Here is a 56452-nt window from a genome sequence, read left to right on the forward strand (position 1 = left end):
CCTCCTACCGCCGCGCAGTCGGTGTGCGACAGGCTGGTGGCAGGCGGCGTCCAGTGCATCCTCAACTTCGCGCCGGTAGTGCTCCAGGTGCCGGCCCACGTCGAGGTCCGCAAGGTCGACCTGGCAGTCGAGTTGCAGATCCTCTCGTTCCACGTGGCTCGGCGCGCCGACAGCGCGGCCAGTGCCGGGGTCGCCGGGGAAAACCAGGGGAATACCGGGTTACCCGGCACCGGCCGGCCCGCCGACAATGGCAGCGGCGGACGAAACGGCGCCGGTACGGACGGCGGTCTCGGAATGGTGGTGCGCTGAATGAGCGTGTTGGCGGTCGGGCTCTCCCATCGCAGTGCGGATCTCGGCACGCTCGAGCGTGCGGCGATCCCCGCGGACGAGCTGACCAAGGTCCTGCACGACCTGCAGCAGGCGGAGCACATCAGCGAGGTCATGCTCGTCTCGACGTGCAACCGCATCGAGGTCTACGCCGTGGTGGAGACGTTCCACGGCGGCGTCAACGACGTCTCGGACGTGCTCTCCCGCAAGGCCGGGATGGAGCCCGCCGAGCTGTACGACAGCTTGTACGTGCACTACGCGGGCGCGGCGGTCGAGCACCTGTTCTCCGTCACCTCGGGCCTCGACTCGATGGTGGTCGGCGAGACGCAGATCCTCGGCCAGATCCGGTCCGCGTACGCGACCGCGCGCGACGCCGGGACCGTCGGCCGCACACTGCACGAGCTGATCCAGACCACGCTGCGCGTCGGCAAGCGCGTGCACTCCGAGACCGGGCTCGACCAGCTCGGCGCGTCCGTCGTGTCCGAGGCGCTGGCCGCCGCGGGGGACATCGCGGGCAAGCACGCGCTGATCGTCGGGGCCGGTTCGATGGGCGCGCTCACCGCGTCCCAGCTGCGCAAGGCCGGGATCGCCGAGATCACCGTGGCCAACCGCACCGAAGCCAACGCCGCCCGGCTGGCCGAGAAGGTCACCGCGGAGGGGATTCCGGCGCGGTCGGTGCCGCTGTCCGAGCTCGCCGGCGCGGTCGAACTCGCCGACCTCGTCGTGGCGTGCACCGGGGCGCAGGACGCGGTCTTCCTCGCCGGGCACGTGCCCGCGCGGGCCGGACGTCCGCTGGTCGTCTGCGACCTCGGGCTGCCCAAGGACGTCGACACCGCGGTCGCGGAACTCGCCGACGTCACCGTGGTCGACCTGGAGACGATCCAGCGCCGCATGCGCGACGCGGGCGCTCCGACCACCGAGCGGCAGACCGCCAAAGCCAACGGCATCGTGCTCGACGAGGTGCGCGAGTACCTCGCCGGACAGCGCAGTGCCGAGGTCACGCCCACGGTCACCGCACTGCGCAGGCGCGCGGCCGAGGTGGTGGACGCGGAGCTGCTCCGCCTGGACAACCGGCTGCCGGAACTCGACAGCCAGGTTCGCGAAGAGGTCGGCCGCACGGTTCGCCGGGTGGTCGACAAGCTGCTGCACGCGCCGACGGTGCGGGTCAAGCAGCTGGCCGCCGAGACGGCCGACACCGACTATGCCAACGCGTTGCGGGAACTGTTCTGCCTCGACCCGCAGGCTCCTGCGGCCGTGGCGAGCCCGACAGCGCCGGAATCCGAGAAGAAGCGGTAAGTGACCAGAGTCATTCGCATCGGCACGCGAGGCAGCAAGCTCGCCCTCGCGCAGACCGGCATCGTCGCCGACACCATCCGCGCCACCGGGGCGGAGGTGGAGATCGTCACGGTCACCACGCCCGGCGACCTCTCCAGCGCACCGATCTCTCAGATCGGGGTCGGCGTGTTCACCTCGGCGCTGCGGGAAGCGTTGCTGCGCAACGAGATCGACGTCGCCGTGCACTCGTACAAAGACCTGCCCACCGCGCCCGAGCCGGATCTCGTGCTGGCCGCGGTGCCGCCGCGCGAGGACCCGCGCGACGCGCTGATCGCCCGCGACGGCCTCACTCTCGGCGAGCTTCCGCCGGGCTCGCGGGTCGGCACCGGGGCCGCGCGGCGGATGGCTCAGCTGCGCGCGCTGGGTCTCGGTTTGGAAATCGTGCCGATCCGAGGCAATATCGATACCCGCATGCGCAAGGTGACCGACGGCGAGCTGGATGCCGTGGTGCTGGCGCGTGCCGGACTGGCCAGGGTCGGCCGGGTGGACGAGATCACCGAAACCCTCGACCCGATCCAGATGCTGCCCGCCCCCGCCCAGGGGGCGCTGGCGCTGGAGTGCCGGGCCGCCGACGTGGACATCGAGCACCTGCTCGCGTCCGCGGTGGACGACGAGAGCACGCGGGTCGCGGTGACGGCCGAACGGGCTCTGCTCGCCGCGCTCGAAGCCGGGTGCAGCGCGCCGGTGGGCGCACTCGCCGAGATCGTCGAGGACCTCGACGACGAGGGCGCGGTGGTGGAACGCATCTCGCTGCGCGGCACCGCTGCCGTCGAAGGCGAGAACGGCGGCGTCGACATGGTGCGGGCTTCCGCGATCGCCGGGATCGGCGAGGCGGAGAAGCTCGGCCGGGAACTGGCCGCCGAACTGCTTGACCTGGGAGCCGACGCGCTGCTCGGCCCCGCGCTGTGACGCCAGCCGTCACGCACCCGCACGACCTGCCCGACACCAGCGGCCGGAGCACCGGCCGCCCAAGAGGAGAAGAACACCAACGATGACCCCTGCTCGCAAGACCGCCGGGCGCGTCGCCTTCGTGGGCTCGGGCCCCGGGGACGCCGGGCTGCTCACCGTCCGCGCCCAGGAACTCCTGGCCAAGGCCGAGGTCGTGGTGACCGACCCGGACGTGCCCGCCAGCGTGCTCGCCTTCGCCGCCCCCGGCGCCGAGGTCCGGCCCGCCGTCGGCGAACCGTCCGACGTCGCCAAGGACCTGACCGCCGAGGCCAAGGCAGGCCGGCTCGCGCTGCGGCTGGTCTCCGGCGACCCGCTGACCAGCCCGGCCGTCGTGGCCGAGGTCCAGGCCGTCGCCCGCACGTCCGCCGTGTTCGACGTCATCCCCGGCGTCGCGCCGGGCACCGCGGTGCCGGCGTACGCGGGTGTCGCGCTCGGTGGCACCTACACCGAGGCGGACGTCCGCGGCGAGGTCGACTGGGGCGCGCTGGCCGCCGTCGCGGGCCCGATCGTGCTGCACGCGACCTCGGCGCATCTGGCCGAGGCGGCGAGCCAGCTCACCGAGAAGGGGCTGCCCGCCACCACCCCGGTCGCGGTCACCGCGAACGGCACCATCAACACCCAGCGCACGCTGGACACCACCCTCGCCTCGGTCGCGAACGACGCGGGCGAGCTGGTCGGCCCGCTGGTCGTCACGGTCGGACAGGCCGCCGGGCAGCGCTCGAAGCTGTCCTGGTGGGAGTCGCGGGCGCTGTACGGCTGGAAGGTCCTGGTGCCGCGCACCAAGGAGCAGGCTGGCGAGATGGCGGAGCGGCTTCGCGGCCACGGCGCGACCTCGCACGAGGTGCCGACCATTTCGGTCGAGCCGCCCCGCAGCCCGGCGCAGATGGAGCGCTCGGTCAAGGGCCTGGTCGACGGCCGGTACCAGTGGATCGTCTTCACCTCCACCAACGCGGTGCGCGCGGTGTGGGAGAAGTTCGAGGAGTTCGGCCTGGACGCGCGGGCGTTCTCCGGCGTGAAGATCGCCTGCGTCGGCGAATCGACCGCGGCGAAGGTGCGCTCGTTCGGCATCATCCCGGAGCTGATCCCGACGGGCGAGCAGTCGTCCGAGGGTCTGCTGGCCGAGTTCCCGCCGTACGACGACGTGCTGGACCCGGTGAACCGCGTCCTGCTGCCGCGCGCGGACATCGCCACCGAGATCCTGTCGGCCGGCCTGGTCGAGCGGGGCTGGGAAGTGGACGACGTCACGGCCTACCGGACCGTCCGGGCCGCGCCGCCGCCAGCCGAGACCCGCGAGATGATCAAGACCGGCGGGTTCGACGCGGTCTGCTTCACCTCGTCCTCGACCGTGCGGAACCTGGTGGGCATCGCCGGGAAGCCGCACACGCGCACGCTGGTCGCGTGCATCGGGCCGAAGACCGCCGAAACCGCGGTGGAATTCGGTCTGCGAGTGGATGTCCAGCCGGAGAAGGCTGACGTGCCGCATCTGGTGGACGCTCTTGCTGAGCACGCGGCTCGGCTTCGCGCGGAGGGTGCGTTGCCGCCGCCGCGCAAGGCTAAGCGGACTCGGCGCAGCTGAGGCTCGTCGCCTGGCGGCGTGAGAGGGCACCCCGAAGCTCGATTGTGACGACGGCGCGGGGGTGCTTGTCAAGGCGGGAAAGATGCCTTGACAAGCACCCCCGCGCCGCGTTTTTGGCTTCGTATCGGGGTGCGGGGGAGGTGTGGGCGCCTTCGGCGCGAGGCCGTTTTGTTCGGGAGTACCTTGGATGTGTGTTCCCTGAGCAGCGACCCCGCAGGCTTCGTACTACTCCGGCTATGCGCAGGATGGTCAGTGAGACCACGTTGCGGCCACGGCAGCTGATCCTGCCGATGTTCGTCGGCGAAGGCCTCGACGCGCCGCGGCCGATCGCCAGCATGCCGGGCGTCGTTCAGCACACTCGCGACACTCTCCGCAAGGCCGCTGTCGAGGCGGTCAACGCCGGGGTCGGCGGGATCATGCTCTTCGGCATTCCGGAGAAGCGGGACGCGCAGGGTTCCGGCGCGGTCGACGAGAACGGCATCCTCAACGTCGCGCTCCGGGATCTGCGCAGCGAACTCGGCGACTCCACCGTGCTGATGGCCGACACCTGCCTGGACGAGTTCACCGACCACGGGCACTGCGGCGTCCTCGACGCGGACGGCGTGGTCGACAACGACGCCACGCTCCGGTTGTACGCCGAGATGGGCGTCGCGCAGGCGGAAGCCGGGGCGCACGTGCTCGGGCCGAGCGGGATGATGGACGGCCAGGTCGGCGTGATCCGCCGGGCGCTCGACGAGGTCGGGCACAGCGAGACCGCGATCCTCGCCTACTCGGTCAAGTACGCCAGCGCGTTCTACGGCCCCTTCCGCGAGGCCGTCGACTCCCAGCTCAAGGGCGACCGCAAGACCTACCAGCAGGACCTCGGCAACGCGCGCGAGGCGATGCGCGAGCTCGAACTCGACCTCGCCGAGGGCGCGGACATGGTCATGGTCAAGCCCGCACTGTCCTATTTGGACATCATCAAGGCGGCGGCCGACATCTCGCCGGTTCCCGTTGCGGCGTACAACATCTCCGGCGAGTACGCGATGGTCGAGGCGGCCGCGGCGAACGGCTGGATCGAGCGCGAGCGCACGGTGCTCGAGGTGCTCACCTCCATCCGCCGCGCGGGCGCGGACGTCATCCTCACCTACTGGGCGGCCGAGGCCGCGGCCTGGCTGGACTGAGCCCGGGTAGGGTCTTTCGGGTGGTCGAGAAGGACGAGAACACCCCGAAGCCAGCTAGCGTGACCTCGGACGATCTTTCCGGGCTCACCGACGACGAGCGCCGCAAGCGCGGGCGTGCGCCGGATCCGGTGTTGCCGGGGGAGACCGCGCCGAAGGCGAAGCCGCCGACGCCGGTGCATATCGCGTTCGTGCTCGCCATCGTGGCGGCGATCGTCGTCGCGGCCGGGCAGGCCGTGACTGTCGCGCTCAAACAGCAGCTGGTGGACCGGGCGATCGAGCAGGTGCAGAAGTCCGGCCAGAAGGTCGACGTCGCGCAGGTGCAGTCCAACGCCAACACCCTCGTGTGGGCCATGCTGATCGGCGCGCTGTGCTTCGGCGCGTTGCTCGTGCTGTTCGCCTGGAAGGCCCGTGAGGGCACGCGGTCGGCGCGCAGCATCGCGACCCTGCTGGCGGTGCTCGGCATCGTGTTCGAACTCGGGGTGATCCGCAGCATTTTCGCGCTCGTCTCGTCGCTGGCGCTGGTCATCATGCTGATCCTGCTGTACCTGCCGAAGGTCGCGGACTACTTCCCGAAGGTCGGCAAGAACCTGTAATGGCGGCCAGGACGCTGTACTCCGAGCCCGGCGTCGGCTGGTCGGCGCTGGTCTGGGGCCCGTTGTTCGCGCTGCTGGGCGCGCTCGCCGAACTGGCCACCGGCGGGCCGACGCACGTCGTTGGCTGGGTGCTGATCGGTGCCGCGTTGGTCGCGCTGACCCTGCCTTGGGTTTACGCGCGGCGGCGGTTCCTTTCGCTTGAGGCCACCACCGAGGGGCTGCGGCAAGGGCGGGAGACGCTGGCCGCCGAGCGGATCGCCTCGGTGACCGACGTCGGGGCCCCGGTGGGAGCACGCGTTCTCGGCGGAGGCTGGTCGGTGCCGCGCAAATACGACGAGTTGCCGGTGGAACTGGACGACGGCACGGTGGTCCTCGCTTGGGCCCGGGACGTCGAAGCGTTGAAGGCCGCGCTCGCTGAGTTGGCCGCGAAGAACCGCCCCGAGGACGAGACTGCCGAGGAACAGGCCGATGACTCCCGGAACTGAACCCTCACGAGGGACGCGCGACGACGGCGAACCTGAAAGGCTGGACCCCGTGATCGACCTACCCCAGCCGACCGGAGCCGGGCTTTGGCCGCCGGAGGAAACGCAGCCGCGGACGAAGCTCAACCAGCCGTGGCGCGCGTTAGTCGCGCTCGGCGAGGTCGTGGTGGCCGGATTGGTGCTGTGGGCGGCGTTCGCGCTGTGGCACGCCGGGGTCGTCACGGTCGTCACCACCGCGGGCGACGGCACTCCGTTGGCGTCGCAGCGGTATTTCGGCGGGCACATCGCCGGGGCGCTCGGCTTGGGCACGCTGTCGGCGGTATTGGTAGTGGACGCGGTCCGGCAATTGCTTCTCGCGGTGCGTGCGCGGCATAAAAAGAAGAAGGACTGACTTACACAGCTGACCCACAGGGAACCAACAGCTAACTGCTAAGCAGGCCCCGCAGTCTTGCGGCCATGACGCGGCTGCGCACACGAACCTGGGTGATCAACGGAGTCCTTGTCGTGCTGCTCGGCGGCGCGGCTTTCGGGATTTACCAGGCCTTTTCTCCGGCTGGTTCGACCGCGCAGGCGCAAACCCGGACAACTCCGGTGCGGCGCGCGAACGTTTCCCAGACCGTATCGGCGGCGGGCACGATCGCGAGCACCTACACCGGCGTCGCGAACTTCACGACGTCCGGCAAGGTCACGAGCATCGACGTGAAGGTCGGCGACGTCGTGAGCGCCGGGCAGAAGCTCGCCACGATCGACTCTTCCCAGGCGAGCAAACAACTTCAGGTCGCCAAGGCCAACCTCGCGGTCGCCGAGGACAACCTGACTACGGCCGAGGACAATCCGCCGGCGAACCAGACCGCGGCCCAGGCGCAGAGCGGCACCGCCTCGCTTCAGGCCAAAGTGGATCAAGCGCAGCTGGACGTCGACAACGCGGAAACGGCGGTCTCCGCGACGACATTGACCGCGCCCGGGGCGGGGACGGTCACCGCGATTAACGGGACAGTCGGGCAGCAAACGGGCAGCGGGTCCAATTCCAGCAACAGTTCGGCGGGCGCGTCTTCGTCGAATTCCGGCTCCGGCGGGCAATCCGGGCAGCAGTCGTCCGCGAGCAGCAGCAGTAGCAGCACTGGTTTTATCGACATCACCGACATGGGCAATCTCGTCGTCAACACTTCGGTGGCGGAAATTGACGTGAGCAAGGTGAAAACCGGTCAGAAAGCCACCGTCACGCTGAATGCGACGCCGGACCAACCGTTGCCGGCGACCGTTTCCAGCATTGACCTGACGCCGACCACGAGCAGCAATGTCGTCAGTTACGGAGCGAAGCTGGCGTTGACGAATCCGCCGTCGGGGCTGCGGCCAGGACAGTCGGCGAGCGTCGTGCTCACGGTCGCGGAAGCCGATGGCGTGCTGAGTGTTCCGGCCGCGGCGGTGCGGACCAGCGGGACGACGAACGTGGTCACGGTGGAGCAGAACGGGCAGCCGGTTTCACGGCAGGTCGAGATCGGCGTGCGCGGTGAGTCCACTGTGGAGATCAAGTCCGGGCTCAATGAGGGCGACAGCGTGGTGCTGACGGCCGCGTCGCCGACGACGTCGAGCGGCTCCAACGGTCAGCAGCGCACCGGCGGCACTGGCGGTCTCGGCGGGTTCGGCGGCGGTCAGCAGGGCGGATTCGGCGGCGGACGCCAAGGCGGCGTCGGGGGCCGGGGATGAAGCCGGTGATCGCGGTCTCCGGACTGCGCAAGACTTACGGCAGCGGCGAAACCGCGGTGCACGCGTTGCGCGGGGTTGATCTGCGGGTGTGGCCGGGCGAGTACGTGGCGATCATGGGCGCGTCCGGGTCCGGGAAGTCGACGTTGCTGAACATGCTCGGCTGTCTCGACACTCCTAATTCGGGCCGGTACCTGCTGGACGGATTCTCCGTCGCCGATCTGAACGAACGTCAGCTTGCCTTGCTGCGCAACCGAAAGATCGGTTTCATCTTCCAGTCCTTCAACCTCGTGCCGCGCACCAGTGCGTTGTCCAATGTGGAATTACCGATGGTCTACAGCGGACTCAAGCGGGGCGAACGGCACCGCCGGGCGCTCGCCGCGATGGAGATGGTCGGGCTGACTGACCGGGCAAAGCATCTGCCGAACGAGCTTTCCGGCGGACAACAGCAGCGCGTCGCGGTGGCGAGGGCGCTCGTCGGCGGACCGGCGTTGCTGCTTGCCGACGAACCGACCGGAAACCTCGACCACGCAAGTACTGTCGACGTCCTCGGCGTCTTCGATCGGCTCAACGCGCTCGGCCGCACGGTCGTGGTGATCACGCACGAGGACGAGGTCGCGCGGCACGCGCACCGCGTCGTCCGGGTCAGCGACGGGCGGATCGTCTCGGACGAGGTCCGCGCCGGGGTGGTCGCGTGAACTTCGTCGAGATCATGCGGTTCGCGGTGCGCGGCCTCGCCTCGAACAAACTGCGGTCAGTGCTGACCACGCTCGGCATCACCATCGGCGTCGCGTCGGTGATCTTGTTGGTAGCAGTGGGAAACGGCGCTTCGGCAGCGATCACCGCGAGCATCCAGGGGCTCGGCACCGACGTGGTCAACGTGTCGCCGATCCGCGGCGGCGGGCAGTCCAGCCAGGTCCGGCCGCTCACCGTGCAGGACGCGCACGCGCTGGTCGAGCCGGTGGGCGCGCCGGACGTCAAGGCGGCGGCTCCGGTGGTGAGCACCAGCGCGACCGCGACGTACGGGCAGACTTCCTACGACGTGTCGAGCGTCGTCGGCACCGAGCCCAGCTACTTCACCACCACGAACCGCCAGATCGCCGACGGTCAGCTGTTCAGCGCCGAGGACGTGACGCAGGCACGCAAGGTCGTGGTGCTCGGGCCGACGACCGCGCAGTCGATCTTCGGCGAGAGCGAACCGGTCGGAAAGAACGTGCTGATCAACAGCATTCAGTTCACCGTGATCGGCGTGCTGCAGACGAAGGGCAGCACTGGACTGCAGAACGCCGACGACGTCGCGATCGCCCCGATCGGCGCGGTGCAGAACTCACTCGCCGGCTACGGCGGGCTGAACCAGATAGCCGTGCAAGCGACCACCGCCGATTCGATCGGGCTGGCGCAGGCCGAGGTCACCGCGATCCTCGACGCCCGGCACGGCATTCGAGCCTCGGCCAATCCGGACTTCCAGATCCAGAATTCCGCGCAGCTGCTGCAGACCCGCACGTCGGCGATCCAGACGTTCACTGTGCTGCTCGGCGCGGTCGCCGCGATCTCGCTGCTGGTCGGCGGAATCGGCGTCACGAACATCATGCTCGTCACGGTCACCGAACGGATCCGCGAAATCGGCATCCGCAAGGCGATCGGCGCGCCGCGCTCGGCGATCCTCGGCCAGTTCCTCGCCGAGGCGACCATGCTGAGCCTGTTCGGCGGGTTGCTCGGCGTGCTGATCGGGGTGGTCGGCAGCCGGTTCAGCATCGCGGGCATCCAGCCGGTGGTGGTGCCGTCGTCGATCGCGCTGGCGTTCGCGGTTTCCGCACTGATCGGGCTTTTCTTCGGCAGTTTCCCGGCGAACCGGGCTTCGCGGCTGCGGCCGATCGACGCCCTCCGGCACGAGTAGGAGCGTCATGTCCGCGTCGACCACCCAGCCCATTCCGACCCCGCCGGAGGAGCCCGCCGCGCAACGTCCGGAAGAGCTCATCGCCGAGCCTGCCGTCCAGGGCGATCTCACCGCTGAGCTGAAGCAGGTCGCGCGGCCGTTCGGCAAGCCGACGCTCGTGCTCGCCGGGTTGCTCGTGCTGGCGCTGGCTTTCGCCGGTGGCGCGTGGACGCACGCGGCGTTCGGCCCGTCGAGCGGCTCTTCCGGCGCCCGTACGGCCTCGGGTTCTGGCCCGGATGCCGGGCAACAGGGGCCCGGCTCCGGCGGACGCACGGCGGGCGGTCGCGGGACGATCGGCACCGTGGAGAAGGTCGACGGCAGCACGGTCACTTTGAAGACTGTGCAAGGAAGCGAAGTCACAGTGTCCACTTCGGACAGTACGACGGTCGGTGTGACCCAGCCCGGCAAGCTCAGCGACCTCAAACCGGGCCAGACGGTGACCGTTCAAGGCCGCACTGGATCGGACGGTTCGGTGACCGCGCAGGCGATCGTGGCGCAGCCGGGCCGTTAGGGAACGTCGTTGAGCGCGATGATCGCGACGTTCAGCGCGGTCGTGTAGAGCAGCCACGCCAGATACGGCACGAGCAGCAGCGCGGCGACGCGGGAGCGGCGGTAGAAGAGCGCGATCGTCACGATCACGGTGAAATCGAGCAGCACGATGTCCACGCACGCGACCTGCGTGGAACCGCCCGCGAAGAACAGCGAGATCCACATCAGGTTGAACAGCAGGCCGATGCCGTACGCGGCGAAGCCCTGGTTCTCGCCGTCGGTGCGCCAATAAGTCCAGCCGGCGAAGGCGAGCACGACGTACAGGACCGTCCACACCGGACTGAACAGGGACGAGGGCGGGGCCCATTCCGGCAGCACGTACCGGTTGTAGGCGTCCGGCGCGGTCGTCGCGGCCAGCGCGCCTACCAGCGCGATGACGCCGACCAGCCCGAAGAACACCGCGAGCATCAGCCACGGATTCCGGCGATGTGTGGGCGCCGTCACGTTTCCTCCATGGCTCGCCCCGTCCATGCGCGCCCATCTTAGGAGCGGTCGGGCCGATGTGCCGGGTGGCAAACGGGTGGCAGCTTGGGCGCCACTGACACCCGAACGGAGGATTTGCAAGACTGGAGCGGTGAGCACTGGCACCGAGCAGTCCAAAGCATGGTTCGCACGCGCCAAGGCAGCCGTTCCGGGCGGGGTGAACTCGCCGGTGCGCGCCTTCAACTCGGTCGGCGGCACGCCGCGGTTCATGGTCCGCGGCGAGGGCCCGTATCTGTGGGACGCCGACGGCAACCGCTACGTCGACCTCGTCTCCTCGTGGGGCCCGATGATCCTCGGGCACGCGCACCCGAAGGTCGTGGCCGCCGCCCGCGCGGCCGCCGAACACGGGCTTTCCTTCGGCACGCCGACGATCGGCGAGGTCGAACTGGCCGAGGAGATCATCGGCCGGGTCGGCCCGGTCGAGCAGGTCCGGCTGGTCAACTCCGGCACCGAAGCCACGATGAGCGCCGTCCGGCTCGCCCGCGGTTTCAGCGGCCGCGCCAAGATCGTGAAGTTCGCCGGCTGCTACCACGGCCACGTCGACGCGTTGCTCGCCGAAGCGGGTTCCGGCGTCGCGACGCTCGGCCTGCCGACTTCGCCGGGCGTCACCGGCGCGCAGGCCGCGGACACGATTGTCTTGCCATACAACGATCTTGACGCGCTTCGGAAGTCCTTCGCGGAGAACGACGGCCAGATCGCTGCGGTGATCACCGAAGCGGCCGCGGGCAACATGGGCGCGGTGCCGCCGGACCCCGGCTTCAACGCCGCACTGCGTGACCTCGCGCACGAAAACGGCGCGCTGCTGATCATGGACGAGGTGATGACCGGTTTCCGCGTTTCGCGCTCCGGCTGGTTCGGCCTCGAAGGCGTGGCCGGCGACCTCTACACGTTCGGCAAGGTGATGTCCGGCGGGCTGCCCGCGGCGGCGTTCGGCGGTCGCGCGGACATCATGGCGAAGCTCGCGCCCGGTGGCCCCGTCTATCAGGCCGGCACGCTGTCCGGGAATCCGGTCGCGGTCGCCGCTGGCCTCACCGCGCTGCGCGAAGCGGACGACGCTGTGTACGCGAAGCTCGACGCCAACGCGAAGCGGCTCGGTGGGCTTTTCGACAAGGCGCTCAGCGAAGCAGGCGTCACGCACACTGTGCAGTTCGCGGGCAACCTGGTGAGTGTCTTCTTCACCGACAAGCCCGTACGCAACTACGCGGACGCTCAGGCCACCGAGACGTGGCGTTTCCCGGCGTTCTTCCACGCGCTGCTCGAAGCGGGCGTGTACCCGCCGCCAAGCGCGTACGAGGCGTGGTTCGTGAACGCCGCGATGGACGACGAAGCGTTCGGCATCATCGAAGCCGCGTTGCCGGCAGCGGCGCGCGCGGCGGCTGAGGCGGTTCGCCCGTGACCACCGTCGTCCACATGCTGCGGCACGGTGAGGTCCACAACCCGGAGAAGATCCTCTACGGGCGGTTGCCGAACTTCCGGCTGTCCGAGCGCGGGCAGCGCCAGGCGCTCACCGTCGCCGAGGCGGTCGCTGGGCACGACCTCGCGTACGTCGTCGCTTCGCCGCTTCAGCGGGCGCAAGAGACTGCGGCGCCCATCGCAGGCGCGCACCGGCTCGACATTGCGACGGACGACGGTCTCATCGAAGCGGCGAACGTCTTCGAAGGTCAGCGCGTGGCCGTGGGCGATGGCGCGCTGCGGCAGCCGAAAGCGTGGCCGCACCTGGTGAATCCCTTTAAGCCGTCGTGGGGAGAGCCGTACGTCGAGATCGCACACCGCATGCTCGGCGCGGTGCACCGTGCGCGCGTAAAGGCCGAAGGGCGCGAAGCGCTGTGCGTGTCGCACCAACTGCCGATCTGGACGCTTCGCCGCTTCTTGGAAGCGAAGCGGCTGTGGCACGACCCGCGGCAGCGGCAGTGCTCACTCGCGTCGCTCACCAGCCTTGTGTTCGACGGCGAGGAGCTGCTGGAGATCGTCTACAGCGAGCCCGCGGGCACCACCGACCCCAAGGTGACCGGCGCATGAAACGGCGGCTGCTCGGGGTGCTGATGGCCGCCGCGCTGGTCATGACGGGCTGTTCGACCGGCAAGGACGCAGTCGTCTCGGGCGGCACCTTCACCTTCGTCTCGCCGGGCGGCAAGGTCGACATCACCTATCCGGTGAACGAGCGCCAACAGGCTCCGACGCTGGCCGGCGACGACCTGATGCACGAGGGCAAACAGCTCTCGATCGCGGACTTCCCCGGCAAGGCACTGGTGATCAACCTGTGGGGCCAGTGGTGCGGCCCGTGCCGCGCCGAAGCGCCGGAGCTGGAGACCGCGAGCAAGCAGATGGCCCCGCTCGGTGCCCAGGTGATCGGACTCGACGTCCGCGACCCGGCGCGCGACGTGGCACAGGACTTCGTGCGCGACCGCGGCCTGACGTACCCGTCGATCTGGGACCCGTCCGGGCGCGTGCTGCTGCAGCTGGCGGGGTATCCGCGCAACATCATCCCGTCGACGCTGGTGCTGGATAAGGAGCACCGCGTGGCGGCGGTGTTCCTGCGGCAGGTGCTGGCCTCGGACCTGGTTCCGGTGGTGCAGCGGCTGAGTGCGGAGAAGTAGCTCTGGTGGTGCAGCGGCTGAGCGCGGAGAAATAGCTCCGGTGGTGCAGCCGCTCAACGCGGAGAAATAACTCTGCCCGGGCCCGCCGCCGCTTGGCCCGCTGCTCCCCGCATTGGCCCTGCCCGCTCTGCCCTCATGCGTGGCGCGCGGTGCCGGAAGTCCGTGAGGGACTCCTTGAGGGAATCTGATTCCCTCAAGGAGTCCCTCACGGACGGGGAGCGGGGGCGGCACAGGACCAAGGTCCCGGCCCCGCTGTGGCGTAGGTCCTGTGAGAAGGCCCCGCCCGCCTCACGTCCAGCTCACTGCCTACTCTCAAGTGCGTGAACTCCGTGTCCGAGCTGGCGCTTTCCGGGCCGCTGCTGCTCGCCGCGGGTGTTGCGCTGCTGGCCGGGGCCATCTCGTTCGCGTCGCCGTGCGTGGTGCCGCTCGTGCCCGGGTACCTCGCCTACCTCGCGGCTCTCGTCGGCGCCGACGCCCCGGCGGTGCGCGACGGCGAGGAGCGCAAGAATGGCCGCTACGCCGTCCTCGGCGCGGCGGGCCTGTTCGTGCTCGGGTTCACCGTGGTGTTCGTCGCGACCATGGGCACGCTGGTCTGGCTCGCGAACACCTTGCTGGTCAACGAGGATCTGCTGCAGCGCATCGGCGGCATCCTCACCATCCTGATGAGCCTGGTCTTCCTCGGCTGGATCCCGGGGCTGCAGCGCGAGGTCCGCTCGCACCGCGTGCCCGGCGGCGGGCTGTGGGGCGCGCCGGTGCTCGGCGCGGTGTTCGGGCTCGGCTGGACGCCGTGCATCGGGCCGACGCTTTCGGCCGTCACGAGCCTCGCCAGCGCGACCGGCGGGGCCGCGGTCCGCGGATACGTGCTGGTGCTCGTTTACTGCCTCGGCCTCGGCGTCCCGTTCCTGCTGATCGCGCTCGGCGCCCGCTGGGCCGTGCGCGCCACCGACTGGCTCCGCCGCAACGGCCGCCGCGTGCAGATTTTCGGTGGGGTGTTGCTGATGGTGGTCGGCATCCTGCTGGTCACCGGGCTGTGGGGAGACGTCATGGGCTGGCTGCGCAACTCCGTCGCCTCCGATCTCGAGCTGCCGTTGTGACCACTACCGAAGCACCCCCGAAGAACCCGAACCCGTCGTACCGGCCGTCCGCGGCAAAGCAGGTGCTGGCTTTCCTGCGCAACACCTGGCGTGGCCTGACGTCGATGCGCACCGCGCTGGTGCTGCTGTTCCTGCTGGCGCTCGCCGCGCTTCCCGGCGCGCTGCTGCCGCAGCGGCGGCTGAACGCGCCGAAGGTCGACGAGTACATCAGCGCGCACGGCTGGTGGGGTTCGCTGCTGGACAAGCTGGAGTTCTACGACGTCTACTCCAGCGTCTGGTTCTCCGCGATCTACCTCCTGCTGATGATCTCGCTGATCGGCTGCCTCACGCCGCGCAGCTTCGAGTACGTCAAGCAGATGCGGGCGAAGCCGGTGCTGACGCCGCGCAATCTCGCGCGCATGCCGCACCACCGGATCGCCCGCACCGCGCGCACGCCGGAGACGATCCGCGACGACGTGCGCAAGCAGCTGTCCGGCTGGCGGCGCGTCGAGCGCGAGGAGGACGGCGGCGGGTTCAGCGTCTCGGCCGAACGCGGCTACCTGCGCGAGACCGGCAACCTGCTCTTCCACTTCGGCATGCTCGGCCTGATCGTCTTCTTCGCCCTCGGCAAGCTCTACAGCTACGAGGGCCAGGTCATCGTGCAGGCCAACGGCGGCCAGTTCTGCAACTCGGGCATCTACAACTACGACTCGTTCGAGGCCGGACTGCGCGTCGACGGCACCGACCTCAACCCGTTCTGCGTGAAGGTCAACGACTTCACCGCCCGCTACACCGCCACCAACCAGGCCGACTACTACCACTCGCACATCGAGTACCAGTCCGGCGAGGACCTGAAGACCGGCACGTGGAAGCCCTACGACCTCGAGGTCAACGAGCCGCTGCGGACCGTCGGCGACCGGGTCTACCTGCTCGGCAACGGCTACTCGCCGCAGTTCACGGTGACCTTCCCGAACGGCGAGAAGCGCACCCAGAACACCCAGTGGATGTTCAGCAACCCGGCCACGATGCTGTCCGAGGGCGCGACGAAGTTCGACCAGCCCGGCGTCACCGACGAGATCCAGCGGCGCACCAAGCAGCTCGCGATCACCGGCCTGTTCGCGCCGTCGTCGTTCATCCACGGCGGCGTGCTCACCTCGACCGCGCCGCAGCTGAACAACCCGATGGTCGCGGTCGACGTGCTGCGCGGCGACCTCGGTCTCGACGCGGGCCGCGGCCAGTCGGTGTTCTCGGTCGACCAGTCCCGCGTCCAGGACGGCCGGCTCAAGCGGGTCGCCCGCAAGAACCTCGCGGTCGGCCAGGAAGTGACGCTGGACGACGGCACGAAGGTCCGCTTCGACGGCGTCAACAAATGGGTCAACCTGCAGATCTCGCACGATCCGACGCAGGGCTTCGTGCTCGGCTTCGCGATCGTGATGTTCGCCGGGCTCGGGGCGTCGCTGCTGGTCAAGCGGCGTCGCGTGTGGGTGCGGGTGCGGCCGGGCAAGGACGAGGGCGCGAGTACCGTGATCGAGGTCGCGGGGCTCGCGCGCACGGATCAAGCCGGATACGGCGAGGAATTCCAGCGGATCAGCGAACGGCTGGTCACGGGCCGGAAGGGCAGCTGAGGCATGGAAATCAACGAGACTCTCTCGCAGTACAGCGACCTGCTGTACACGACGACAGTGGCGATTTACGTGCTGGCGCTGCTGTTCACGCTCTTCGAGCAGGCGTTCGGGGCCAAGGGCCGGCTCGCCGCCGAGCGCAGCCGCAAGCGCGTGCTGGTCGGCGCGGGCGGACCGGACTCCGACGACGCCGGCATCGAGGACGGCGACGCCCCGGTCGAGCCCGAGGCCCCGCGCGCGGTCGGCCGCGCCGAGCGGATCGGCCGGATGGGCGCGGCGCTGCTCGTGCTGGGCGCGCTGCTGCAGCTGTCGGCGATCGTGCTGCGCGGACTCGCGGTGCACCGCGCGCCGTGGGGCAACATGTACGAGTACGGCATGGCGGTCACCTTCATCACCGTCGTCGCGTGGCTCGTGGTGATCAAGAAGTTCCCGGTCCGCCACCTCACCGGCTTCCTGCTGCTGCCCGTCGTGATCCTGATGTTCATCAACGGCACGATGCTCTACACGGTGGCCGCGCCGGTCGTGCCCGCGCTGCAGTCGTACTGGCTCGTGATCCACGTGTCCGCCGCGATCATCGGCTCCGGCGTGTTCCTGGTGCCGGGCGTGGCGAGCGTGCTGTACCTCTTCCGCACCGCTCATGACCGCAACCCGGCGAAGTTCTCCAAGTTCGGTCCCAAGCTGCCCGCCGCCGACGTGCTCGACCGGATCGCCTACCGCGCCACCATCGTGGCGTTCCCGATCTTCACTTTCGGCGTGCTGTGCGGCGCGGTGTGGGCCGAGGCCGCGTGGGGCCGGTTCTGGGGCTGGGACCCGAAGGAGACCGTCGCGTTCATCGCGTGGGTCGTTTACGCGGCATACCTGCACTCCCGCGCCACCGCGGGCTGGCGCGGGACGCGCGCCGCGGTGATCAACGTCGTCGGGTTCTCGGTGACGATCTTCAACCTGTTCTTCGTCAACCTGGTTACCGTCGGACTGCATTCCTACGCCGGAGTGAGCTGAGCCGGGGGTCCACCGCCCGGACCGGGCCTCGGGCGACTACCGTCGTCCTCAGGGGCCCTTCGACGTACCCGGGAGGTTGGCAACGGTGACCGGACCCAGTGAAGAGACTGCCGGGGAACAGCAGTCCGAGCAGGCCCAGGAACCGGCTGCCATGTTCTCCGAAGAACGCACGGATTCGACGCCGCACCCCGGCACCGGGCCGTACGACGCGCAGCCGACGCAGGTCGTCGACCCGCCGCCGCAGGGGGCGTATCAGCCGCTGCCGCAGCCGGGCGGCTACCAGGCGCACTACGACCAGAATCTGCCGCCGTTGCAGCCTCCGGGCGCGCACCAGCCGCAGCACGCCGCGCCGGGCGGGTACCAGTATCAGCAGCAACCGCCGCCCGCCGCTCCGGCCGGCACGCCGGTTCCCGCCCCTGGCGCGGTTCCGGCAGCGGGGGCGCAGGGGCTTCCGCAGCCCGCGTCCGGCGCTGATGAGCTGGCGACCGCGCACCTGGTGAAGCAGCAGAAGCGGACGCCGCAGTCAGGCTGGCGCAAGGCGCTCTACCTGGGCACCGGCAAGCTGGTCAACCCCGGAGAGAGCCCCGCGGACACGCGACGGCGCGAGCTGATCGCGCGGGTCAACCAGCCGCTGCGCGGGTGCTACAAGATCGCGATGCTCAGCCTCAAGGGCGGCGTCGGCAAGACCACGACGACGACCACGCTCGGCGCGACGTTCGCGTCACTGCGCGGCGACCGCGTGGTGGCGGTGGACGCGAACCCGGACCGCGGGACGCTGTCGCAGAAGATCGCCATCGAGACCACCGCGACCGTCCGGCACCTGCTGCGGGACGCGGACAAGATCACGCGCTACAGCGACGTCCGGTCCTACACGTCGCAAGGGTCGAGCCGGCTGGAAATCCTGGCCAGCGAACAGGATCCGGCGGTGTCGGAGGCGTTCTCCGAGAACGACTACCGGCGCACGGTGAACCTGCTGGAGCACTTCTACAACATCGTGCTCACCGACTGCGGCACCGGTTTGATGCACTCGGCGATGAAGGGCGTCCTCGACGTCGCGGATTCGCTGGTGGTGGTGTCGTCGGGTTCGGTTGACGGGGCGCGCAGTGCGTCCGCGACGCTGGATTGGCTCGAGGCGCACGGTTACGGCGACCTGGTGAAACGTTCTGTCGTGGTGATCAACTCGGTGCGGCCTAAGGGGAGTTCGGTCGATCTGGACAAGCTGGCCGCGCACTTTGGGGCGAAGGTGCGGGCGGTGTGCCGGATTCCGTTCGACGCGCATTTGGAAGAGGGCGCGGAGATCGAGCTGGAACGGCTGGGCGGGGATACGCGGCTGGCGTTGCTGGAGTTGGCGGCGACTGTGGCGGATGGGTTTGGGGGGCGGGTTTAGCGGGCGGTTGGTTGCTCCCCGGTGGGTGGTTGCTGGGCGGGGCTGGTCGCTGGGTGGTTGGTTGCCCCGGGCGGAGTTGGGTGACCTGGCGGAGTTGGTTGCGGGGGAGCCCGGTTGCTGGACGGTCGGGTGCCCCAGTGGTTGCCCCGGGCGGGGTTGGGTTGCTGGGTGGTTGGTTGCTGGGCGGGGCTGGTCGCCGGGTGGTGGGTTGCCCTGGGCGTGAGCGGCAGCAGCACTGTGTTTGATTGCCCCGGCTTCGCCGTGGCGCCGAGATCGCCGGGGAGCTGGTTTCTTCCCTCCCGATTTCGCCGGCCCGGGGGGCCGGCGAAATCGCTCAGTCCAGAAACCAGCGCGATCTCGGGTTGGGGTTGCGTGCGTAGCCCGGGCTGACGTGTGGCGTGGTTCGTAAACCGGGCTGACGTGGGCGCGGTTGTGTAACCGGGCTGACGTGGGCGCGGTTGTGTGACCGGGCTGGTGCGCGGTGTGGTGCGGAAGCTGGTTTGACTCGCGGGGGGCGCGTAACCGGTCTGACCGTGCGGCGCGGAAGTGCGGACCGAAGGAGGGGTCAGGAGTCGGTGTCGTCGGGGCGCTTGCGCTGTTGTTCGGAGAGTTTGCGCAGGAATTCGGGATCGTCGTCGGGAGCGACGGCCGGGCGGCGTTGCGGGACGCTGATCCGCTGCGCGCCTAGTGCCCGCCACAACAGAACGGCGATGGTGATCGCGCCCACCGCTGCGAGCAGAGGAATCATGCCCGGGTCCTTCCGTCGTGCTGGCCCCCCAGGTTAGCCGCAAACTGGCCGGATGGGGTGCGGCGGGCCGGAACGCGGCGAAGGGTCGTGACCGGCAAGCGATGCGGGAGGCACCCCTTGCCACTCACGACCCTTCGTCGTCTGCGTGACCCGCGGATCAGATCTTGCGGGTCGGTTCGCTGGCGTCCGTGGTGAGTTCGGCCAGCAGGTCGTTCACCTCGGACTCGCGGAACCGGCGGTGTCCGCCCGGCGTCCGGATCGAGCCGATGCGACCCGCGGTGGCCCAGCGGGTCACGGTCTTCGGGTCCACCCGGAACAGAGCGGCCACCTCACCCGGGGTGAGCAACCGTCCGCCCATGGTTGCGGTCATTTTCCGCCTCCTTAACGCCCAACTTGCTATACCGGGGGCATCGGGCGATTTCGCCCGTCGCGCCCGGGTGGCCAACGCGGCAATCGTGGCACTTCACCCGTCGGGTACTCGAACGGTTGTCCTTGGGTAAAGAGCCCTTAAAGTGCAAAAGGGACATAACTCAGCAGATTCTCAGGATCGCTCAGGGCCCGTTCGCGCCCCGCTGACCAGGCATTTTCCCACAGGGTGCGCCGGGAATCGGGTAAAGATCAGGCAAAGGCCGAGTCTGGGCGGTCACGGGCGCTGAGGTTGCTGTGACGCAGGAGACAATCCGGGACCTACCGGGATGAGCCGGTCGCGCGGGCGCGCCGCATAATGGGCCGGTGGATCAGCTGGACCGGAAGATCATCGCCGAGCTGCGGGCCAACGGCCGGGCTACCTACGCCGACCTCGGCCGGACGGTGGGGCTCTCCGCGTCGTCGGTGCACGAACGCGTCGGCAAGCTCGAGGCGGCGGGCGTGATCACCGGGTACCACGCGATGGTCGACCCGAACACGGTCGGACTCGGCGTCACCGCGTTGGTCGGCATCCATCCCACCGACACCGCCACCGACGAGGACGTCGCCTCGGCGCTCGGCGAACTGCCCGAGGTGGAGAGCTGTTACGCGGTCGCGGGCGACGAGGCCTTCGTAGTAAAGGTGCGGGTTTCGACGGTCGACGAGCTGGAGCTCACCCTCGGCAGGCTGCGCCGCATCCCCGGCGTCGGCCGCACCAATACGACAGTGGTGCTCTCCACCCGGTTCGAGGGCCGCCCCAACAACGCGGGCCTGGACGAAGACCCGCCGAGCGGGGCGTAGCCTGTTTCGGTGTGAGCGAGACACCGGACCACCTTCCCCGTGACCTGACGGTGTACTTGATCGCGCGGTTCGCGCTCGTCGCGGTGGTCGCGGTCGTGCTTTCGCTGGTCGGCGTGCCGCTGCTGGTCTCTTTGCTGATCGGGCTCGTCGTCGGCCTTCCGCTTGGCCTGCTGCTCCTGCGCGGCCTGAACCAGCGCGTGACTGCGGGTCTGGCCAAGCGCAACGAATCCCGCGCGCGTGCTCGGGCTCAGCTGCGGTCGCAGCTGCGCGGCGAGACCCCGGCCGACGACTCCGCGGCATGAGCAAACCGCACAGCCGCGCCTGGGTCCGGGAAGCCGTCCGGATCATCGAGGCCGACGCCAACCGCAGTGCCGACACTCACCTGCACGTCTTCCCGCTGCCGCCGGAATGGGGCATCGACCTTTACCTCAAGGACGAGTCGGTGCATCCGACCGGCTCGCTCAAGCACCGGCTCGCGCGTTCGCTGATCCTGTACGGCCTGGTCAACGGGCACATCGGCCCGGACACCGTGCTGGTCGAGGCGTCCAGCGGCTCGACCGCGGTGTCCGAGGCGTACTTCGCGCGGATGCTCGGCCTGCGGTTCGTGACCGTCGTGCCGCGGCGGACCAGCAAGGAAAAGATCGCGCTCATCGAGTTCTACGGCGGCGAGTGCCATTACGTCGACGCGGCGCCGGCGATGTACCCGGAGGCCGAGCGGCTGGCCGCCGAGTGCAACGGGCACTACCTCGACCAGTTCACCTACGCCGAGCGCGCGACGGACTGGCGCGGCAACAACAACATCGCCGAATCGGTGTTCGCGCAGATGCGTGCCGAACGCCATCCGGTGCCGTCGTGGATCGTCGTCGGCGCGGGCACCGGCGGGACGAGCGCGACGTTCGGCCGCTACGTCCGGTACAAGCGGCACACCACGAAGATCTGCGTGGTGGACCCGGAGAACTCGTCGTTCTACGGCGCTTGGGAGACCGGCGCGCCGGACTACGCGACCGGGATGCCGTCGCGGATCGAGGGCATCGGACGGCCGCGCTGCGAACCGTCGTTCGTGCCCGGCGTGATCGACGAGATGTTCCAGGTGCCCGACGCCGGTTCCCTGGCGGCGATCCGGTTGCTGCGCGACCGCACCGGGCACTGGGCGGGCGGCTCGACCGGGACCAACCTGTACGGCGCGTTCCAGCTGATCTCGCGGATGCTGGCGGAAGGCCAGGCGGGTTCGGTGGTGACGCTGCTGTGCGACGGCGGCGAGCGGTACGCGAACACGTACTACTCGGACGAGTGGCTCGGCGAGCAGGGGATCGACCTCGCGCCGCATCGGGCGCGGTTCGACGAGTTCCTGCTCACCGGCCGGTTCGACGCTTAGCGTCCTGGTAGCCCAGCGTCAGCACGACTATCAGCCGGCGCAATCGGTCCTCGAAGTCGATGCGGGAGCCGGAGAGGCGCGGGTCCTCGATGGCTTCCCGGACGGCCTCGTTCGGGTGCGCCAGCGGCCACATCCCCGCGGTGAACATGAAGATCGCGGACGACAGTTCTTGCGCGGTCTCCGCGGAAAGGCCCGGCAGCGCGGCGCGCAGCAGGTCGGCGGTGCGGGCGTTGTGCTTCGCTGAGCGCAGCTTGTAATCCCGCGCGATCTCCACCGAAACGTTCCGTTCCAGCACGTTCGCCAGCACGCTGATCAGTTCGCACAGCACCGGTCGCCTCGCGAGTGAACGGGCGAGGGTCGCGGCGACCTCCGACAGGTCGCCGTCGAGGGCGAGCGAGTCGAGCCACGCGCCGCGGGCCCGGTCGAGCACCTCTAGGTAGACGGCCTCGCGGGTGGGGAAATAGCGCGCGACGTTCGACGCCGACAGGCCTACTCGGCGGGCCAATTCGCGCATGCTGACCTCGCTGACGGACGACTCCGTCATCAGCTGTTCCGCGACGTCGAGGATCGCCTCGCGGCGGGCTTCGACCTGCTCGGGACTGCGGGCGCGCTGGAACTCTGGCACGCCTCGAAGTGTAACAGGACACTGCTCTCTTGATAAAAGAACAGCGTCCTGTTAACTTCGAGAACAAGAGAGCAGTGTTCCGTTAACTCTGGCAGGAGATCCCGATGCGTACTTACGACCAGCTCTTCCTCGGCGGACGCTGGACTGAACCCGCGACGACCGACACCTTCGAAATCCGTTCGCCGCACGACCGGGCGCTGGTGGGCACCGCGCCGAAAGCCTCGGCGGCCGACGTCGACCGCGCGGTGGCGGCAGCCCGGCAGGCGCTCGAACCGTGGGGCAGAACTCCGCTGGCTGAGCGGCTACGGCTGGTCGAGCGGTTCAACGACCTGCACGCCGCCCGCGCGGACGAAATCGCCGAGCTGGTCACCGCGGAGAACGGCTCGCCCATCTGGTTCACCGGCTGGACGCAGCGCACCCTCCCGGAGCGCACGGCGGCGTGGCTCGAGACCGCGCGCGAGTTCTCCTGGGAGGAGACGCTGACCGACGAGGCGGGCAACCGGACCGTCGTGCGTGCCGCGCCGGTCGGCGTGGTGGCGGCGGTGATCCCGTGGAACTCGCCGCATTCGGCCGCGCTGGTGAAGCTGATTCCGGCGTTGCTGGCGGGCAATCCGGTGCTGTTGAAGGCCGCGCCGGAAACCGCGCTCGACGCGATGGTGCTGGCGGAGATCTTCGCGGAGGCAGGTTTCCCCGAGGGCGTGGTGAGCGTGTTCGCGGCCGACCGCGACGTGAGCGAGCACCTGGTGACGCACCCCGGCGTGGACAAGATCTCGTTCACCGGCTCGACCGCGGCCGGGCGGCGGATCGCGTCGCTCGCTGGCCAGCAGCTCAAGCGGGTCGGGTTGGAGCTCGGCGGCAAGTCCGCGGCGATCGTGCTCGCGGACGCGGACCCGAAGACCGTCGCCCAGGGGATCCGGAGCGCGACGTTCGCCAACAACGGCGAGATGTGCGTGGCCCACACGCGAATCTTCGCGGTGCGCGAGCGGTACGCCGAGATCGTCACCGCGCTCGCGGAGATGGCCGACGGGCTCGTGGTCGGCAACCCGGCGAAGCCGGACACGTTTGTCGGGCCGATCGTCCGCCAAGACCAGTGCGAGCGCGTGTTGTCGTACCTGCGACTAGGCGTCGAGGAGGGCGCGCGGGTCGCGGCGGGCGGGGCGGAGCCGCTCGCGAATCCCGAGCTGGCGGACGGGTTTTATGTGCGTCCGACGGTGTTCGCCGACGTCACGAACGACATGCGGATCGCGCGTGAGGAGATCTTCGGGCCGGTGGTCGTGGTGATCCCGTTCGACACCGAGGAGGAGGCGATCCGGCTCGCGAACGACTCCGACTACGGCCTCAGCGGCGGCGTGTGGACGGCTGACGCGGCGCACGGCGTCGAGATCGCGCGGGCCGTGCGCACGGGCACGTTCCACGTCAACGGTGCGCCGCGGCACGGAAGCGCGCCGTTCGGCGGGTTCAAGGCGAGCGGGGTCGGCCGCGAGTACGGCTCGCACGGGTTGGCGGAGTTCGTGGAGTGGCAGGCGATCGCGGTCGGCCGCTAAACGCGCCAGCGCGGCCTCGACCGGCTTCAGCTGAATGGCTCGGCGAGCAGAGGATCGACCTGGCACCGCGTCGGGCGCGGTTCGACGACTTTCTGTTCACCGGCCGGTTCGACGGTTAGCTGTCCAGCAGTTTGGCGACAGCTTCGGGGTCTTCGGCCATCGCGTTGTGGGCGGTGGGGAGGTCGTGGACGAGCCACTCCGGGTCGGTTTCGAGCCGGGTGCGGAGTTCGGTGAACGGCGTGCCTTCCCACCCGGAGCAGTAGACGAATTCGCGCCGGGGGACCTCGGCGAACGCTCCGGTGAGCCGGACCGTCTGCAGCAGCGAGGCGAGCGGATGGGGACGACGGCGGGAATCCCGGCCGTCACGCTCGGGCGGACGGACGGCGTAGCCGGTGTCCTCGGCGCCGGCCACGAATACCCGCCGGTACGCCTCGGTCGTCGATGACCAGCACGAATCGCCGTCGGTGGGCACGTAGGCGTCGAGATGCACCACCCGCGAGACCCGGCCGCCGGCCCGGTCGGCAGCGGCGGCGATCACCAACCCGCCGTAGCTGTGGCCGACGAGTGTCGCGTCGGTGACGTGGGCTCGGTCGAGAAGCGTCAGTACGTCGTCGGCGTGGGTGTCGAGGTTGGCGCCGGCGACCGTCGCGGCGTCGTCCTCCGGCCGGAGACCGGTCAGGGTCAAGGCGTGCACGGTGTGCCCGGAACGCTCCAGCAGCGGCACTACCTCCTCGAAGACCCAGCCGCCGTGCCAAGCGCCGGGTACGAGAACGAACGTCGACATGAATTTCTCCCTTGAACCGCAACGACCTCTTCGGGAGAGAGCTTTTCAAGGACCGGCGATGGCTCGTTAACGCTAGAATGCCAACTGATGCCCGTTCCCCGCCAACTCAGTACGGCGTCGTACCTGTGGCCCTCCGGCGGCAGGCACCTCTGGCCGTCCGGCGAAACCAGCGAACTGCAGACGCACGAGCGCGGGCACCTGGTCTACGCGGCGAGCGGCGTCTTGGCGGTGCACACCGAGTACGGCACGTCGCTCGCGCCCGCCACCCGAGTCGCCTGGACGCCCGCCGGGTTCCCGCATTTCCATCGGGCCCACGGCGACACCGACATCCGGATCGTCTTTCTCGCGCCGTCGCTGGCCCGGCTCGTCTCGGACCGGCCAGCGGTGTTCCGGACTTCCGGCCTTGCTCGCGAGGTCCTGCTCGCGCTGACCGGGCCCCGCAATTACGAGGGCTCCGGCTACCGCGGCTCCGCCCGTGCTCGCCTCCACCGGGTCCTCGTCGACGAACTCCGCGAAGCGCCCGACCCGCCGCTGCAACTGCCCGCGCCGCGGGACGACCGGCTGTGCGCGATTGCCGAGAGGCTGCACGGGGACCCGGCGGACAACGCCACGCTGGCCGAACTCGGGAAGGCGGTCGGAGCCAGTTCGCGCACCCTCAGCAGGCTGTTCCACGACGAACTCGGCATGACCTTCTACGAGTGGCGCACCCAGCTCCGCGTCTACCACGCGCTGGTGCTCCTCGCCGACGGTCACGACACTGTCCGCACCGCTTACGCCTGCGGCTGGGCCAATCCCAGCGGCTTCATCGCGGCGTTCACCGCCGTCATCGGGACAACGCCGGGGCGCTATCGAAGCGGCCGCTAAAGCGCCAGCGCGACCGCGCTCAGCACCGCCCAGGCCAGCATCGCCATGCCGGTGTCGCGCAGGGCCGGGATCAGCTCCCGGCCCTTGCCGCCACCGCCGACGGCCTTGACCGGCTTCAGCAGCAGCGGCGCGGTCACGAACGTGATGAACAGCAGCGGATGCCAGATGCCCAGCAGCACGGTGAGTGCGTACGGAACGGTCACCAGCGTCAGGTAAAGCTTGCGCGTGCCGCCGTCGCCCATGCGGGTCGCGAGAGTGTGCTTGCCGGACTCGATGTCGGTGGGGATGTCGCGCAGGTTGTTCGCCACCAGCACGGCCATCGAGAACGAGCCGACGGCCACCGCGCAGCCCAGCGCGTCCCAGCTGACTCGGCCCGCTTGGACGTAAACCGTGCCGAGGACGCCGGCCAAGCCGAAGAACACGAAGACCGCGATCTCGCCCAAACCGTAGTAGCCGTAAGGCTTTTTGCCGCCGGTGTAGAACCACGCGCCGAGGATGCACAGCGCGCCCATGGCGAGCAGCCACCAGTAACCGCTCAGCGCGACGAGCGTCAGGCCCAGCACTCCGGCGAGGCCCAGCGAGGTCAGAGCGGCGCGCAGCACGGCCTTCGGGTTCGCCGCGCCGGAGCCGACGAGACGCAGCGGGCCGACGCGGTGTTCGTCGGTGCCGCGGATGCCGTCGGAGTAGTCGTTGGCGAAGTTCACGCCGATGATCAGCGACAGCGCGACCAGCAACGCGAGCAGCGAACGCCACCAGGAGAACGAGTCGAGCGCGATCGCCGCTCCGACCCCGGCCACGACCGGCGCGATCGCGTTCGGCAGCGTCCTCGGCCGCGCGCCTTCGATCCACTCACTGACTGTCGCCATGGGTCCATTCAACGCCATGCGATCTTCACCCGTTCGGTACCCGGCCAAAAGCCGTGAAGGGAACCCTGAGGGAATCAGAGTCCGTCAGGGTTCCCCTCACGGACGAGCCGGGACCGCACTGCTCGCCGGTCGATCTTGCCTGGGCCGCGCAGGGGCAGCTCGCTCGCGAACTCGATGCGTTTCGGGGTGGCGGCGGCACCCAACTCGGCGCGGACAGCAGCTCGCAGCTCGTCAGCCGAGGCAGCGGCGGAGACGACCACCATCGCGACGACCGCCTCGCCCCACTCCGGATCTGGAACACCGACGACACAAGCGTCCCGCACCCCGGGCTGGGCGCCGAGAAGCCGTTCGATCGAGGCGGCGGACACCTTGACCCCGCCGGTGTTGATGACGTCGTCCGCACGTCCGAGCACCTCGACCCGGCCGTCGGGCAGCAGCCGACCGCGGTCGGAGGTACGAAAAGAGCCGTCCTGGAACGACTCCGCGGTCAGCGCCGGAGCGAGGCGGTAGCCGTGTGACAGCACCGGGCCGGAGATCCACAGCCGCTCGTCGGCGTCTGGCTCTACGCGGACACCGTCGAGCGGAATGCCGTCGTAGACGCAGCCGCTGGCGGTCTCGCTCATCCCGTATGAGGGGATGATCCGCACGCCTTCCTCAGCCGCCTGCGCCCGCAGCTTCGGCGAGGTGGCGGCGGCGCCCAGGATGATCCCGTCGAACGCCTTCGCGGCGGCCAGGCCAGCGCCGCCGTCGTCGAGCAGCCGGACGAGCTGGGTCGGCACGAGCGCGGTGTAGCGCGGCCCGTCCGCCGCCAAGACCGGGGCAGCCGCGGCGGCGAACTCGTCCGGACGGAAACCGACGCCGGTCAGGAACGCCGGTTTAGTGCCGGCCAGCCGCGCGCGGATCAGCACCTGCAAGCCGCCGATGTAGTGCGCGGGCGTGGCGAGCAGCCAGTGCCCGGGACCGCCGAGCCGGGCGTGCGTGGCCGTCGCGGACGCGGTGAGCGCTCGCGGCGACAGCAGCACTCCCTTCGGCGCTCCGGTGGTCCCGGACGTGGCGATCACCACGGCGGTGTCCGGCTCGACCGGTTGCTCCGGGGCCATCGCTTCGAGCAGCGCGGGGGCCGACGGATCCGCCGAGTTCAGCGGCAGGACCGCCGGGCCGCCGTCGAGGGCCGCCGCGAGGGCCTCGTCGAGGGCGGTCAGCGCGTCGGCGCTGCCGTCGAGCCACACCACGTGCACGGGGAACGACCTTCTCAGTAGTAGTACGGGTAGTCGGACCAGTCCGGGTCGCGCTTCTCCAGGAACGCGTCACGGCCCTCGACGGCCTCGTCCTGCATGTACGCCAGCCGGGTGGTTTCTCCGGCGAACAGCTGCTGTCCGACGAGCCCGTCGTCGATCGCGTTGAACGCGTACTTCAGCATCCGCTGCGCGGTCGGCGACTTGCCGATGATCGTCCAGCCCCATTCGAGCGCGACCCGCTCCAGTTCGGCGTGCGGAACGACCTCGTTGACCGCGCCCATCCGGTGCATTTGCTCGGCGGTGTAGTCGCGGCCGAGGAAGAAGATCTCCCGCGCGAACTTCTGCCCGACCTGCCGGGCGAGGCCCGCCGAACCGTAGCCCGCGTCGAACGAGCCGACGTCCGCGTCGGTCTGCTTGAACCGCGCGTGCTCGGCCGAGGCGAGGGTGAGATCGCACACGACGTGCAGGGAATGCCCGCCGCCCGCGGCCCAGCCGGGCACCACGGCGACCACGGGTTTCGGCATGAAACGGATCAACCGCTGCACCTCGAGGATGTGCAGCCGGCCCGCCCGCGCCGGGTCGACCGTGTCCGAGGTCTCCCCGCTCGCGTACTGATACCCGGAGCGTCCGCGAATACGCTGGTCACCGCCGGAGCAGAACGCCCAGCCGCCGTCCTTTGGCGACGGGCCGTTGCCGGTGAGCAGGACGCAGCCGACGTCCGGGCTCATCCGGGCGTGGTCGAGCGCCCGGTAGAGCTCGTCGACGGTGTGCGGGCGGAAGGCGTTGCGGACCTCCGGACGGTCGAAAGCGATCCGGACCACCCGTTTGCCAGAGCGGGCATCTCGCGAACGGTGGTAGGTGATGTCGGTGAAGGAGAACCCTTCGACCTCAGACCAGGCGGCGGGGTCGAACAGCTCGGAAACTCGGGCGTCATCCACGTTTGGGAGAATAGGACCTGTGGACATGATCGCTGTGCCTGATGCCGCCTCCGGAGAAGGTCCCTCGGACGGCGCGCACGCGGAGGTCTGCCGGTGAACCCGTCCACCGCGCAGGCCAGGGTCATCGTCGACGAACTCGTCCGCAACACCGTGTCGCACGTGGTGTTGTGTCCAGGATCTCGCAACGCGCCGCTGTCCATCGCGCTCTACGACGCCGCCGCGTCGGGACGGCTGCAGCTGCACGTCCGGATCGACGAGCGCGGCGCGGCGTTCCTCGCGCTCGGCATCGCGGCGCGCACCGGCCGTCCGGCGGCGGTGGTCTGCACCTCCGGCACCGCGGCGGCGAACTTCCACCCGGCCGTGCTGGAGGCCGACCGGGCGGGCGTGCCGCTGATCGTGCTCACCGCCGACCGTCCGCCGGAGCTGCGTTCGGCGGGCGCGAGCCAGGTGATCAACCAGTACGAGCTGTACGGCGACGCGGTCCGCTACTTCGACGAGCTGGCCGTCGCCGAACGCCGGGCCGGGCAGAACTCCTACTGGCGCAGCCAGATCTGCCGCGCGTGGAACGCCGCGTACGGCGAGTGGCGCTGCGGGCCGGTGCACCTGAACATCCCGTTCCGCGAGCCGCTCGTGCCGGATCTCGACGACGACGGCGAGTGGTACGAATCGCTCGAAGGCCGTCCGGACGGCGAACGCTGGACCGAGCTGCCGGACTTCGGCGCGCTGCCCTCGTTCGTGGTGCCCTCGGCGCGGCACGGCCTGGTGATCGCGTGCGACACCGGCGCGCAGGCGGCCAGCGAATGGGCCGAACAGCACGGCTGGCCGGTGGTTTCGGAGACCGGCGGGCTTGGCCTGTCCGGCGCGACCGCGATGTCGTCCGGCGCTTGGCTGCTGGGCGTCGAGGAATTCATCTCGCGGCACCGTCCCGAGCAGGTGCTGTGCCTTGGCCGTCCGACGGTGTTCCGGCAGGTGCAGAAGGTCCTCTCGGACCCGGAGGTCGAGGTGCTGCTGGTGCGTCCGGATTCGGACTGGCCGGCCCCCGCGCACAACGTCCGCCAGGTCGGGCAGTGGTTCGCCGAGCCGACGAAGCCCGCTGACCCGGAGTGGCTGGCGAGCTGGCAGCGCGCGGACGCCGCGGCCAGCCAAGCCGTTTCGACGGCGCTGGCCGCCGAGCCGTGGCCGAGCGGCGTGCGGGTGGCGACTGAGCTGGTCGACGCGCTGCCGGAAGGCGCGCTGCTGGTAGTCGGCTCCTCGAACCCGACCCGCGATGTCGCGCTGGCCGGACGGCTGCGTCCGGACGTCCTGGTGCACCGCAACCGCGGCGTCGCCGGGATCGACGGCACGGTCTCGACGGCCATCGGCGCGGCCACTGTGCACCGCGCGCCTTCGTACGCGCTGCTCGGCGATCTGACGTTCCTGCACGACGCGTCCGGCCTGCTCACCGGGCCCGCGGAGCAGCTGCCGGACCTGACGATCGTGGTGCTGAACGACGACGGCGGCGGCATCTTCTCGCTGCTGGAGCAGGGCGCGCCGGAACACTCGGCGAGCTTCGAGCGCGTGTTCGGCACCCCGCACGGCGCGGATTTGGGCGCGCTCTGCGCGGGCTACCGGGTGCCGCACGTCGTGGCCGAGACGGTCGAAGAGTTCCGTGCCGCGTTGCAGCCGGCACCGGGCCTGCGGGTGGTCGAGGTCCGTGTTGACCGTGCGCAGCACCGGAATCTCCACGCGCGGCTGAAGTCGGCGGTCGCGGAAGCGGTGGGGACGGTTTAACCGGCGGGGGTGCCGGTGGCAAATGGGGGATTTCTTGAACGAGGCGGACCTGCGCCCGCGAGGCCGGTGGGCCTGGTTCAGCGCGGCAGTGGCGGCACTGGCCCTGATCGGGCTGGTGTGCTCGTATTTCTCGTCGTTCCTGGTGATGGCCAGCGACAACTGCTTCGCCGGGGACAGCAGAGCGATCTGCAGCGCGGCCGGACAGCAGGCGGTCGCCTCGCTGCCGTGGGTCGGCTGGTTCGCGGCGATCGGCGGGTCGTTCGCAATGGCCGGGCTGGCCGTGCGGCGCGGCTGGGGGCCGTGGCCGGGGCTGTACGCGGGCCCGATCCTGTACGGCATCCCGATCGCCGTCGCGTGGTGGATCGCCGAATCCGGTTGATCTTCCCAGTGGGTAAGAACCCGTCCTTCGGACGTACCTGCCGGGTGCCCACGTGGATACGTTCGGTCGCATTGGCCACCTTGGAGGAACCATGCGATCGAGAACTCGGGCCGGAATCGGGGCGGTTGCGGCTGGAGTCGCGACGGTGCTGCTGGCAGGCACCGCTTCGGCAGTACCGGCACCGGGCGCGCCCGGCGTCGGCGACCCGTACTACCCGAACGCCGGCAACGGCGGCACCGACGTGCAGCACTACGACATCCGCGTGAGCTACCAGCCGGAAACCGACGTCCTGTCGGGCACCACGACGCTGCTGCTCACCGCGACTCAGGACCTCTCGCGGTTCGACCTGGACTTCGCGCTCAAGGCGTCGAACGTGCTGGTGAACAACCGTCCGGCGCAGTTCACGAACCAAAACGGCGACGGCGAGCTGGTGATCACCCCGGCGCAGCCGCTGCTGAAGGGCCAGTCCGCGACTGTCGTGGTGAGCTACTCCGACAGTCCGTCGACGGAGAAGGTCGGCGGCCTGAACACGTGGAAGAAGGGCGCTTTCGGAGCGCTCGGCGTCGACGAGCCGCAGAGCTCGCAGTGGTGGTTCCCCTCCAACGACCACCCGACCGACAAAGCGACTTACGACGTGTCGATCGAGGCCCCGGACGGCCTCTCCGCCATCACGAACGGCACGCTCGTGCGCAAGACCAAGAAGCGCGCGGGCTGGACGCGGTGGAACTGGCGCAGCACCAAGCCCCAGGCGACCTACCTGACGTCGTTCATCGTCGGCAAGTACGACGTGGTCCAGTCCACCACGCCGGACGGCAAGCCGTTCATCACCGCCTACGGCGCGGACCTCGGTGACTCGCTCGACGCGGCCAAGGCGAGCGTGGAGCGGACGCCGGAGGTCGACGAGTTCCTGGCGTCGAAGTTCGGCCCGTACCCGTTCGAGGCCGAGGGCGGCGTCGTGACCAGCGGGATCACCTTCTCGCTGGAGAACCAGACCCGGCCGACCTACGGCGCGCGCAACTTCGCCGCCGGCGCCAACACCACGCTGATCGCGCACGAGAACGCGCACCAGTGGTTCGGCGACAACGTTTCGCTGGGCAAGTGGAGCGACATCTGGCTGAACGAGGGCTTCGCGTCCTACGCCGAGTACCTGTGGACCGAGCACCAGGGCGAGGGCACGACCGCGGAACTCGCGCAGTACGCGTACGACTCCTACGCCGCCGACGACCCGTTCTGGCAGGTCCTGCCGGGCGACCCGGGCGAGCCGAAGCAGTTCGACCGCGCGGTGTACGACCGGGGTGCGATGGCCGTGCAGGCGTTGCGCAAGACGGTCGGTGACGACGCGTTCTTCTCGATCCTCCAGCAGTGGCAGGCGGCCAAGGCCGGCAAGGCGGCGGTGATCCCGGACTTCATCGCGCTCGCGGAGAAGGTGTCGGGAAAGCCGTTGCAGGAGCTGTTCCAGACCTGGCTGTTCACCAAGGGCAAGCCCGCGGTCGGTCCTAATGGGACGGTCGCGGCGAAGGCGTTCGCCGCGCACGCGAAGCCGAAGGCGTGGGACCAGATCCAGGCCAACCACCGCGCGCTGGCGGAGGCCGGCGAGCACTGAAATTCGCTTGCTCGGATGCGGGATTCTGGAGAGTTCCGCATTCGAGGAAGGGGATTCGGTGGCCCGGCAAGCAATGAAGGTGCGGGCGCAGCTCCGCCACGCTCGGCTCGACGGCCGACAGTGGCGGGTGCTGCGCCCTGATCCCGGTCTGGATACCGCGCTGCTGTTCGAATGCGAGTGGCACACGGAGATGTACGTCGACCGCCGGGCGGCGTACCGGATCGGGGTGCTGTGGCTGCTGGCCGCGCGGTCGCGGCACACGATCATCCATCTCCCGCTGCGAGCTGGCCGGATCCCGGCCGAGCCGGAGCGCACCGGTCGTCCGCTGGATCTGGTGCTGAGCCAGCACACCGCGCAGCTGCGCGTTTCGCAGTGGCCGCGGCTGCGAGCGGCGCTCGGCCCAGCCCGGCCGCACACGGTGCGGATCCCGGCCGACCGGCGTCCGATGGAGTGGCCGTACTGGCGAACCCGCGACCGGCTGTACGACCGGACTCACGCCGACACGCTCTTCCTGACCGGCAGCGCGGCAGTTTTCCGACGCTCGGCGGAGTACTTTTTCGACCTCGCGTTCGGTGCGCCGGGTTCGGCTCCCGGAGAGGAATCGCCGCACCACGCGTGCGCCGAGGTCGATCAGACGTGCGGAGTGACCAGGTGCTGCCTGCACGTGCGGTACCGGGCGCACTGGCTGCCGAGTGCCGGGCTGGTCGGCGCACCCGACTAAACTCTCGGTGTGGCAGCCAGGAGTGTGCGGGCGCGGCGGATCGGGTGGTTCGCCGTGCTGGGCGTGGCTGTGCTGCTCACAGTGATGTGCGTGTGCCTGGTTTTCGCCGCGTTCCGCAACGACAGCGCCATCGAATCGCACCTGGGCACGGCGACCGCGACGGTCGAGTCGGTGGCCTTCGACCGGACGATCATCCAGTACCAGACGCCGGACGGCATCGTGCACAGTCCGCCCACCGGGGTGCTGTACCCGTCGGGGCTCGCCGCCGGCCAGCTGGTGGCGATCGAGTACGACGCGACGAACCCGGAGCTGACCCGGGTCGCCGGCCGGACCGCGACGTTGACGCTGCTGCCGGTGGGGATGACGGTGCTGATCACGTGGCTGGTGGCGAGCCCGCTGCTGTGGTGGCTGCGCAGGCTGATCAAGCGGGACCGGACGGCTCCGGAACCGGTGCCCGCGAAGGTGTGAGGTCTCCGTCTCGGCGGGTCCGTGAGGGCCACCTTCACGGACGCTGATTACCCCAGGGTTCCCCTCACAGACCTCAGGTCCCGACAGTCGCCGTTTCCTGCCACCAGCCAAGCACCTCGTCCGCCACCCCAGGCGCGGCGACCAGCAGCCCGTCCGTAGGCAGCGCGGTGTCCTCGCCGTGCTTGTCCAGCACGACCGCGCCCGCCTCGATCGCCATCGCGACCGACCCAGCCACATCCCATTCGTGGTAGCTGTGCAGCACCGCCGCGGCCGCGTGCCCCAGCGCGACCTGCGCGATCGACAGCGCGGCCGACCCCAGCACCCGCACCCCGGCGTGCGCGGCCGCCGCTCGTTCGATGAACTCGCCCATTCCCGGCCACGGCCCCTTGCGCGCCAGTTCCGTACAGACGATCGCCCCCGCCGTACCCGAACGGTCCACCAGCTTCAGCGGTTTCCCGTTCGCGCGAGCGCCCCGTCCGCGAGCGGCGGCGTAGATCTGCGCCCGGTACGGATCCGCGACCACGCCCACCACCGGGCCGCTCGCGTCGACCAGGGCGAGGCTGTAAGCGCACCAAGGGACTCCGGCGACATAGTTCGCGGTGCCGTCCACCGAATCGACCACCCAGCGATACTCCGCGACGTCCGCGCCGTGGTCGGCCCCGAATTCGTGGCCTACCACCGGGATTCCGGGGAACTCCGCGGTCAGCACGCGGCGGGTGTGCCGTTCCAGGATCCGATCGGTGTCGGTGACCCAGTCGAACGGCGAATCCAGCGTCGCCGGGTGTGCGCCGCGGCCGGCGGTCGCGGTGATCACGTCGGTGGCGTCGTTCGCCAGCCGCCCCGCGACCTCGAGTGCTCGGGAGAGCAGCCCGGGTTCGACGGGCCGCGACGGCCTGGAGGACAAGAGGGTCATGCCTGCTTAGTCTGGGCGGTCCTGGTGTCCGGGACACGACCGGAAGATGACATGTCGTGGCGAATTATTCGACGGTCGGCGACCGAGCGCGGACGCTGCGGAGTGTTTCGCCACCGTTGGCCGGTCGGTTACGCGGGATTGGCCCGCCCTGCCTGCGGTTTTGCGACAGTGACGCCGTGCGAGTCGCCATAGTCACCGAAAGTTTCCTGCCCCAGGTGAACGGCGTGACGAATTCCGTGCTGCGGGTCGTCGAGCATCTGGTCGAATCCGCGCACGACGTACTGGTCGTCGCGCCGGGGCCGGGGCCGGCGAGTTACCGCGGCGCCCCGGTCGTCCGCATTCCGGCGCTGGACTTCCCCGGCGTGAACTCGCTGCCGATCGGCCTGCCGACGCGCACCGTGCTGACCGCGCTGGCCGATTTCGGCCCGGACGTCGTGCACCTGGCTTCGCCGTTCGTCGTCGGTGCGCGCGGGCTCGCCGCGGCCAGACGGCTGCGGGTCCCGTCGATCGCCGTCTACCAGACCGACATCGCCGGGTTCGCCACGTCGTACGGCTTCGGCATCGGCGCGCGGGCGGCTTGGCGCTGGGTACGCCGCCTGCACTCGCGGGCCGACCGGACGCTCGCGCCGTCGTCGGACTCGATCGAACAGCTGAAGCTGCACGGGGTTCCGCGGGTGCACCGCTGGGCGCGCGGCGTGGACATCAGCCGGTTTTCCCCGGTGCACGCGGATCCGGCGTTGCGCGCGGAACTCGCGCCGAACGGCGAATTGCTGGTCGGGTTCGTCGGACGGCTCGCGCCGGAGAAGGAGGTCGACCGGCTGACCGTGCTGGCCGGGATGCCGGGCGTACGCGTGGTCGTCGTCGGCGACGGGCCGGAGCTGCCGACGTTGCGGGAACGGTTGCCTGGAGCGGCTTTCCTCGGCGCGAAGTACGGCGACGAACTGTCGGTCGCGTACGCGAGCCTCGACGTTTTCGTGCACACCGGACCGCACGAGACGTTCTGCCAGGCGGTCCAGGAGGCGATGGCATCGGGGTTGCCGGTCCTCGCGCCGGACGCGGGCGGGCCCAAGGATCTGGTGTTGCCCGGCCGGACTGGGTACCTGCTGCCCGCGGATCGCGAGTCTTTCGGCCCGGCGCTGGTGTCCAAGGTCGATGACCTGCGGGACGCGGCATTGCGGGCGCGGCTGGGCGAGAAGGCGCGGAAAGTGGTCCTGGGCCGGACGTGGCCCGCGGTGTGCCGGGAGCTGGTCGGGCACTACGAAGCGGTGCAGGGCCGAGTCGCGCGTGCGGCTTGAGCCATGCACATCGTCCAGCTGGCGAACTTCTACGGGCCGCGGTCCGGCGGGTTGCGGACCGCGCTGAATCACCTTGGCGCCGGGTATGTCGCCAGTGGGCATCGGGTGACGCTGGTCGTGCCGGGGCGGCGGTACGCGGTGGAGAGCCTGCCGACCGGGGTGTGCCGGTATTCGTTGCCTGCCTTGCAGATTCCCGGCACCGGCGGCTATCGCGCGGTTGATCCGCAGCGGGTCCGGGCGGTGCTGCGGCGGCTGGAGCCGGACCGGCTGGAGGTGTCGGACCGGCTGACGTTGCGGGGGATGGGCGTCTGGGCCCGGCGGAACGGCGTACCCAGCATGGTGATCTCGCACGAGCGGCTGGATCGGTTGCTGGAGCAGTTTTTGCTGCCGGGCGCGATGGCCCGGCACGTCGCGGATGTCGCGAATCGGCGGATGGCGGCCTCGTACGACGCGGTGGTTTGCACCACTGCCTTCGCGCACGCGGAGTTCGAGCGGATCGCCGCGCCGAACGTCCGGCGAGTGCCGTTGGGGGTGGATCTGGCTACCTTCGCGCCGTCGATGCGGGATTCCGGGTGGCGGTCGGCGTTGGCCGGGGGAGCTGACGCGTTGATTGTCCATTGTGGGCGGTTGTCGCCGGAGAAACACGTTGAACGGAGCGTGGATACGGTCGCCGAGCTGACCGAATCCGGTGCGCGAGTGCGGTTGGTGATCGCGGGCGACGGGCCGCGGCGGCGGGCTTTGGAGCGGCGGGCCCGGGGATTGCCGGTGACGTTTCTCGGGTTCTTGGCAGGGCGCGGGGAAGTGGCTCGGTTGCTGGCCAGCGCTGATGTTTCGCTGGCTCCCGGACCGCATGAGACGTTCGGGCTGGCCGCGTTGGAGGCGCTCGCTTCTGGCACGCCAGTGGTGGTTTCGGCGTCGTCTGCGCTGCGGGAGATCGTGCGACCAGGTTGTGGCGCGGCGGTGGACGATTACGCGCCCGCATTCGCCAGCGCGGTGACCGGGTTGCTGGACAGTCCGGAGGAGCTTCGGCGGGCGGCCGCCCGAGCGCGGGCGGAGGAGTTCGCCTGGCCGACCTCGGTGCGGGGAATGCTCGCCGCGCTGGGCTGACGAAGGTCCGTGAGGGGAACCCTGAGGGAATCAGATTCCGTCAGGGTTCCCCTCACGGACAACTAGCGGTCAGGTGCGGTAGCCGGGGTGGACGCCTGGCGTGAGGTCGTGCGCGGCGGCGACGCGGGCTAGCAGGTCGCGCAGCACCGAACGTTCCTCTGTGGACAGTGTCGCCATCAGTTCGTCTTCGTGTGCTGCAGCGGCTTTTGCCAGTTCGGCCATCGTCTCCTGGCCTTTGTCGCTGAGGAAGACCGCGTAGAGGCGGCGGTCCTGCGGGTTGCGGCGGCGTTCGATCAGCCCCTGTTGCTCCAAACCGTCGACCAGCGCGACGAGCCGGGTCGGCGGCGTGCCCAGTTCGGCGGCCAGCACCTGCTGGCTCTCGCCGGGCCGCCGCGCGATCGCTCGGAGCAGCCCGGTCTGCGGCGGGGTCAGGCCCAGGTCCGCGACCCGTTCGGCGAAGCGCTGGGTCGCGTGCGCGCCCAGCTGGGCCAGCAGGAAGGCGCTGCCGAACGTCGGGGGTCCTTGCATGCCCTGAACCGTATCGCTTGACAATCCATTACACCAGTGTAATCGTTCTGGTAGTGAAACTAATTGACCTGGAGGTTTGTTATGACGACCATGACTAGACGGCAGGGTGGTCCGCCGCTGCTGGCACCGGCGCTGGCGTTCGGGGTGCTGACCGTCGCGTCGGCGGTGCTGGGGGCGGCGGGGACTCGGCCGGATTCCAGCGCGGCTGAGGTCGCGGCGTATCTCGGCGGCAACCAGGGCGTCGTGCGGCTGCTCGCGTTCGCGGTGTTCGGCGCGTCGGTTCCGCTGGCGGTGTGGGCCGCGACGGCCTACCGCGGGCAGCGGCGGCTCGGGGTCGCGGCGCCGGGTGCGGTGATCGGACTCACCGGCGGCGTGCTGTCCGCGGCGGCGCTCGCGATGAGCGGGCTGATCACCTGGACCGCCGCGCAGGTCGGCGACACGCCTGCGGTGGCGCGGGCGTTGACCAGCCTCGCGTTCGCGTCCGGCGGGCCGGGCTTCGTGGTGCCGCTGGCGTTGCTGATCGCCGGGATCGCGGTGCCCGCGTTGTTCCTGAACCTGTTGCCGCGCTGGATGTCGGTCGCCGGGCTGGTGGTCGCCGCGGCCGCGGTGCTCGCCTCGCTCTCGTTGCTGACCCCGGCGCTGTATCCGCTGATCCCGGTCGGCCGGTTCGGCGGGCTCGTCTGGCTGATCGCCGCCAGCGTCCTGCTCCCGCGCGACCGCCCGGCACGGACGGACTAATCTCGGACCCATGCCCCGAGCTAGCCTGGACAAGGATCCGCACGAAGTCGCCGCGATGTTCGACGGCGTCGCGTCCGGTTACGACCGGGCGAACTCGTTCATGACGTTCGGCTTCGACCGGCGCTGGCGCACCACCACGGCCCGCGTGCTGGACGCCAAGCCGGGGGAGAAGGTGCTCGACCTGGCGGCGGGCACCGGGGTGTCCACCGTCGAGTACGCGCGCGGCGGAGCCTGGTGCCTCGCCGCCGACTTCTCCGTCGGGATGCTCAAGGCGGGCCTGCACCGGAACGTGCCGATGGTCGCCGCGGACGCGATGTGCCTGCCGTTCGCCGACGACAGCTTCGACGCCGTCACGATCTCGCTCGCGCTGCGGAACTTCGTCGACACCAAGGGCGCGCTCGCGGAGATCCTGCGCGTGGTCAAACCGGGCGGCCGGCTGGTGATCTGCGAGGTGTCGACTCCGTCGTTCGCCCCGATCCGCTTCATCTACCGGCGGTTCATCCTCAAGCTGCTCACCTGGGTCGGCAGCCGGTCCTCGACGAACCCCGAGGCCTACTCCTACCTGGCCGAATCGATGCTCGCCTGGCCCGATCAGCGCGGGCTCGGCGAGATCATCGCGAGCGCCGGCTGGACCGAGGTGGAGTGGCTGAACCTCACATTCGGCGTCGTCGCGATCCACCGAGCGCGCAAGCCTGCCTAAACTCGGCGGTATGACGACTTCGCGCCGCAACCCGGACCACGACGCCGAAGTGATCGTGGTCGGGGCGGGACCGGCTGGTTCGACCGTGGCCACCTACCTCGCCCGGGCTGGGGTGGACGTGTTGTTGCTGGAGAAGACCGTCTTCCCGCGCGAGAAGGTGTGCGGCGACGGTCTCACCCCGCGCGGCGTGAAGCAGTTGATCGATCTTGGGATCGATACCAGTGAAGAGGCTGGGTGGGTGCGTAGCCGGGGGCTGCGGATTCTCACTGGGGATCTGACGCTGGAGTTCGACTGGCCAGACCTCACTGACTACCCGCCGTACGGGGTGTCTCGCACCCGGCACGACTTCGACGACTTGCTCGCGAAGATTGCGGTGAAGGCGGGGGCGCGGCTGTACGAGCGGACTACGGTCACCGGGGCGATCACCAATGCGTCCGGGCGGGTGGTTGGTGTCGAGGCGAAGGTCGGGCCGGAGAAGACTCTCGTTAGTTATCGGGCGCCGTTGGTGCTGGCCTGTGATGGGGTGTCGGCTCGGCTCGCGTTGAGCGTGGGGATTGACAAGAACGAGAAGCGGCCGATGGGGGTCGCGGTTCGGCGGTATTACAAGAGTCCTAAGCATGATGACCCGTTTATCGAGGGTCACCTTGAGCTTTGGGACCGGTCTGATCCTCGTGATCCGAAGCTGTTGCCCGGGTATGGGTGGGCGTTCCCGTTGGGGGACGGGACGGTCAATGTCGGGCTGGGGATGTTGTCTACCTCGGCGTCTTTTCGGAACACCGACTACCGGGCGTTGCTGCGGCAGTGGTTGGACGGGACGCCTGAGGAGTGGGGCTATCGCGAGGAAAACGCGATCGGCAAGGTCGGTGGGGCTGGGTTGCCGATGGGGTTCAACCGGACTCCGCATTACCGCGATGGGCTGCTGCTGCTCGGCGATGCCGGGGGGATGGTGAGCCCGTTCAACGGGGAGGGGATTTCCGCGGCGATGGAGTCGGCGCAGCTCGCGGCGGAGGCTGTGGTGCAGGCGTTGGCTCGGCCGGAGGGGGCTTCTCGGGAGCGGGCGTTGGAGGGGTATCCGCGGGCTGTGGGGGAGCTGATGGGCGGATATTACCGGTTGGGGAATGTCTTCGCGAAGTTGATCGGGAAGCCGAAGGTTATGCACGCGGCTACTAAGTATGGGTTGCGGGTGAATCGGCTTCTTCCCTTGGTGTACAAGGGGCTTTCCGGGTGTTACGACGCTCGGGGCGGGGATGGGGTGGATCGGTTGATCTCGGCTTTGGCTCGGGTTACGCCTCGGCCTCGTTGAGCTGCTGCGGGCGGCTCGTCGCCTGGCGGCGACATTGCTTTTGGCGTGCGGTGGGGCACCCCGAAGCTTGATTGTGCTGACGGTCTGGGGTTGCTTGTCAAGGCGGGAAAGATGCCTTGACAAGCAACCCCATACCGCAGGGAGGCTTCGTATCGGGGTGCGGGGGAAGGGCTGGGTGCACCGCTTGTTGGGTGCGTTGGCTGCGGGGAGGGGCTGGGTGCCTCGATCGTGGGTGCGTTGGCTGCGGGGAGGGGCTGGGTGCCTCGATCGTGGGTGCGTCTGGTGCGGCTGGGGTGCCTCGATCGTGGGTGCGTTGGTTTCGGGGGAGCGGCTGCGTGCCTCGGTTGTGGGTGCGTGGCTGCGGTTTAGTGCGCGGGGGTGGGGGCTCGATCCGTGTGTGCACGGAATTCGTGCGTGGCTGTTACCCGGGTGGAGCAATGGTTGTCCGGCCGGTCAGTGTGATACGTCACAAGATCGAGTCGGGGTGGCGCTTCGGCGCGGTTCTTGAAGGGGCCTTTACCGCTGGTCTCGCGATTGCGGCACGGGTTGGGCCTGGGGAACGGCCGGGTCAAGTTAGGGCTGCCTTAGTCCAGAACCCCTCGGGACAAGAGTGTGACTCACGTCCTACACTCCCCCCATGCTTGTGAATCGCTTCACAACCGCGACGAGTCGCTTGTGAACTATTTCACAAGCGTGCGATGGTCCGGACACGGGCCGTAAGGGCGCCCTGACCCTCGGCGGTGTGACCCAGCTCCCTTAGGGTGCGCAACCGAGGACTCGGACCACCACCCGAGAACAACCCGCAGCGGCGCGGAAAGGATGGCGAAGACCCCGTGCTGATGGTGCCCGTGCTGGCGCAGGCCGATCCCGGACCGGCGGCGCCCGGACTGAACGTGTATCTGCCGCTCGTCCTGCTTTTCGTGCTCGCGGCGGGATTCGCCGTGTTCTCCGTGCTGCTGGGTCCGCTCGTCGGGCCGAAGCGGTACAACCGCGCGAAGACCGCGGCGTACGAGTGCGGCATCGAACCGTCGCCGCAGCCGCTGGTCGGCGGCGGCCGGATGCCGGTGGCCTACTACATCACGGCCATGCTCTTCATCCTGTTCGACATCGAGATGGTGTTCCTCTACCCGTTTGCGGTGAACGCCAACGCCCTCGGTGTCTTCGGCCTGGTGGAGATCGTGCTGTTCATCGTGACGGTCGGGTTCGCGTACGCCTACGTGTGGCGGCGCGGCGGCCTGGATTGGAACTGAACCCATGGGCCTGGAAGAAAAACTCCCCAACGGCATCCTGCTGGCCAGCCTCGAAGGACTGGTCAACTGGGCCCGCAAGAACTCGCTGTGGCCCGCGACCTTCGGGCTCGCCTGCTGCGCGTTCGAGATGATGTCGGTCGGCGGTTCGCGCTACGACATCGCGCGGTTCGGCATGGAGCGCTTCTCCGCGACGCCGCGCCAGGCCGACTTGATGATCGTGGCCGGCCGGGTGACCCAGAAGATGGCCCCGGTGCTGCGCCAGATCTACGACCAGATGGCCGAGCCCAAGTGGGTCCTCTCGATGGGCGTCTGCGCCTCGTCCGGCGGGATGTTCAACAACTACGCCGTCGTGCAGGGCGTCGACCACATCGTGCCGGTCGACATGTATCTGCCGGGTTGCCCGCCGCGGCCGGAGATGCTGCTCGACGCGATCCTCAAGCTGCACGCCAAGATCCAGGACGAGCCGATCAACGCCCGCCGCGCCGCGATCCGCGCGGCCAGCGGGGCCCGTACCGAGCTGATCCCGTCCTCGATCAAGTACGCGAAGAAGTGAGCACCGGTGCCTGAGAACCCCGAAGAGACTCCCGAAACCGGCGGCCCGCAGTCCAGCGCGGAGCGACCCGAAGCAGGCCTCGAAGCGCACGGGCCCGGAGCGGCCGAACCGGTCGTCGCCGGTCGCGAGCGCAAGGGCATGTTCGGTGTCCGCGGCAGCGGGGACACCTCCGGCTACGGCGGCCTGCGGCTGCCCGCGTACAGCCCGCCGCCTGCCGAGCGTCCGTACGGCGGCTGGTTCGACGAATTCGCCGACGAGTTCATGGCGGCCTTGGCGGACAACAAGATCCCGGCCTCGGCGATCCTGCAGACCACTGTGGACCGCGGCGAGATCACCTTCTACGTCAGCCGCGAGCACCTCGTCGAGATCGCCAAGGTGCTGCGCAACGACACCGGGCTGCGGTTCGAAATGCTGCTGGCGGTGACCGGCGTCGACTACGGCGTGGACGTCCCGCAGCGGATGCACACGGTCTACGACTTCCTGTCGATGACCTACCGCCGCCGGATCCGGCTCGAAATCACCATGGACATGGACAACCTGCACGTCCCGTCCCTGGTTCCGGTCTACCCGACGGCGGACTGGCACGAGCGCGAGGCCTACGACATGTTCGGCATCGTCTTCGACGGCCACCCCGGGCTGACCCGCATCTTCATGCCGGACGACTGGGACGGCCACCCCCAGCGCAAGGACTACCCGCTCGGCGGGATCCCGGTCGAATACAAGGGCGCGGAAATCCCGCCGCCGGACCAGCGGAGGTCGTACTCGTGACTATTAACGACGAAACGACGGAAGCCGAGTACGCGGAAGTCCGGGACACCACCGAAGGCCCCGTTTACCACGTGTCCGGCGGGGACTGGGACGAAGTTCTCGGCGACGCCCAGCACGACGACCGCATGGTCATCAACATGGGCCCGCAGCACCCGTCCACGCACGGCGTGCTCCGGCTCGTGCTGGAGCTGGAAGGCGAGACGGTCACGCAGCTGCGCGCGGTCGTCGGCTACCTGCACACCGGCATCGAGAAGAGCGCGGAGTTCCGCAACTGGACCCAGGGCGTCACCTTCGTGACGCGTGCGGACTACCTCGCCCCGCTGTCGAACGAGATGGCCTACTGCCTCGCCGTCGAGAAGCTGCTGGGCATCAAGGCCCCGCCGCGCGCGGAGATCCTGCGGGTGCTTCTCCTCGAACTCAACCGGATCACCTCGCACCTGGTGTTCATCGCGACCGGCGGCATGGACCTCGGCGCCACCACCGCGATGACGCTCGGCTTCCGCGAGCGCGAAGAAGCCATGCACCTGCTGGAGTACCTGACCGGCCTGCGGATGAACCACGCGTTCATCCGGCCCGGCGGGCTCGCCCAGGACCTGCCGGAGGACTGGGCCGAGAAGGTCCTCGACTTCTGCAAGATCATGGACAAGCGGCTTCCGTTGTACGACAAGATGTTCACCGGCCAGCCGATCTGGCGCAACCGGCTCAAGGACGTCGGCGTGCTGCCGCTCGACGCGTGCCTCGAACTCGGCGTCACCGGCCCGGTGCTGCGCGCCGCGGGCCTGCCGTGGGACCTGCGCAAGACCGAGCCGTACTCGCGCTACGACGAACTCGAGTTCGACATCCCGACCTCGACCGACGCCGACAGCTGGGCGCGGTATCTGCTGCGGCTGGAGGAAATCCACCAGAGCCTGCGGATCATGAAGCAGGTCGCGAAGATGGCCGAGCCGGGTCCGGTCATGGTGGAGGACAAGAAGATCGCCTGGCCCGCGCAGCTGTCCATCGGCAGCGACGGCATGGGCAACTCGCTCGGCCACGTCAAGAAGATCATGGGCCAGTCGATGGAATCCCTGATCCACCACTTCAAGCTCGTCACCGAGGGCTTCCACGTGCCGCCGGGCCAGGTCTACGCGCCGGTCGAATCGCCGCGCGGCGAGATCGGCGCGCACCTGGTGTCCGACGGCGGCACCCGTCCGCTGCGCGTGCACCTGCGGGAGCCGAGTTTCGTGAACATGCAGGCGATGCCCGCGATGGCCGAGGGCGGCCTGGTCGCCGACCTGGTCGTCGTGATCGCCTCGATCGACCCGGTTCTGGGGGGAGTTGACCGATGACGAACCCGACTGCAGTCCCGGAGCCGGGGCCGCGCGACGCGACGAAGACGTATGCGGCCGCGGGAGCGGACACCGATGTCGCGGCGATCGCGCCCGACCCTTCGCTGGCCGAGGACCTCCTCGCCGACACGCCGGCGGTGGACGTCTTCGGCGCGGACACGCACCGCGAGGCGAAGGAAATCATCGCCCGGTACCCGATGTCGCGGTCGGCGCTGCTGCCGATGCTGCATCTCGTGCAGTCGGTGCAGGGCTACGTGAGCCAGGAAGGCATCGCCTTCTGCGCGCAGCATCTCGACCTCACCGACGCCGAGGTCAGCGCGGTCGCGACGTTCTACACCATGTACAAGCGCCGCCCGTGCGGCGAGCACCTGGTGAGCGTCTGCACCAACACGCTGTGCGCGGCGCTGGGCGGCGACGACATCTACAAGAAGCTCCAGACACACCTCGGTTCCGCGGAAAAGCCTTTGGGACACGAGGAAACCGCGGGCACGCCGGGTGAGCAAGGCTCAATCACGTTGGAGCACGCGGAATGTCTCGCCGCGTGCGACCTCGGGCCGGTGCTCCAGGTCAACTACGAGTACTTCGACAACCAGACGCCGGAGCAGGCGGTCGCGCTCGTGGACGCGTTGCAGGCAGGCAAAAAGCCCGCTCCGACGCGCGGTGCGGCGCTGACCGACTTCAAGGGCGCGGAGCGGCAGCTCGCCGGGTTCTGGCCGGAGGACGAGGCCGCTTACCGCAGCGCGGTGGACGGTCCGTCGCAGGCGGTCGAGACCTTGCGCGGGGCGCAGATCGCCGCGGACCGCGGCTGGTCCGCCCCCGGCGCGCAGGATGTTCCGCTCCCAACTCTGCCCGCTAAAGATGGGGAGAAGAAGTAATGGCCGATCCCATCACTCCGGTCCTCACGAAGCGCTGGCTGTCCCCGGAATCCTGGCGCATCGAGACGTACGAGGCGCTCGAGGGCTACACCGCGGCGCGCAAGGCGCTGGCCGCCACGCCCGAGCAGCTCGTGCAGGTGGTCAAGGACTCCGGTCTGCGCGGCCGCGGCGGCGCGGGTTTCCCGGCGGGCGTGAAGTGGTCGTTCATGCCGCCCAACGAGGACAAGCCGCACTACCTGGTGATCAACGCCGACGAGGGCGAACCCGGTACCTGCAAAGACATTCCGCTGATGATGGCGGACCCGCACTCGCTGATCGAAGGCTGCATTATCGCCTCGTACGCGATGCGGTCGCACCACTGCTTCATCTACGTCCGGGGCGAGGCGCTGCACTGCATCCGCCGGCTCAACGCGGCCGCGCGCGAGGCGTACGCGAAGGGCTACCTCGGCAAGAACATCTTCGGCAGCGGCTGGGACCTCGAGCTGACTGTGCACGCCGGGGCAGGCGCGTACATCTGCGGCGAGGAAACGGCGTTGCTGGACTCGCTCGAAGGCCGCCGCGGCCAGCCCCGGCTCAAGCCGCCGTTCCCCGCCGCCGCCGGTCTATACGCCGCGCCGACGACGGTGAACAACGTCGAGACCATCGCGAGCGCGTCGTACATCATCAACGCCGGTTCGTCCTGGTTCCGCGAGATGGGCCGCGAGAAGTCGCCCGGCCCGAAGATCTACTCGATCTCCGGCCACGTCGAGAAGCCCGGCCAGTACGAATGCCCGCTCGGCACCACGCTGCGCGAGCTGCTGGAGCTGGCCGGCGGCATGAAGGACGGCATCCCGCTCAAGTTCTGGACGCCGGGCGGTTCGTCGACACCGATGTTCACCGCCGAGCACCTCGACGTCCCGCTCGACTTCGAGGGCGCGGCCGAGGCCGGTTCGATGCTGGGCACGACCGCGGTGCAGGTCTTCAACGAGACCGTTTCGGTGCCGTGGGCGGTCATGAAGTGGACCCAGTTCTACGAGCACGAATCCTGCGGCAAGTGCACGCCGTGCCGCGAGGGAACGTACTGGCTGGCGCAGATCCTCGAGCGGATGGTCGAGGGGCACGGCACCGAAGAGGACATCGACACCCTCCTCGACGTGTGCGACAACATCTTCGGCCGCTCGTTCTGCGCGCTCGGCGACGGCGCGGTGTCGCCGATCCAGAGCGGCATCAAGTACTTCCGGGACGAGTTCCTGGCTCTGTGTGAAAGCACTAAGCGCGAGTTGGTGGGAGCGCAGGCATGACGATCGCGCCCGACAAGCCCGAGACGGCTGAGACGCCGGTTCCCGAGGGCTACGTGAAGCTGACCATCGACGGCGAAGAGGTCATCGCGCCCAAGGGCGAGCTGCTGATCCGCACCGCCGAGCGGCTCGGCACGAGCATCCCGCGGTTCTGCGACCACCCGCTGCTCGACCCGGCTGGCGCCTGCCGCCAGTGCCTGGTCGAGGTCGAAATGGGCGGCCGTCCGATGCCGAAGCCGCAGGCCTCGTGCACGATGACGGTCGCCGACGGCATGGTGGTCAAGACCCAGCTCACCTCGCCGGTCGCGGACAAGGCGCAGCAGGGCGTGATGGAGCTGCTGCTCATCAACCATCCGCTGGACTGCCCGATCTGCGACAAGGGCGGCGAGTGCCCGCTGCAGAACCAGGCTCTCGCGCACGGCCGCGCGGAATCGCGGTTCGTCGACACGAAGCGCACGTTCCCGAAGCCGCTGCCGATCTCCACTCAGGTGCTGCTCGACCGGGAACGCTGCGTGCTGTGCCAGCGCTGCACCCGGTTCTCCGACCAGGTGGCCGGCGACCCGTTCATCGCGCTGCTCGAACGCGGCGCGCACCAGCAGATCGGCACCGCGGAAACCGCCGACGTGCTGGACCTGGCCTCCCGCACCACCGGCGGCGAACCGTTCCAGAGCTACTTCTCCGGCAACGTGATCCAGATCTGCCCGGTCGGCGCGCTCACCAGCGCGGCATACCGGTTCCGGTCGCGGCCGTTCGACCTGGTGTCGGCGCCGAGCGTGTGCGAGCACTGCTCGTCCGGCTGCGCCGAGCGCACCGACTTCCGGCGCGGCAAGGTCCAGCGCAAGCTGGCCGGCGACGACCCGGAGGTGAACGAGGAATGGCTGTGCGACAAGGGCCGGTTCGCGTTCCGCTACGTGCAGGCCGGTGACCGGATCCGCCGTCCGCTCGTCCGCAACGAGAACGGCGAGCTGGAAGAAGCGTCCTGGACCGACGCGCTCCGGGCCGCCTCGGCCGGGCTGCTGAAGGCCCGCGAGGGCAAGGGCGCCGCGGTGCTCACCGGTGGACGGCTGACCGTCGAGGACGCCTACGCGTACTCGAAGTTCGCCCGGATCGCGTTGCGCACCAACGACATCGACTTCCGCGCTCGTGTGCACTCGGACGAGGAGCTGGCGTTCCTCGGCTCGACGGTCGTGGGCACCACGCCGGAAACCGGCGTGACGTTCGGCGAGCTCGAGCAGGCCCGCACGGTGCTGTGCGTGGCGTTCGAGCCCGAGGACGAAGCGCCGATCGTGTTCCTGCGGCTGCGCAAGGCGGCCCGCAAGAACCGCACCCGCGTTGTCCACTTGGGACAGTGGACGACCTCCTCGGTGCGCAAGACCTTCGGCGAACTGCTGGCCTGCGTTCCCGGCGGCGAAGCGGCCGCGGTCGACGGCATCGCGCAGCACGCGGCCGACGTCGACGCGGCGCTGAGCGGCGAGGGCGCGGTGATCCTGGTCGGCGAGCGGGCCGCGGAAATCCCCGGTCTGTTCTCCGCGCTGCTGCGGCTCACCGCTCGCACCGGAGCCCGGCTGGCGTGGATCCCGCGCCGCGCGGGCGACCGGGGCGCGCTTGAAACCGGTTGTGTGCCAACGCTTCTGCCGGGCGGTCGCGCGGTCACCGATGACGCGGCTCGCGCCGAGGTCGGAAAGCAGTGGGGCACCGAGCTTCCGGCCGAACCGGGCCGCGACGTCACCGGCATCCTCCAGGCCGCTTCAGGAGGACAGCTGGACGCGCTGGTGGTCGGCGGCGTCGACCCCGACGACCTGCCGGACCCGGACCTGGCCCGCCGCGCGCTCGACAACGTCGGGTTCGTGGTCAGCCTGGAACTGCGGGCAAGCGAGGTCACCGAACGGGCCGACGTGGTCCTGCCGATCGCCCCGGCGGTCGAGAAGTCCGGCAGCTACCTCAACTGGGAGGGCCGCCGCCGCGACTTCGCCATCACGCTGGAGGGCACCGGCTCCCTCTCCGACGGCCGGGTGCTCGACACCCTCGCCGTCGAGATGGACGCCGACCTGTTCACCCAGACCCCGGCCGCCGCGGCCGCCGACTTCGCCCGCCTGGCCAAGTCCGTGAAGGGAACCTTCACGGACTCTGATTCCCTCAGGGTTCCCCTCACGGACGCGCAGCGGCCGGGAGAGGGGCAGGCAGTGCTCGCCACCTGGCGGCAGCTGATCGACAACGGCTCGCTGCAGGACGACGAACCGCACCTCAAGGGCACCCAGCGGCCGCCGGTCGCGCGGCTTTCGGCGAAGACCGCCGAGGGCTTGGGCGGAACGGTCCGGGTGTCGAACGAGCGCGGGTCGATCACCCTGCCGGTCGAGGTCGCCGACCTGCCGGACGGCGTGGTGTGGCTGCCCGGCAACTCCGACGGCTCGGCCGTCCGCGCCGCACTCGCCGCCGGACACGGCGCGCTCGTGCAGATCTCCGGAGGTGACCAGTGAGCCCGCAGCTCACGCAGTTCCTCGCCGCGTACCCGGACGCCGCGGAACGGGCTCGGCTGATCGCCGACGACCCGTGGTGGCTCGTCCTGATCAAGGCGGTCGTGGTCCTGCTGATCGGGCCGGTCCTGACGATCTTCCTGATCGTGTGGGAGCGCAAGGCGATCGGCCGGATGCAGAACCGGCCCGGCCCGAACCGGGTCGGCCCCGGCGGCTACCTGCAGTCGCTCGCCGACGCGATCAAGCTCCCGTTCAAGGAGCAGATCATCCCGGACACCGCCGACCGCAAGGTGTACTTCCTCGCGCCGGTGCTGTCCGCGGTCCCCGCGCTGATCGCGCTGTCGGCCATCCCGTTCGGCCCGGTCGTCTCGATCTTCGGGCACCGGACGGTGCTGCAGCTGATGGACCTCCCGGTCGGCGTGCTGGTGATCCTCGCCTGCTCGTCGGTCGGCGTGTACGGCATCGTGCTGGCGGGCTGGGCCTCCGGTTCGCCGTACCCGCTCTTCGGCGGCATGCGCTCGGCGGCGCAGGTGATCTCGTACGAGATCGCGATGGGCCTCTCGATCGTCGCGGTGATCCTGTACTCCGGGTCGCTGCAGACGTCGGAGATCGTGCAGGCGCAGACGCACGGCTGGTACTTCTACATGCTCATCCCGAGCTTCGTGATCTACGTGATCTCGATGGTCGGCGAGACGAACCGCGCGCCGTTCGACCTCCCGGAGGCCGAATCCGAGCTGGTCGGCGGGTTCCACACTGAGTACAGCTCGATGAAGTTCGCGATGTTCTTCCTCGCCGAGTACGTCAACATGGTGATCGTCTCGGCGTTCTGCACCACGCTGTTCCTCGGCGGCTGGCGGTTCCCGTTCGTCGGCGACGATTCGCCGCTGAACCAGAACTGGTGGCCGATCCTCTGGTTCTTCGCCAAGACCTTCCTCCTGCTGTTCGGGTTCATCTGGCTGCGCGGCACGCTGCCGCGGCTGCGGTACGACCAGTTCATGCGGCTGGGCTGGAAGGTCCTGGTCCCGGTCAACCTGGTGTGGATCGTGGTCGTGGTCGCGATCAAGACGATCCAGTGGAGCTGGCCGCAGATCCTCGTCGGCGTCGGCATCGTGCTGGTGGTGCTCGTGCTGCTGAGCCTCGCGCTGCCGGACAAGAAGCTGCCCGAATCGGACTACGTGGACCTGGCCGGAAGCGGCTACCCGCTGCCGCCGCTGGACCTGCGGGTCCCGGACGCGACGCCGCGGCAGAAGGCGCTGGCCAAGGCGGAGGCGAAGGCCGCGCGGCGCAAGCCGGCCGGCGTCGCCGCGGCGGCCGCACAGGAAGGAACAGACGATGGCGGCAACTGACTTCCTCAATCCCATCAAGGGATTCGGCGTCACCTTCGGGATGATGTTCAAGAAGGTCGCGACCGAGGAGTACCCCGAGGCGGGCGCCCCGGCCGCGCCGCGCTACCACGGCCGCCACCAGCTCAACCGGCATCCGGACGGGCTGGAGAAGTGCGTCGGCTGCGAGCTGTGCGCGTGGGCGTGCCCGGCGGACGCGATCTTCGTCGAGGGCGGCAACAACACCGACGAAGAGCGGTACTCGCCGGGCGAGCGGTACGGCGCGGACTACCAGATCAACTACCTGCGCTGCATCGGCTGCGGCCTGTGCATCGAGGCGTGCCCGACCCGGTCGCTCACCATGACCAACTTCTACGAGATGGCCGACGACGACCGGCAGCGGCTCATCTACACCAAGGAAGACCTGCTCGCCCCGCTGCTGCCGGGCATGGAGCAGCCGCCGCACCCGATGCGGCTCGGCGACAACGAGCAGGACTACTACGTGAACGGTCCTGAGCTGGCCGCGAACGCGCAGCAGCAGGAGGCGAAGAAGTGATCGCCGCCCTTCTCGCGCAGGCCCCGGCGTCCGGTGTCGACGCGTCCGTGACGACCGGCGAGGCCATCGCGTTCTGGATCCTCGGCCCGCTTTCGCTGCTGGGCGCGCTCGGGATGATCTTCTCCCGCAACGCCGTGCACTCGGCGCTGTGGCTGGTGCTCACGATGCTGACGCTGGGCGCGCTGTACATGACGCAGTCCGCGCCGTTCCTCGGGTTCACCCAGATCATCGTCTACACCGGCGCGATCATGATGCTGTTCCTGTTCGTGCTGATGCTGGTCGGCCGGGACAGCTCGGACTCGGTGGTCGAAGTCCTTCGCGGGCAACGGCTCGCCGCGTCGGTGCTCGGCATCGGGCTCGCCGCCTTGATCGCCGCGGGCGTGTTCCGCGCGATGGTGAACGTGACGCCGGCCAAGCCGCTCGACCCGTACCAGCAGACCGGCGGCGGCCCCGGCGGTCTCGGGCGGCTGATCTTCACCCAGTACCTGTTCCCGTTCGAGCTCACCTCGGCATTGCTGATCACCGCCGCGCTCGGCGCGATGGTGCTGGCCTTCACCGGCCGCAGCGGCAAGAGCAAGCTCTCCCAGCGCGAACTGGTCAAGATGCGCTTCCGCGGCGAGCACGACCGCCCGTCGCCGCTGCCCGGTCCCGGCGTGTTCGCCACCGCCAGCTCGGTCTCGACCCCGGCGCTGCTGCCGGACGGTTCGGTCGCACCGGAGTCGCTGTCGGAGATCATCGAGGCCACCTCGGCGATCCGGCTCATGCGCGAGCGCAAGCTCATCGCGGACGAGGGCCCCAAGCCCGACGCGCACGCACTGGTCGGCGGCGCCGAAAAGGCCGAGCCGGCCGAGGAAGAAGAAGGGGACGGAAAGTGACCCCGAGCTACTACCTGCTGCTGTCCGCGCTGCTGTTCTGCATCGGCGCGGTGGGCGTGCTGGTCCGCCGCAACGCGATCGTCGTGTTCATGTGCATCGAGCTGATGCTGAACGCGGTGAACCTGACCCTGGTCACCTTCGCCCGCATCAACGGCGGGCTGCACGGCCAGGTGATGGCGTTCTTCGTGATGGTGGTCGCGGCCGCCGAGGTCGTGGTGGGGCTGGCGATCATCATGGCGATCTTCCGCACCCGCCGCTCGGCCTCGGTCGACGACACGAACCTGCTGAAGTACTGAGGGAGACGACCGAGTGACCGCATCATCGTGGCTGCTGGTGGCCCTTCCCGCCCTCGGCGCCCTGGTTCTGCTGCTATCCGGAAAACGCGCGAAGGCGTGGGGGCACCTGCTCGGCTGTGCCACCGTCACGCTCGCCTTCGTGTACGCCGTGATCCTGTTCTTCTCCACCGACAGCCACTCGGTCACCGACACCAAGATCTACTCCTGGATCCCGGTGACCCAGCTGCAAGTGGACTTCGGGCTGCGCATCGACGCGTTGTCGCTGACGTTCGTGCTGCTGATCACCGGCGTCGGCATGCTGATCCACTTCTATTCGATCGGCTACATGGCCGACGACGAGGGCCGGTACCGGTTTTTCGCGTACCTGAACCTGTTCGTCGCCTCGATGCTGATCCTGGTGCTGGGCAACAGCTTCGTGACGCTGTACCTCGGCTGGGAGGGCGTGGGTCTCGCCTCGTACCTGCTGATCGGCTGGTATCAGAACCGCCCGTCCGCGGCGACCGCGGCGAAGAAGGCGTTCCTGATGAACCGCGTCGGCGACGTCGGGCTCGCGCTGGCGATCTTCCTGATGTTCTCCTACGTCGGGTCGACCGGTTACGCGCAGGTCTTCGAGGGCGTCGCGCAGGGCAAGATCCCGCCGGGCGCGATCACCGCCATCGCGATCCTGCTGCTGCTGGGCGCCTGCGGTAAGTCCGGTCAGTTCCCGCTGCAGGCGTGGCTGCCGGACGCGATGGAGGGCCCGACCCCGGTGTCGGCGCTCATCCACGCGGCAACGATGGTCACCGCGGGCGTGTACCTGGTGGCCCGTTCCAACGTCATCTTCACCGCGACGCCGGACGGACGGCTGGTCGTCACTCTGGTCGGCGCGGTCACGCTGCTGCTCGGGTGCGTCGTCGGCTGTGCCTACGACGACATCAAGAAGGTGCTCGCGTATTCGACGGTCAGCCAGATCGGCTACATGATGCTGGCGGTCGGCCTCGGGCCGGGCATTTACGCGCTCGGCATCATGCACCTGGTGGCACACGGCTTCTTCAAGGCCGGGCTGTTCCTCGGGGCAGGTTCGGTCATGCACGGCATGAACGACGAGGTCGACATGCGCAAGTTCGGCGGCCTGGCCAAGAAGATGCCGATCACCTTCGTCACCTTCGGCCTCGGCTACCTGGCGATCATCGGCTTCCCGTTCCTCACCGGGTACTACACGAAGGACGCGATCATCGAGGCGGCGTTCGGCCAGGAAGGCTGGCGCGGCTGGGCTTTCGGCCTCGCGACGGTGATCGGCGCCGGGCTGACCGCGTTCTACATGACGCGGCTGATGATGATGACCTTCTTCGGCAAGCAACGCTGGAAGGACATCAAGTCTTCGGACGGACGCGACTTCCACCCGCACGAATCGAAGCCGATCATGTGGGTCCCGATGGCGATCCTGGCGGTCGGTTCCGTCGGCGCGGGCGCGTTCTTCGCGCTGGGCAACCGGTTCGTGAACTGGCTGGCCCCGGTGGTCGGCGAGCACGCGGAGGCCGAGCACACCCCGATTCCTTCGTGGACGGTCCCGGTGCTCACGCTGGTGCTGGCCGCGCTCGGCGTGCTGCTGGCGGTCTGGCTGTTCCGCCCCTCGCGCGACGTTCCGGTCGAGCGGCCGGAGCGGGTGGCCTGGCCGGTCCGCGCGGCGCGCAAGGACCTGTACGGCAACGCGCTCAACGAAACCCTGGTCGCCCGTCCGGGCACCTGGCTGGCGCGGGCGCTGGTGTACGTGGACAACCGCGGCGTCGACGGCGCGGTGAACGGCCTCGCCGCGGCACTCGGCGGCGGGTCCGGGCGGCTGCGCCGGACGCAGACCGGATTCGTGCGGTCGTACGCACTGTCCATGCTCGGCGGCACGTTCCTGCTTCTCGCGGCCCTTCTGCTGGTGAGGTTCTCCTGACATGACTTGGCTTCTGGCGCTCATCCTGCTGCCGCTGGCCGGCTCGCTGGTGCTGGCGTTCCTCAAGGGGAACGACCGGGCCGCGGTCGCCACGGCGCTCGCCGTGTCCATTGTGGAGTTCCTGCTGGTCATCCCGTTCTGGGCGAGCTACTCGCCCTCGGGTGCGCGCATCCAGCAGGCGACCACAATGGACTGGATCCCGAACTTCGGCATCCACATCTCGTTCGGCACCGACGGCATCTCGCTCATCATGATCGCGGTGATCGCGCTGCTGGTGCCGATCGTCGTGGGCGCGCTCGGGCTCACCGACAAACTGCCCGCGGGCCGCAGCGCGGGCGGGTTCCTGTCGCTGATCCTGCTGCAGGAGGCGATCACGATCGGCGTCTTCGCGGCGACCGACGTGTTCCTCTTCTACGTGCTGTTCGAGATCATGCTGATCCCGATGTACTTCCTGATCGGCGGCTACGGCGGCGCGAACCGGCAGTACGCGGCGGTGAAGTTCTTCCTGTACTCGTTCCTCGGCGGCCTGATCATGCTGGCCTCGGCGATCGGGGCGTACTCGCTGGCCTCGAACAAGCTCGGCAAGGGCACCTTCGACTGGGCCACGCTGGTCACGGTGGTGCGCGACGCGCCGACCGGCACGCAGATCTGGCTGTTCCTCGGCTTCTTCCTCGCGTTCGCGATCAAGGCTCCGCTGGTCCCGTTCCACACCTGGCTGCCGGACGCCGCCGGCCAGGCCCCGATCGGCGTCGCGGTGCTGCTGGTCGGCGTGCTGGACAAGGTCGGCACGTTCGGGTTCCTGCGGTACTGCCTGCCGATGTTCCCGGAGGGGAGCAAGGCGCTCGCGCCGCTGGTGCTGATCCTGTCGGTGATCGGCGTGCTGTACGGCTCGATCCTCGCGGCCGGGCAGCGGGACATGAAGCGGTTCATCGCCTACGTGTCGATCGCCCACTTCGGATTCATCGCGCTGGGCATCTTCACCTTCAACGAGCAGGCGATGGTCGGCTCGGTGTCGTACATGCTGAACCACAGCCTGTCGACCGGGATGCTGATCGTCGTGATCGGCCTGATCGTGATGCGCGGCGGGTCGAGCCGGATCTCGGACTACGGCGGCATGGCGAAGGTGACGCCGCTGCTCGGCGGAATGCTGTTGCTGGCCGGGCTCTCCGCGCTGTCGCTGCCGGGAACAAACTCGTTCGTCAGCGAGTTCCTCGTGCTGCTGGGGTCCTATGTGGACCAGCCGGTGTACACGATCCTCGCGACCGTGGGCATGGTGCTCGCCGCGGCTTACGTGCTGTGGCTGTACCAGCGGATCATGCAGGGTCCGGTTCGCGGCGACGCTCTCGTGGGCGTCGGCGGCGGGCCGGGCACCGCGATCGCGCCGGAACTCGGCGCTCGCAAGGCCATTACCGACCTGGGCAAACGCGAGATCGCGATCCTCGCGCCCATGGTCATCCTGATCATCGGACTGGGTTTCTACCCCAAGCCGATGCTCGACACGATCACCCCGTCGGTGCAGGCGACGCTGTCTGCCGTGCAGGGAGGCAAGTAAACCGTGCTCGACATGTTCCTGGCGCAAGCGCCGGCAGCGCCACTGGAAGTGCCTTCGGTCGATTACGCGGCCGTGCTGCCGATGCTGATCGTCTTCGGCGTCGCGTGCATCGGCGTGCTGGTGGAAGCGTTCGCGCCGAAGGCGACGCGATGGGGGATCCAGGTCACGATCTCCCTCGTCGCGATCATCGCCGCAGGGGTTTCGCTGATCCTGTACGCGACCGGTGCTTCTGCTTCGAAGGCCGGTACGACGACGTTCTCCGGCTCGATCTCGGTGGACCGGCCGTCGCTGTTCCTGTGGGGCACGTTGCTGCTGCTCGGCCTCGGCGCGGTGTTCCTCATCGCGGACCGCAAGGTCGAGCCGGGCGGCGCGTTCGTGGCTCAGGCGGCGATTCGGCCGGGGACCGTGCAGGATCGGGCGCAGGCCAGTGCTGCGACTACGTCGCAGACCGAGGTGTTTCCGCTGACGCTCTTCGCGCTCGGCGGGATGATGACGTTCTGCGCGGCGAATGATCTGTTGACGATGTTCATCGCGCTGGAAGTGCTTTCGCTGCCGCTGTATCTGATGTGCGGCTTGGCGCGGCGGCGTCGGCTGATCTCGCAGGAAGCCGCGGTCAAGTACTTCCTGTTGGGGGCGTTCTCGTCGGCGTTCTTCCTGTACGGGCTGGCGTTGCTGTACGGCTACGCGGACTCGGTGAAGCTGGCTGACATCGCGCACGCGGCGGCTGGGTCGGATCGGTCGGACACGTTGTTGTTCGCCGGTCTGGGTCTTCTTGTGGTCGGGCTGCTGTTCAAGGGGTCGGTGGGGCCGTTCCACACCTGGACGCCGGATGTCTATCAGGGGGCGCCTACTCCGGTTACCGGGTTTATGGCTGCCTGTACGAAGGTCGCCGCGTTCGGGGCCATCCTGCGCGTGCTC

Annotated in this window: 58 protein-coding genes (2 of these 58 cut by a window edge); 48 read left to right on the forward strand and 10 right to left on the reverse strand. The window is 69.3% G+C overall.

From position 1 onward, the window contains the following. The 12 genes from ACZ7SW_RS05525 to ACZ7SW_RS05580 all read left to right on the forward strand — a co-directional run. Positions 1 to 309: the end of a redox-sensing transcriptional repressor Rex gene (locus tag ACZ7SW_RS05525; protein WP_470229160.1), read on the forward strand. Its footprint begins 492 nt before the window's first position; the window shows 309 of its 801 coding nt (coding positions 493–801); its start codon lies off the left edge, out of view; its stop codon occupies positions 307 to 309. Further along, entirely contained in the window at positions 310 to 1623 is a 1314-nt protein-coding gene (locus ACZ7SW_RS05530; RefSeq protein WP_470229161.1) for a glutamyl-tRNA reductase, read from the forward strand. Then, positions 1624 to 2571 carry a hydroxymethylbilane synthase gene (hemC, locus tag ACZ7SW_RS05535; RefSeq protein WP_470229162.1) on the forward strand — a complete coding sequence of 316 codons (948 nt, stop codon included), beginning with the start codon at positions 1624 to 1626 and terminating at the stop codon, positions 2569 to 2571. An 82-nt stretch (positions 2572 to 2653) separates the two neighbouring features. Then, entirely contained in the window at positions 2654 to 4186 is a 1533-nt protein-coding gene (locus tag ACZ7SW_RS05540; RefSeq protein WP_470229163.1) for a bifunctional uroporphyrinogen-III C-methyltransferase/uroporphyrinogen-III synthase, read from the forward strand. A 191-nt stretch (positions 4187 to 4377) separates the two neighbouring features. After that, complete coding sequence (hemB, locus tag ACZ7SW_RS05545) at positions 4378 to 5349, forward strand: porphobilinogen synthase (protein WP_470229164.1); 972 nt, start codon at positions 4378 to 4380, stop codon at positions 5347 to 5349. A gap of 20 nt (positions 5350 to 5369) precedes the next feature. Beyond that, positions 5370 to 5942 carry a hypothetical protein gene (locus tag ACZ7SW_RS05550; protein WP_470229165.1) on the forward strand — a complete coding sequence of 191 codons (573 nt, stop codon included), beginning with the start codon at positions 5370 to 5372 and terminating at the stop codon, positions 5940 to 5942. Beyond that, the gene (locus ACZ7SW_RS05555) at positions 5942 to 6427 is read left to right on the forward strand and encodes a hypothetical protein (RefSeq protein ID WP_470229166.1); all 486 of its coding nucleotides are present in this window, start codon (positions 5942 to 5944) and stop codon (positions 6425 to 6427) included. The genes ACZ7SW_RS05550 and ACZ7SW_RS05555 overlap by 1 nt, the downstream gene beginning before the upstream one ends. Before the next feature lie 49 nt (positions 6428 to 6476). After that, complete coding sequence (locus ACZ7SW_RS05560) at positions 6477 to 6815, forward strand: hypothetical protein (protein ID WP_470229167.1); 339 nt, start codon at positions 6477 to 6479, stop codon at positions 6813 to 6815. Between the two features lie 65 nt (positions 6816 to 6880). Next, complete coding sequence (locus tag ACZ7SW_RS05565; RefSeq protein ID WP_470229168.1) at positions 6881 to 8131, forward strand: efflux RND transporter periplasmic adaptor subunit; 1251 nt, start codon at positions 6881 to 6883, stop codon at positions 8129 to 8131. Continuing rightward, positions 8128 to 8826 carry an ABC transporter ATP-binding protein gene (locus tag ACZ7SW_RS05570; protein ID WP_470229169.1) on the forward strand — a complete coding sequence of 233 codons (699 nt, stop codon included), beginning with the start codon at positions 8128 to 8130 and terminating at the stop codon, positions 8824 to 8826. Before ACZ7SW_RS05565 ends, ACZ7SW_RS05570 begins: the two co-directional genes overlap by 4 nt. Next, on the forward strand, positions 8823 to 10025 hold the full coding sequence (locus ACZ7SW_RS05575; protein ID WP_470229170.1) for an ABC transporter permease: 1203 nt from the start codon (positions 8823 to 8825) through the stop codon (positions 10023 to 10025). Before ACZ7SW_RS05570 ends, ACZ7SW_RS05575 begins: the two co-directional genes overlap by 4 nt. Before the next feature lie 7 nt (positions 10026 to 10032). Beyond that, positions 10033 to 10575: a DUF5666 domain-containing protein gene (locus ACZ7SW_RS05580; RefSeq protein WP_470229171.1), complete on the forward strand. Its 543-nt coding sequence runs from the start codon at positions 10033 to 10035 to the stop codon at positions 10573 to 10575. On the opposite strand, the gene ACZ7SW_RS05585 is transcribed toward ACZ7SW_RS05580, so the two are convergent. Continuing rightward, positions 10572 to 11057, reverse strand: a complete 486-nt coding sequence (locus ACZ7SW_RS05585; protein ID WP_470229172.1) for a TspO/MBR family protein — start codon at positions 11055 to 11057, stop codon at positions 10572 to 10574. The two genes, ACZ7SW_RS05580 and ACZ7SW_RS05585, sit on opposite strands and share 4 nt — an antisense overlap. Before the next feature lie 130 nt (positions 11058 to 11187). Here ACZ7SW_RS05585 and hemL point away from each other — a divergent pair, with 130 nt between their 5' ends. The 7 genes from hemL to ACZ7SW_RS05620 all read left to right on the forward strand — a co-directional run bounded on the left by hemL (position 11188) and on the right by ACZ7SW_RS05620 (position 18774). After that, positions 11188 to 12492 carry a glutamate-1-semialdehyde 2,1-aminomutase gene (hemL, locus tag ACZ7SW_RS05590; protein ID WP_470229173.1) on the forward strand — a complete coding sequence of 435 codons (1305 nt, stop codon included), beginning with the start codon at positions 11188 to 11190 and terminating at the stop codon, positions 12490 to 12492. Next, a complete protein-coding gene (locus ACZ7SW_RS05595) occupies positions 12489 to 13115 on the forward strand; it encodes a histidine phosphatase family protein (protein WP_470229174.1) in 627 nt (208 codons plus the stop codon). The genes hemL and ACZ7SW_RS05595 overlap by 4 nt, the downstream gene beginning before the upstream one ends. After that, a complete protein-coding gene (locus ACZ7SW_RS05600) occupies positions 13112 to 13693 on the forward strand; it encodes a TlpA family protein disulfide reductase (RefSeq protein WP_470229175.1) in 582 nt (193 codons plus the stop codon). Before ACZ7SW_RS05595 ends, ACZ7SW_RS05600 begins: the two co-directional genes overlap by 4 nt. 320 nt (positions 13694 to 14013) lie before the next feature. After that, complete coding sequence (locus tag ACZ7SW_RS05605; RefSeq protein WP_470229176.1) at positions 14014 to 14787, forward strand: cytochrome c biogenesis CcdA family protein; 774 nt, start codon at positions 14014 to 14016, stop codon at positions 14785 to 14787. Beyond that, positions 14784 to 16391, forward strand: coding sequence for a cytochrome c biogenesis protein ResB (gene resB / locus ACZ7SW_RS05610; protein ID WP_470229177.1), 1608 nt, complete (start codon positions 14784 to 14786; stop codon positions 16389 to 16391). Before ACZ7SW_RS05605 ends, resB begins: the two co-directional genes overlap by 4 nt. A gap of 3 nt (positions 16392 to 16394) precedes the next feature. Further along, positions 16395 to 17387: a c-type cytochrome biogenesis protein CcsB gene (gene ccsB / locus ACZ7SW_RS05615; protein ID WP_470229178.1), complete on the forward strand. Its 993-nt coding sequence runs from the start codon at positions 16395 to 16397 to the stop codon at positions 17385 to 17387. An 85-nt stretch (positions 17388 to 17472) separates the two neighbouring features. After that, positions 17473 to 18774, forward strand: coding sequence for a MinD/ParA family ATP-binding protein (locus tag ACZ7SW_RS05620; RefSeq protein WP_470229179.1), 1302 nt, complete (start codon positions 17473 to 17475; stop codon positions 18772 to 18774). Positions 18775 to 19339: 565 nt separating this feature from the next. Here ACZ7SW_RS05620 and ACZ7SW_RS05625 read toward each other — a convergent pair. Both ACZ7SW_RS05625 and ACZ7SW_RS05630 read right to left on the reverse strand, forming a co-directional pair. Then, complete coding sequence (locus tag ACZ7SW_RS05625; RefSeq protein ID WP_451998495.1) at positions 19340 to 19522, reverse strand: hypothetical protein; 183 nt, start codon at positions 19520 to 19522, stop codon at positions 19340 to 19342. Positions 19523 to 19679: 157 nt separating this feature from the next. Further along, entirely contained in the window at positions 19680 to 19892 is a 213-nt protein-coding gene (locus tag ACZ7SW_RS05630) for a BldC family transcriptional regulator (RefSeq protein WP_009072010.1), read from the reverse strand. 362 nt (positions 19893 to 20254) lie between these two features. On the opposite strand from ACZ7SW_RS05630, the gene ACZ7SW_RS05635 reads away from it, so the two are divergent. Genes ACZ7SW_RS05635 through cds1 form a run of 3 tightly spaced genes read left to right on the forward strand, consistent with a single transcriptional unit; the run spans position 20255 to position 22103 of the window. Continuing rightward, entirely contained in the window at positions 20255 to 20728 is a 474-nt protein-coding gene (locus tag ACZ7SW_RS05635) for an Lrp/AsnC family transcriptional regulator (protein ID WP_470229180.1), read from the forward strand. 11 nt (positions 20729 to 20739) lie between these two features. Then, the gene (locus ACZ7SW_RS05640) at positions 20740 to 21030 is read left to right on the forward strand and encodes a DUF4229 domain-containing protein (protein ID WP_275294506.1); all 291 of its coding nucleotides are present in this window, start codon (positions 20740 to 20742) and stop codon (positions 21028 to 21030) included. Continuing rightward, complete coding sequence (cds1, locus tag ACZ7SW_RS05645; RefSeq protein ID WP_470229181.1) at positions 21027 to 22103, forward strand: L-cysteine desulfhydrase Cds1; 1077 nt, start codon at positions 21027 to 21029, stop codon at positions 22101 to 22103. The genes ACZ7SW_RS05640 and cds1 overlap by 4 nt, the downstream gene beginning before the upstream one ends. On the opposite strand, the gene ACZ7SW_RS05650 is transcribed toward cds1, so the two are convergent. Beyond that, entirely contained in the window at positions 22081 to 22728 is a 648-nt protein-coding gene (locus ACZ7SW_RS05650; RefSeq protein WP_470229182.1) for a TetR family transcriptional regulator, read from the reverse strand. The two genes, cds1 and ACZ7SW_RS05650, sit on opposite strands and share 23 nt — an antisense overlap. 104 nt (positions 22729 to 22832) lie before the next feature. On the opposite strand from ACZ7SW_RS05650, the gene ACZ7SW_RS05655 reads away from it, so the two are divergent. After that, entirely contained in the window at positions 22833 to 24272 is a 1440-nt protein-coding gene (locus tag ACZ7SW_RS05655; RefSeq protein ID WP_470229183.1) for an aldehyde dehydrogenase, read from the forward strand. A 115-nt stretch (positions 24273 to 24387) separates the two neighbouring features. Here the strand turns inward: ACZ7SW_RS05655 and ACZ7SW_RS05660 are convergent, their stop codons facing one another. Next, the gene (locus ACZ7SW_RS05660; protein WP_470229184.1) at positions 24388 to 25056 is read right to left on the reverse strand and encodes an alpha/beta fold hydrolase; all 669 of its coding nucleotides are present in this window, start codon (positions 25054 to 25056) and stop codon (positions 24388 to 24390) included. Between the two features lie 87 nt (positions 25057 to 25143). Here ACZ7SW_RS05660 and ACZ7SW_RS05665 point away from each other — a divergent pair, with 87 nt between their 5' ends. Next, positions 25144 to 25920, forward strand: coding sequence for a helix-turn-helix transcriptional regulator (locus tag ACZ7SW_RS05665; protein WP_470229185.1), 777 nt, complete (start codon positions 25144 to 25146; stop codon positions 25918 to 25920). On the opposite strand, the gene ACZ7SW_RS05670 is transcribed toward ACZ7SW_RS05665, so the two are convergent. From ACZ7SW_RS05670 to ACZ7SW_RS05680, 3 genes are all read right to left on the reverse strand, one after another. Then, entirely contained in the window at positions 25917 to 26786 is an 870-nt protein-coding gene (locus tag ACZ7SW_RS05670) for a 1,4-dihydroxy-2-naphthoate polyprenyltransferase (protein WP_470229186.1), read from the reverse strand. The genes ACZ7SW_RS05665 and ACZ7SW_RS05670 overlap by 4 nt on opposite strands. A 74-nt stretch (positions 26787 to 26860) precedes the next feature. Continuing rightward, positions 26861 to 28024, reverse strand: coding sequence for an o-succinylbenzoate--CoA ligase (gene menE / locus ACZ7SW_RS05675; protein ID WP_470229187.1), 1164 nt, complete (start codon positions 28022 to 28024; stop codon positions 26861 to 26863). A gap of 14 nt (positions 28025 to 28038) precedes the next feature. Further along, complete coding sequence (locus ACZ7SW_RS05680) at positions 28039 to 28962, reverse strand: 1,4-dihydroxy-2-naphthoyl-CoA synthase (RefSeq protein WP_470229188.1); 924 nt, start codon at positions 28960 to 28962, stop codon at positions 28039 to 28041. A gap of 93 nt (positions 28963 to 29055) precedes the next feature. Between ACZ7SW_RS05680 and menD the strand changes: the two genes are divergently transcribed. The 5 genes from menD (at position 29056) to ACZ7SW_RS05705 (ending at position 33903) form a co-directional block, all read left to right on the forward strand. After that, a complete protein-coding gene (gene menD / locus ACZ7SW_RS05685) occupies positions 29056 to 30732 on the forward strand; it encodes a 2-succinyl-5-enolpyruvyl-6-hydroxy-3-cyclohexene-1-carboxylic-acid synthase (RefSeq protein ID WP_470229189.1) in 1677 nt (558 codons plus the stop codon). Between the two features lie 22 nt (positions 30733 to 30754). After that, positions 30755 to 31111, forward strand: coding sequence for a hypothetical protein (locus ACZ7SW_RS05690; protein WP_470229190.1), 357 nt, complete (start codon positions 30755 to 30757; stop codon positions 31109 to 31111). A 91-nt stretch (positions 31112 to 31202) separates the two neighbouring features. Next, a complete protein-coding gene (locus ACZ7SW_RS05695; RefSeq protein ID WP_470229191.1) occupies positions 31203 to 32714 on the forward strand; it encodes a M1 family metallopeptidase in 1512 nt (503 codons plus the stop codon). 58 nt (positions 32715 to 32772) lie between these two features. Further along, positions 32773 to 33435 carry a hypothetical protein gene (locus tag ACZ7SW_RS05700; RefSeq protein WP_470229192.1) on the forward strand — a complete coding sequence of 221 codons (663 nt, stop codon included), beginning with the start codon at positions 32773 to 32775 and terminating at the stop codon, positions 33433 to 33435. A gap of 9 nt (positions 33436 to 33444) precedes the next feature. Next, complete coding sequence (locus ACZ7SW_RS05705; RefSeq protein WP_470229193.1) at positions 33445 to 33903, forward strand: DUF3592 domain-containing protein; 459 nt, start codon at positions 33445 to 33447, stop codon at positions 33901 to 33903. Between the two features lie 73 nt (positions 33904 to 33976). Here ACZ7SW_RS05705 and ACZ7SW_RS05710 read toward each other — a convergent pair whose 3' ends face one another. Continuing rightward, the gene (locus tag ACZ7SW_RS05710; protein WP_470229194.1) at positions 33977 to 34816 is read right to left on the reverse strand and encodes an inositol monophosphatase family protein; all 840 of its coding nucleotides are present in this window, start codon (positions 34814 to 34816) and stop codon (positions 33977 to 33979) included. A 224-nt stretch (positions 34817 to 35040) separates the two neighbouring features. Here ACZ7SW_RS05710 and ACZ7SW_RS05715 point away from each other — a divergent pair, with 224 nt between their 5' ends. Both ACZ7SW_RS05715 and ACZ7SW_RS05720 read left to right on the forward strand, forming a co-directional pair. Beyond that, positions 35041 to 36111 carry a glycosyltransferase family 4 protein gene (locus tag ACZ7SW_RS05715; RefSeq protein ID WP_470229195.1) on the forward strand — a complete coding sequence of 357 codons (1071 nt, stop codon included), beginning with the start codon at positions 35041 to 35043 and terminating at the stop codon, positions 36109 to 36111. A 3-nt stretch (positions 36112 to 36114) separates the two neighbouring features. Then, the gene (locus tag ACZ7SW_RS05720; protein WP_470229196.1) at positions 36115 to 37218 is read left to right on the forward strand and encodes a glycosyltransferase; all 1104 of its coding nucleotides are present in this window, start codon (positions 36115 to 36117) and stop codon (positions 37216 to 37218) included. 69 nt (positions 37219 to 37287) lie between these two features. Here the strand turns inward: ACZ7SW_RS05720 and ACZ7SW_RS05725 are convergent, their stop codons facing one another. Then, positions 37288 to 37746 carry a MarR family winged helix-turn-helix transcriptional regulator gene (locus ACZ7SW_RS05725; protein WP_470229197.1) on the reverse strand — a complete coding sequence of 153 codons (459 nt, stop codon included), beginning with the start codon at positions 37744 to 37746 and terminating at the stop codon, positions 37288 to 37290. A gap of 90 nt (positions 37747 to 37836) precedes the next feature. Between ACZ7SW_RS05725 and ACZ7SW_RS05730 the strand changes: the two genes are divergently transcribed. The 17 genes from ACZ7SW_RS05730 to nuoN form a co-directional block, all read left to right on the forward strand. After that, positions 37837 to 38484: a DUF4386 domain-containing protein gene (locus ACZ7SW_RS05730; protein ID WP_470229198.1), complete on the forward strand. Its 648-nt coding sequence runs from the start codon at positions 37837 to 37839 to the stop codon at positions 38482 to 38484. Positions 38485 to 38494: 10 nt separating this feature from the next. Next, on the forward strand, positions 38495 to 39184 hold the full coding sequence (locus ACZ7SW_RS05735; protein WP_344288263.1) for a demethylmenaquinone methyltransferase: 690 nt from the start codon (positions 38495 to 38497) through the stop codon (positions 39182 to 39184). A 10-nt stretch (positions 39185 to 39194) separates the two neighbouring features. Further along, positions 39195 to 40487, forward strand: a complete 1293-nt coding sequence (locus tag ACZ7SW_RS05740; protein WP_470229199.1) for a geranylgeranyl reductase family protein — start codon at positions 39195 to 39197, stop codon at positions 40485 to 40487. A gap of 839 nt (positions 40488 to 41326) precedes the next feature. Next, positions 41327 to 41737, forward strand: a complete 411-nt coding sequence (locus ACZ7SW_RS05745) for an NADH-quinone oxidoreductase subunit A (protein ID WP_037818926.1) — start codon at positions 41327 to 41329, stop codon at positions 41735 to 41737. Between the two features lie 4 nt (positions 41738 to 41741). Beyond that, entirely contained in the window at positions 41742 to 42290 is a 549-nt protein-coding gene (locus tag ACZ7SW_RS05750; protein WP_009072052.1) for a NuoB/complex I 20 kDa subunit family protein, read from the forward strand. A 6-nt stretch (positions 42291 to 42296) separates the two neighbouring features. After that, the gene (locus ACZ7SW_RS05755) at positions 42297 to 43058 is read left to right on the forward strand and encodes an NADH-quinone oxidoreductase subunit C (RefSeq protein WP_470229200.1); all 762 of its coding nucleotides are present in this window, start codon (positions 42297 to 42299) and stop codon (positions 43056 to 43058) included. Next, a complete protein-coding gene (locus ACZ7SW_RS05760) occupies positions 43055 to 44386 on the forward strand; it encodes an NADH-quinone oxidoreductase subunit D (protein ID WP_370932291.1) in 1332 nt (443 codons plus the stop codon). Before ACZ7SW_RS05755 ends, ACZ7SW_RS05760 begins: the two co-directional genes overlap by 4 nt. Next, positions 44383 to 45261 (forward strand): NADH-quinone oxidoreductase subunit NuoE, encoded by an 879-nt coding sequence (gene nuoE / locus ACZ7SW_RS05765; protein ID WP_470229201.1) that lies wholly within the window; start codon positions 44383 to 44385, stop codon positions 45259 to 45261. The genes ACZ7SW_RS05760 and nuoE overlap by 4 nt, the downstream gene beginning before the upstream one ends. After that, positions 45261 to 46541: an NADH-quinone oxidoreductase subunit NuoF gene (gene nuoF, locus ACZ7SW_RS05770; RefSeq protein ID WP_470229202.1), complete on the forward strand. Its 1281-nt coding sequence runs from the start codon at positions 45261 to 45263 to the stop codon at positions 46539 to 46541. Before nuoE ends, nuoF begins: the two co-directional genes overlap by 1 nt. Next, positions 46538 to 49015: an NADH-quinone oxidoreductase subunit G gene (locus ACZ7SW_RS05775; RefSeq protein WP_470229203.1), complete on the forward strand. Its 2478-nt coding sequence runs from the start codon at positions 46538 to 46540 to the stop codon at positions 49013 to 49015. The genes nuoF and ACZ7SW_RS05775 overlap by 4 nt, the downstream gene beginning before the upstream one ends. Further along, on the forward strand, positions 49012 to 50358 hold the full coding sequence (gene nuoH / locus ACZ7SW_RS05780; protein ID WP_470229204.1) for an NADH-quinone oxidoreductase subunit NuoH: 1347 nt from the start codon (positions 49012 to 49014) through the stop codon (positions 50356 to 50358). The genes ACZ7SW_RS05775 and nuoH overlap by 4 nt, the downstream gene beginning before the upstream one ends. Next, the gene (nuoI, locus tag ACZ7SW_RS05785) at positions 50345 to 50890 is read left to right on the forward strand and encodes an NADH-quinone oxidoreductase subunit NuoI (protein WP_470229205.1); all 546 of its coding nucleotides are present in this window, start codon (positions 50345 to 50347) and stop codon (positions 50888 to 50890) included. The genes nuoH and nuoI overlap by 14 nt, the downstream gene beginning before the upstream one ends. Next, on the forward strand, positions 50887 to 51765 hold the full coding sequence (locus ACZ7SW_RS05790) for an NADH-quinone oxidoreductase subunit J (protein WP_470229206.1): 879 nt from the start codon (positions 50887 to 50889) through the stop codon (positions 51763 to 51765). The genes nuoI and ACZ7SW_RS05790 overlap by 4 nt, the downstream gene beginning before the upstream one ends. Continuing rightward, positions 51762 to 52061, forward strand: coding sequence for an NADH-quinone oxidoreductase subunit NuoK (nuoK, locus tag ACZ7SW_RS05795; RefSeq protein ID WP_033291119.1), 300 nt, complete (start codon positions 51762 to 51764; stop codon positions 52059 to 52061). Before ACZ7SW_RS05790 ends, nuoK begins: the two co-directional genes overlap by 4 nt. Positions 52062 to 52074: 13 nt before the next feature. Next, positions 52075 to 53982 (forward strand): NADH-quinone oxidoreductase subunit L, encoded by a 1908-nt coding sequence (nuoL, locus tag ACZ7SW_RS05800; protein WP_470229207.1) that lies wholly within the window; start codon positions 52075 to 52077, stop codon positions 53980 to 53982. 1 nt (position 53983) lies between these two features. Continuing rightward, positions 53984 to 55534: an NADH-quinone oxidoreductase subunit M gene (locus tag ACZ7SW_RS05805; RefSeq protein ID WP_470229208.1), complete on the forward strand. Its 1551-nt coding sequence runs from the start codon at positions 53984 to 53986 to the stop codon at positions 55532 to 55534. A 12-nt stretch (positions 55535 to 55546) separates the two neighbouring features. Then, positions 55547 to 56452, forward strand: partial view of an NADH-quinone oxidoreductase subunit NuoN gene (nuoN, locus tag ACZ7SW_RS05810; protein ID WP_470229254.1) — the 5' portion only. The gene runs 666 nt beyond the window's last position; the window shows 906 of its 1572 coding nt (coding positions 1–906); it begins with the start codon at positions 55547 to 55549; its stop codon lies beyond the right edge, outside the window.

Source organism: Amycolatopsis sp. NPDC114484 (genome assembly GCF_055633755.1).

Coding starts and splice junctions, on each gene's coding strand:
- ACZ7SW_RS05740 (WP_470229199.1), top strand. CDS start 39,195: ATGACGACTTCGCGCCGCAACCCGGACCACGACGCCGAAGTGATCGTG.
- nuoF (WP_470229202.1), top strand. CDS start 45,261: ATGGCCGATCCCATCACTCCGGTCCTCACGAAGCGCTGGCTGTCCCCG.
- ACZ7SW_RS05710 (WP_470229194.1), bottom strand. CDS start 34,816: ATGACCCTCTTGTCCTCCAGGCCGTCGCGGCCCGTCGAACCCGGGCTG.
- ACZ7SW_RS05540 (WP_470229163.1), top strand. CDS start 2,654: ATGACCCCTGCTCGCAAGACCGCCGGGCGCGTCGCCTTCGTGGGCTCG.
- ACZ7SW_RS05655 (WP_470229183.1), top strand. CDS start 22,833: ATGCGTACTTACGACCAGCTCTTCCTCGGCGGACGCTGGACTGAACCC.
- ACZ7SW_RS05735 (WP_344288263.1), top strand. CDS start 38,495: ATGCCCCGAGCTAGCCTGGACAAGGATCCGCACGAAGTCGCCGCGATG.
- ACZ7SW_RS05745 (WP_037818926.1), top strand. CDS start 41,327: ATGGTGCCCGTGCTGGCGCAGGCCGATCCCGGACCGGCGGCGCCCGGA.
- ACZ7SW_RS05555 (WP_470229166.1), top strand. CDS start 5,942: ATGGCGGCCAGGACGCTGTACTCCGAGCCCGGCGTCGGCTGGTCGGCG.
- nuoI (WP_470229205.1), top strand. CDS start 50,345: ATGGCGGCAACTGACTTCCTCAATCCCATCAAGGGATTCGGCGTCACC.
- ACZ7SW_RS05530 (WP_470229161.1), top strand. CDS start 310: ATGAGCGTGTTGGCGGTCGGGCTCTCCCATCGCAGTGCGGATCTCGGC.
- ACZ7SW_RS05630 (WP_009072010.1), bottom strand. CDS start 19,892: ATGACCGCAACCATGGGCGGACGGTTGCTCACCCCGGGTGAGGTGGCC.
- ACZ7SW_RS05600 (WP_470229175.1), top strand. CDS start 13,112: ATGAAACGGCGGCTGCTCGGGGTGCTGATGGCCGCCGCGCTGGTCATG.
- ACZ7SW_RS05730 (WP_470229198.1), top strand. CDS start 37,837: ATGACTAGACGGCAGGGTGGTCCGCCGCTGCTGGCACCGGCGCTGGCG.
- ACZ7SW_RS05670 (WP_470229186.1), bottom strand. CDS start 26,786: ATGGCGACAGTCAGTGAGTGGATCGAAGGCGCGCGGCCGAGGACGCTG.
- ACZ7SW_RS05695 (WP_470229191.1), top strand. CDS start 31,203: ATGCGATCGAGAACTCGGGCCGGAATCGGGGCGGTTGCGGCTGGAGTC.
- ACZ7SW_RS05720 (WP_470229196.1), top strand. CDS start 36,115: ATGCACATCGTCCAGCTGGCGAACTTCTACGGGCCGCGGTCCGGCGGG.
- ACZ7SW_RS05750 (WP_009072052.1), top strand. CDS start 41,742: ATGGGCCTGGAAGAAAAACTCCCCAACGGCATCCTGCTGGCCAGCCTC.
- ACZ7SW_RS05565 (WP_470229168.1), top strand. CDS start 6,881: ATGACGCGGCTGCGCACACGAACCTGGGTGATCAACGGAGTCCTTGTC.
- ACZ7SW_RS05570 (WP_470229169.1), top strand. CDS start 8,128: ATGAAGCCGGTGATCGCGGTCTCCGGACTGCGCAAGACTTACGGCAGC.
- ACZ7SW_RS05690 (WP_470229190.1), top strand. CDS start 30,755: ATGGGGGATTTCTTGAACGAGGCGGACCTGCGCCCGCGAGGCCGGTGG.
- ACZ7SW_RS05805 (WP_470229208.1), top strand. CDS start 53,984: ATGACTTGGCTTCTGGCGCTCATCCTGCTGCCGCTGGCCGGCTCGCTG.
- cds1 (WP_470229181.1), top strand. CDS start 21,027: ATGAGCAAACCGCACAGCCGCGCCTGGGTCCGGGAAGCCGTCCGGATC.
- ACZ7SW_RS05625 (WP_451998495.1), bottom strand. CDS start 19,522: ATGATTCCTCTGCTCGCAGCGGTGGGCGCGATCACCATCGCCGTTCTG.
- nuoE (WP_470229201.1), top strand. CDS start 44,383: ATGACGAACCCGACTGCAGTCCCGGAGCCGGGGCCGCGCGACGCGACG.
- ACZ7SW_RS05665 (WP_470229185.1), top strand. CDS start 25,144: ATGCCCGTTCCCCGCCAACTCAGTACGGCGTCGTACCTGTGGCCCTCC.
- ACZ7SW_RS05775 (WP_470229203.1), top strand. CDS start 46,538: ATGACGATCGCGCCCGACAAGCCCGAGACGGCTGAGACGCCGGTTCCC.
- ACZ7SW_RS05660 (WP_470229184.1), bottom strand. CDS start 25,056: ATGTCGACGTTCGTTCTCGTACCCGGCGCTTGGCACGGCGGCTGGGTC.
- ACZ7SW_RS05580 (WP_470229171.1), top strand. CDS start 10,033: ATGTCCGCGTCGACCACCCAGCCCATTCCGACCCCGCCGGAGGAGCCC.
- ACZ7SW_RS05725 (WP_470229197.1), bottom strand. CDS start 37,746: ATGCAAGGACCCCCGACGTTCGGCAGCGCCTTCCTGCTGGCCCAGCTG.
- ccsB (WP_470229178.1), top strand. CDS start 16,395: ATGGAAATCAACGAGACTCTCTCGCAGTACAGCGACCTGCTGTACACG.